General features: G+C 41.0%; 63 protein-coding genes, 1 other RNA gene, 2 pseudogenes and 1 riboswitch (2 of these 67 running past the window's edge). Of the genes and pseudogenes, 53 read left to right on the top strand and 13 right to left on the bottom strand.

Annotated elements, in window-relative coordinates; genetic code table 11:
* The 4 genes and pseudogenes from V5M37_RS17950 to V5M37_RS17935 form a co-directional block, all read left to right on the top strand.
* Positions 1-65: the 3' end of a LysR substrate-binding domain-containing protein gene (locus V5M37_RS17950; RefSeq protein WP_423798532.1), read on the top strand. 817 nt of this gene lie to the left of the window's left edge; the window shows 65 of its 882 coding nt (coding positions 818-882); the start codon falls outside the window, past its left edge; its stop codon occupies positions 63-65.
* 139 nt (positions 66-204) lie between these two features.
* Positions 205-573: a CidA/LrgA family protein gene (locus tag V5M37_RS17945; RefSeq protein WP_423798531.1), complete on the top strand. Its 369-nt coding sequence runs from the start codon at positions 205-207 to the stop codon at positions 571-573.
* The gene (locus V5M37_RS17940; RefSeq protein WP_423798530.1) at positions 570-1,247 is read left to right on the top strand and encodes an LrgB family protein; all 678 of its coding nucleotides are present in this window, start codon (positions 570-572) and stop codon (positions 1,245-1,247) included. The genes V5M37_RS17945 and V5M37_RS17940 overlap by 4 nt, the downstream gene beginning before the upstream one ends.
* A gap of 124 nt (positions 1,248-1,371) precedes the next feature.
* Positions 1,372-3,447, top strand: a pseudogene (locus V5M37_RS17935) (transglycosylase domain-containing protein); the annotation flags it as partial.
* Positions 3,448-3,662: 215 nt separating this feature from the next.
* On the opposite strand, the gene V5M37_RS17930 reads toward V5M37_RS17935, so the two are convergent.
* Together V5M37_RS17930 and V5M37_RS17925 are read right to left on the bottom strand one after the other, a co-directional pair.
* Positions 3,663-5,261: a sensor histidine kinase gene (locus tag V5M37_RS17930; protein WP_423798529.1), complete on the bottom strand. Its 1,599-nt coding sequence runs from the start codon at positions 5,259-5,261 to the stop codon at positions 3,663-3,665.
* Entirely contained in the window at positions 5,251-5,967 is a 717-nt protein-coding gene (locus V5M37_RS17925; protein WP_423798528.1) for a response regulator transcription factor, read from the bottom strand. The genes V5M37_RS17930 and V5M37_RS17925 overlap by 11 nt, the downstream gene beginning before the upstream one ends.
* 238 nt (positions 5,968-6,205) lie before the next feature.
* On the opposite strand from V5M37_RS17925, the gene V5M37_RS17920 reads away from it, so the two are divergent.
* The 6 genes from V5M37_RS17920 to V5M37_RS17895 all read left to right on the top strand — a co-directional run bounded on the left by V5M37_RS17920 (position 6,206) and on the right by V5M37_RS17895 (position 11,188).
* Positions 6,206-7,366: an MGDG synthase family glycosyltransferase gene (locus V5M37_RS17920; protein ID WP_423798527.1), complete on the top strand. Its 1,161-nt coding sequence runs from the start codon at positions 6,206-6,208 to the stop codon at positions 7,364-7,366.
* A 22-nt stretch (positions 7,367-7,388) separates the two neighbouring features.
* The gene (locus V5M37_RS17915) at positions 7,389-8,054 is read left to right on the top strand and encodes a TVP38/TMEM64 family protein (protein WP_423798526.1); all 666 of its coding nucleotides are present in this window, start codon (positions 7,389-7,391) and stop codon (positions 8,052-8,054) included.
* A 16-nt stretch (positions 8,055-8,070) separates the two neighbouring features.
* Complete coding sequence (locus V5M37_RS17910; protein WP_423798525.1) at positions 8,071-8,760, top strand: polysaccharide deacetylase family protein; 690 nt, start codon at positions 8,071-8,073, stop codon at positions 8,758-8,760.
* 144 nt (positions 8,761-8,904) lie between these two features.
* A complete protein-coding gene (locus V5M37_RS17905; protein ID WP_423798524.1) occupies positions 8,905-9,327 on the top strand; it encodes a MarR family winged helix-turn-helix transcriptional regulator in 423 nt (140 codons plus the stop codon).
* A 46-nt stretch (positions 9,328-9,373) separates the two neighbouring features.
* Positions 9,374-10,705 (top strand): MFS transporter, encoded by a 1,332-nt coding sequence (locus tag V5M37_RS17900; RefSeq protein WP_423798523.1) that lies wholly within the window; start codon positions 9,374-9,376, stop codon positions 10,703-10,705.
* A gap of 36 nt (positions 10,706-10,741) precedes the next feature.
* Positions 10,742-11,188: a PaaI family thioesterase gene (locus tag V5M37_RS17895; protein WP_423798522.1), complete on the top strand. Its 447-nt coding sequence runs from the start codon at positions 10,742-10,744 to the stop codon at positions 11,186-11,188.
* Positions 11,189-11,265: 77 nt separating this feature from the next.
* On the opposite strand, the gene V5M37_RS17890 is transcribed toward V5M37_RS17895, so the two are convergent.
* On the bottom strand, positions 11,266-11,565 hold the full coding sequence (locus tag V5M37_RS17890) for a hypothetical protein (RefSeq protein ID WP_423798521.1): 300 nt from the start codon (positions 11,563-11,565) through the stop codon (positions 11,266-11,268).
* A 126-nt stretch (positions 11,566-11,691) separates the two neighbouring features.
* Between V5M37_RS17890 and V5M37_RS17885 the strand changes: the two genes are divergently transcribed.
* The gene (locus V5M37_RS17885; RefSeq protein ID WP_423798520.1) at positions 11,692-11,982 is read left to right on the top strand and encodes a zinc-binding dehydrogenase; all 291 of its coding nucleotides are present in this window, start codon (positions 11,692-11,694) and stop codon (positions 11,980-11,982) included.
* Between the two features lie 809 nt (positions 11,983-12,791).
* On the opposite strand, the gene V5M37_RS17880 is transcribed toward V5M37_RS17885, so the two are convergent.
* Positions 12,792-13,898, bottom strand: a complete 1,107-nt coding sequence (locus tag V5M37_RS17880) for a histidine kinase N-terminal domain-containing protein (protein ID WP_423798519.1) — start codon at positions 13,896-13,898, stop codon at positions 12,792-12,794.
* A gap of 212 nt (positions 13,899-14,110) precedes the next feature.
* A riboswitch (TPP riboswitch) is annotated at positions 14,111-14,220 on the top strand.
* Positions 14,221-14,281: 61 nt separating this feature from the next.
* On the opposite strand from V5M37_RS17880, the gene tenI reads away from it, so the two are divergent.
* The 5 genes from tenI to V5M37_RS17855 are packed head-to-tail and all read left to right on the top strand — an operon-like array spanning position 14,282 to position 18,088.
* Entirely contained in the window at positions 14,282-14,983 is a 702-nt protein-coding gene (gene tenI / locus V5M37_RS17875) for a thiazole tautomerase TenI (protein WP_423798518.1), read from the top strand.
* Complete coding sequence (thiO, locus tag V5M37_RS17870; protein ID WP_423798517.1) at positions 14,967-16,103, top strand: glycine oxidase ThiO; 1,137 nt, start codon at positions 14,967-14,969, stop codon at positions 16,101-16,103. Before tenI ends, thiO begins: the two co-directional genes overlap by 17 nt.
* A complete protein-coding gene (thiS, locus tag V5M37_RS17865; RefSeq protein ID WP_423798516.1) occupies positions 16,100-16,303 on the top strand; it encodes a sulfur carrier protein ThiS in 204 nt (67 codons plus the stop codon). Before thiO ends, thiS begins: the two co-directional genes overlap by 4 nt.
* Before the next feature lies 1 nt (position 16,304).
* Entirely contained in the window at positions 16,305-17,072 is a 768-nt protein-coding gene (locus V5M37_RS17860; protein ID WP_423798515.1) for a thiazole synthase, read from the top strand.
* Positions 17,069-18,088 carry a thiazole biosynthesis adenylyltransferase ThiF gene (locus V5M37_RS17855; RefSeq protein ID WP_423798514.1) on the top strand — a complete coding sequence of 340 codons (1,020 nt, stop codon included), beginning with the start codon at positions 17,069-17,071 and terminating at the stop codon, positions 18,086-18,088. Before V5M37_RS17860 ends, V5M37_RS17855 begins: the two co-directional genes overlap by 4 nt.
* A gap of 106 nt (positions 18,089-18,194) precedes the next feature.
* On the opposite strand, the gene V5M37_RS17850 is transcribed toward V5M37_RS17855, so the two are convergent.
* Positions 18,195-18,719 carry an HD domain-containing protein gene (locus V5M37_RS17850; protein WP_378584861.1) on the bottom strand — a complete coding sequence of 175 codons (525 nt, stop codon included), beginning with the start codon at positions 18,717-18,719 and terminating at the stop codon, positions 18,195-18,197.
* Positions 18,720-18,917: 198 nt separating this feature from the next.
* Here V5M37_RS17850 and V5M37_RS17845 point away from each other — a divergent pair, with 198 nt between their 5' ends.
* Together V5M37_RS17845 and V5M37_RS17840 are read left to right on the top strand one after the other, a co-directional pair.
* Positions 18,918-19,109 carry a hypothetical protein gene (locus V5M37_RS17845; RefSeq protein WP_378584863.1) on the top strand — a complete coding sequence of 64 codons (192 nt, stop codon included), beginning with the start codon at positions 18,918-18,920 and terminating at the stop codon, positions 19,107-19,109.
* 118 nt (positions 19,110-19,227) lie between these two features.
* Complete coding sequence (locus V5M37_RS17840; RefSeq protein ID WP_423798513.1) at positions 19,228-19,407, top strand: hypothetical protein; 180 nt, start codon at positions 19,228-19,230, stop codon at positions 19,405-19,407.
* Between the two features lie 74 nt (positions 19,408-19,481).
* On the opposite strand, the gene rnpB is transcribed toward V5M37_RS17840, so the two are convergent.
* Positions 19,482-19,865: RNase P RNA component class B (gene rnpB / locus V5M37_RS17835), an RNA gene on the bottom strand.
* A gap of 627 nt (positions 19,866-20,492) precedes the next feature.
* Here rnpB and V5M37_RS17830 point away from each other — a divergent pair.
* Both V5M37_RS17830 and V5M37_RS17825 read left to right on the top strand, forming a co-directional pair.
* On the top strand, positions 20,493-21,542 hold the full coding sequence (locus tag V5M37_RS17830; RefSeq protein ID WP_423798512.1) for a hypothetical protein: 1,050 nt from the start codon (positions 20,493-20,495) through the stop codon (positions 21,540-21,542).
* The gene (locus V5M37_RS17825) at positions 21,529-22,299 is read left to right on the top strand and encodes a hypothetical protein (protein WP_423798511.1); all 771 of its coding nucleotides are present in this window, start codon (positions 21,529-21,531) and stop codon (positions 22,297-22,299) included. Before V5M37_RS17830 ends, V5M37_RS17825 begins: the two co-directional genes overlap by 14 nt.
* A gap of 127 nt (positions 22,300-22,426) precedes the next feature.
* On the opposite strand, the gene V5M37_RS17820 is transcribed toward V5M37_RS17825, so the two are convergent.
* The 3 genes from V5M37_RS17820 to V5M37_RS17810 all read right to left on the bottom strand — a co-directional run bounded on the left by V5M37_RS17820 (position 22,427) and on the right by V5M37_RS17810 (position 23,746).
* Positions 22,427-22,837 carry a GNAT family N-acetyltransferase gene (locus V5M37_RS17820; protein WP_423798510.1) on the bottom strand — a complete coding sequence of 137 codons (411 nt, stop codon included), beginning with the start codon at positions 22,835-22,837 and terminating at the stop codon, positions 22,427-22,429.
* A gap of 101 nt (positions 22,838-22,938) precedes the next feature.
* Complete coding sequence (locus V5M37_RS17815) at positions 22,939-23,304, bottom strand: zinc ribbon domain-containing protein (protein WP_423798509.1); 366 nt, start codon at positions 23,302-23,304, stop codon at positions 22,939-22,941.
* 166 nt (positions 23,305-23,470) lie between these two features.
* Complete coding sequence (locus V5M37_RS17810; protein WP_423798508.1) at positions 23,471-23,746, bottom strand: hypothetical protein; 276 nt, start codon at positions 23,744-23,746, stop codon at positions 23,471-23,473.
* Between the two features lie 208 nt (positions 23,747-23,954).
* Here V5M37_RS17810 and V5M37_RS17805 point away from each other — a divergent pair, with 208 nt between their 5' ends.
* The 18 genes and pseudogenes from V5M37_RS17805 (at position 23,955) to ytaF (ending at position 37,832) form a co-directional block, all read left to right on the top strand.
* The gene (locus V5M37_RS17805; RefSeq protein WP_423798507.1) at positions 23,955-24,377 is read left to right on the top strand and encodes a MarR family winged helix-turn-helix transcriptional regulator; all 423 of its coding nucleotides are present in this window, start codon (positions 23,955-23,957) and stop codon (positions 24,375-24,377) included.
* A 64-nt stretch (positions 24,378-24,441) separates the two neighbouring features.
* Complete coding sequence (locus V5M37_RS17800; protein ID WP_423798506.1) at positions 24,442-24,840, top strand: DoxX family protein; 399 nt, start codon at positions 24,442-24,444, stop codon at positions 24,838-24,840.
* A 121-nt stretch (positions 24,841-24,961) separates the two neighbouring features.
* Complete coding sequence (locus tag V5M37_RS17795) at positions 24,962-25,900, top strand: ring-cleaving dioxygenase (protein ID WP_423798505.1); 939 nt, start codon at positions 24,962-24,964, stop codon at positions 25,898-25,900.
* A 22-nt stretch (positions 25,901-25,922) separates the two neighbouring features.
* Positions 25,923-26,531, top strand: coding sequence for a flavin reductase family protein (locus tag V5M37_RS17790; protein WP_423798504.1), 609 nt, complete (start codon positions 25,923-25,925; stop codon positions 26,529-26,531).
* A gap of 26 nt (positions 26,532-26,557) precedes the next feature.
* On the top strand, positions 26,558-27,169 hold the full coding sequence (locus V5M37_RS17785) for an alpha/beta hydrolase (protein ID WP_423798503.1): 612 nt from the start codon (positions 26,558-26,560) through the stop codon (positions 27,167-27,169).
* Positions 27,170-27,206: 37 nt separating this feature from the next.
* Positions 27,207-27,884, top strand: a complete 678-nt coding sequence (gene rpiA, locus V5M37_RS17780) for a ribose-5-phosphate isomerase RpiA (RefSeq protein ID WP_423798502.1) — start codon at positions 27,207-27,209, stop codon at positions 27,882-27,884.
* 19 nt (positions 27,885-27,903) lie between these two features.
* The gene (locus V5M37_RS17775; protein WP_423798501.1) at positions 27,904-28,881 is read left to right on the top strand and encodes a ring-cleaving dioxygenase; all 978 of its coding nucleotides are present in this window, start codon (positions 27,904-27,906) and stop codon (positions 28,879-28,881) included.
* A gap of 124 nt (positions 28,882-29,005) precedes the next feature.
* Complete coding sequence (locus V5M37_RS17770; protein WP_423798500.1) at positions 29,006-29,560, top strand: NADPH-dependent FMN reductase; 555 nt, start codon at positions 29,006-29,008, stop codon at positions 29,558-29,560.
* Between the two features lie 155 nt (positions 29,561-29,715).
* A complete protein-coding gene (locus V5M37_RS17765; RefSeq protein WP_423798499.1) occupies positions 29,716-30,429 on the top strand; it encodes a pirin family protein in 714 nt (237 codons plus the stop codon).
* Positions 30,429-30,701 (top strand): hypothetical protein, encoded by a 273-nt coding sequence (locus V5M37_RS17760; RefSeq protein WP_423798498.1) that lies wholly within the window; start codon positions 30,429-30,431, stop codon positions 30,699-30,701. The genes V5M37_RS17765 and V5M37_RS17760 overlap by 1 nt, the downstream gene beginning before the upstream one ends.
* Before the next feature lie 344 nt (positions 30,702-31,045).
* Complete coding sequence (locus tag V5M37_RS17755) at positions 31,046-31,249, top strand: Fur-regulated basic protein FbpA (RefSeq protein WP_423798497.1); 204 nt, start codon at positions 31,046-31,048, stop codon at positions 31,247-31,249.
* Positions 31,250-31,263: 14 nt separating this feature from the next.
* Positions 31,264-32,091: a pyrroline-5-carboxylate reductase gene (gene proC, locus V5M37_RS17750; protein ID WP_423798496.1), complete on the top strand. Its 828-nt coding sequence runs from the start codon at positions 31,264-31,266 to the stop codon at positions 32,089-32,091.
* 16 nt (positions 32,092-32,107) lie between these two features.
* Positions 32,108-32,878 (top strand): annotated as a pseudogene (gene proB, locus V5M37_RS17745) (glutamate 5-kinase); the annotation flags it as partial.
* Between the two features lie 80 nt (positions 32,879-32,958).
* Positions 32,959-34,224 (top strand): glutamate-5-semialdehyde dehydrogenase, encoded by a 1,266-nt coding sequence (locus V5M37_RS17740; RefSeq protein ID WP_423798495.1) that lies wholly within the window; start codon positions 32,959-32,961, stop codon positions 34,222-34,224.
* A gap of 313 nt (positions 34,225-34,537) precedes the next feature.
* Positions 34,538-35,185 carry a helix-turn-helix domain-containing protein gene (locus V5M37_RS17735; protein ID WP_423798494.1) on the top strand — a complete coding sequence of 216 codons (648 nt, stop codon included), beginning with the start codon at positions 34,538-34,540 and terminating at the stop codon, positions 35,183-35,185.
* A 51-nt stretch (positions 35,186-35,236) separates the two neighbouring features.
* The gene (locus V5M37_RS17730; protein WP_423798493.1) at positions 35,237-36,172 is read left to right on the top strand and encodes an LCP family protein; all 936 of its coding nucleotides are present in this window, start codon (positions 35,237-35,239) and stop codon (positions 36,170-36,172) included.
* A 133-nt stretch (positions 36,173-36,305) separates the two neighbouring features.
* Entirely contained in the window at positions 36,306-37,037 is a 732-nt protein-coding gene (tatC, locus tag V5M37_RS17725) for a twin-arginine translocase subunit TatC (RefSeq protein WP_423798492.1), read from the top strand.
* A gap of 189 nt (positions 37,038-37,226) precedes the next feature.
* On the top strand, positions 37,227-37,832 hold the full coding sequence (gene ytaF, locus V5M37_RS17720) for a sporulation membrane protein YtaF (RefSeq protein WP_423798491.1): 606 nt from the start codon (positions 37,227-37,229) through the stop codon (positions 37,830-37,832).
* A gap of 108 nt (positions 37,833-37,940) precedes the next feature.
* Here ytaF and V5M37_RS17715 read toward each other — a convergent pair whose 3' ends face one another.
* Positions 37,941-39,332 carry an amino acid permease gene (locus tag V5M37_RS17715; RefSeq protein ID WP_423798490.1) on the bottom strand — a complete coding sequence of 464 codons (1,392 nt, stop codon included), beginning with the start codon at positions 39,330-39,332 and terminating at the stop codon, positions 37,941-37,943.
* Positions 39,333-39,681: 349 nt separating this feature from the next.
* Between V5M37_RS17715 and V5M37_RS17710 the strand changes: the two genes are divergently transcribed.
* From V5M37_RS17710 to V5M37_RS17695, 4 genes are read left to right on the top strand one after another with little or no spacing between them, the layout of a single operon-like run.
* A complete protein-coding gene (locus tag V5M37_RS17710; protein WP_423798489.1) occupies positions 39,682-40,356 on the top strand; it encodes a GntR family transcriptional regulator in 675 nt (224 codons plus the stop codon).
* 3 nt (positions 40,357-40,359) lie between these two features.
* Complete coding sequence (locus V5M37_RS17705; protein ID WP_423798488.1) at positions 40,360-41,202, top strand: fumarate hydratase; 843 nt, start codon at positions 40,360-40,362, stop codon at positions 41,200-41,202.
* Positions 41,203-41,217: 15 nt separating this feature from the next.
* The gene (locus V5M37_RS17700) at positions 41,218-41,802 is read left to right on the top strand and encodes a FumA C-terminus/TtdB family hydratase beta subunit (protein ID WP_423798487.1); all 585 of its coding nucleotides are present in this window, start codon (positions 41,218-41,220) and stop codon (positions 41,800-41,802) included.
* Position 41,803: 1 nt separating this feature from the next.
* The gene (locus V5M37_RS17695; protein ID WP_423798486.1) at positions 41,804-42,874 is read left to right on the top strand and encodes a tartrate dehydrogenase; all 1,071 of its coding nucleotides are present in this window, start codon (positions 41,804-41,806) and stop codon (positions 42,872-42,874) included.
* A gap of 240 nt (positions 42,875-43,114) precedes the next feature.
* Here V5M37_RS17695 and V5M37_RS17690 read toward each other — a convergent pair whose 3' ends face one another.
* From V5M37_RS17690 to V5M37_RS17680, 3 genes are read right to left on the bottom strand one after another with little or no spacing between them, the layout of a single operon-like run.
* Positions 43,115-44,173 carry a DctP family TRAP transporter solute-binding subunit gene (locus V5M37_RS17690; protein WP_423798485.1) on the bottom strand — a complete coding sequence of 353 codons (1,059 nt, stop codon included), beginning with the start codon at positions 44,171-44,173 and terminating at the stop codon, positions 43,115-43,117.
* The gene (locus V5M37_RS17685) at positions 44,118-45,071 is read right to left on the bottom strand and encodes an NAD(P)-dependent oxidoreductase (protein WP_423798484.1); all 954 of its coding nucleotides are present in this window, start codon (positions 45,069-45,071) and stop codon (positions 44,118-44,120) included. Before V5M37_RS17685 ends, V5M37_RS17690 begins: the two co-directional genes overlap by 56 nt.
* Positions 45,068-45,652 (bottom strand): amino acid synthesis family protein, encoded by a 585-nt coding sequence (locus V5M37_RS17680; protein WP_423798483.1) that lies wholly within the window; start codon positions 45,650-45,652, stop codon positions 45,068-45,070. Before V5M37_RS17680 ends, V5M37_RS17685 begins: the two co-directional genes overlap by 4 nt.
* A gap of 224 nt (positions 45,653-45,876) precedes the next feature.
* On the opposite strand from V5M37_RS17680, the gene V5M37_RS17675 reads away from it, so the two are divergent.
* The 11 genes from V5M37_RS17675 to V5M37_RS17625 all read left to right on the top strand — a co-directional run.
* Entirely contained in the window at positions 45,877-46,434 is a 558-nt protein-coding gene (locus V5M37_RS17675) for a TRAP transporter small permease (protein ID WP_423798482.1), read from the top strand.
* Entirely contained in the window at positions 46,431-47,699 is a 1,269-nt protein-coding gene (locus V5M37_RS17670; RefSeq protein ID WP_423798481.1) for a TRAP transporter large permease, read from the top strand. Before V5M37_RS17675 ends, V5M37_RS17670 begins: the two co-directional genes overlap by 4 nt.
* A 91-nt stretch (positions 47,700-47,790) precedes the next feature.
* Entirely contained in the window at positions 47,791-48,651 is an 861-nt protein-coding gene (locus V5M37_RS17665; protein WP_423798480.1) for an HpcH/HpaI aldolase/citrate lyase family protein, read from the top strand.
* 25 nt (positions 48,652-48,676) lie between these two features.
* The gene (locus V5M37_RS17660) at positions 48,677-50,029 is read left to right on the top strand and encodes an MmgE/PrpD family protein (RefSeq protein WP_423798479.1); all 1,353 of its coding nucleotides are present in this window, start codon (positions 48,677-48,679) and stop codon (positions 50,027-50,029) included.
* A 72-nt stretch (positions 50,030-50,101) separates the two neighbouring features.
* A complete protein-coding gene (locus tag V5M37_RS17655; protein WP_423798478.1) occupies positions 50,102-51,568 on the top strand; it encodes an SLC13 family permease in 1,467 nt (488 codons plus the stop codon).
* Between the two features lie 91 nt (positions 51,569-51,659).
* On the top strand, positions 51,660-52,325 hold the full coding sequence (locus V5M37_RS17650; RefSeq protein ID WP_423798477.1) for a GntR family transcriptional regulator: 666 nt from the start codon (positions 51,660-51,662) through the stop codon (positions 52,323-52,325).
* Between the two features lie 61 nt (positions 52,326-52,386).
* A complete protein-coding gene (locus V5M37_RS17645) occupies positions 52,387-53,742 on the top strand; it encodes an MmgE/PrpD family protein (protein WP_423798476.1) in 1,356 nt (451 codons plus the stop codon).
* A 52-nt stretch (positions 53,743-53,794) separates the two neighbouring features.
* Positions 53,795-55,312: an FAD-binding protein gene (locus tag V5M37_RS17640; RefSeq protein WP_423798475.1), complete on the top strand. Its 1,518-nt coding sequence runs from the start codon at positions 53,795-53,797 to the stop codon at positions 55,310-55,312.
* Between the two features lie 28 nt (positions 55,313-55,340).
* Entirely contained in the window at positions 55,341-56,186 is an 846-nt protein-coding gene (locus V5M37_RS17635; RefSeq protein WP_423798474.1) for a fumarate hydratase, read from the top strand.
* Between the two features lie 12 nt (positions 56,187-56,198).
* Positions 56,199-56,777 carry a Fe-S-containing hydro-lyase gene (locus V5M37_RS17630; RefSeq protein WP_423798473.1) on the top strand — a complete coding sequence of 193 codons (579 nt, stop codon included), beginning with the start codon at positions 56,199-56,201 and terminating at the stop codon, positions 56,775-56,777.
* 132 nt (positions 56,778-56,909) lie between these two features.
* Positions 56,910-57,203, top strand: partial view of a hydroxymethylglutaryl-CoA lyase gene (locus V5M37_RS17625; protein WP_423798472.1) — the beginning only. Its footprint extends 648 nt past the window's final position; only the first 294 of its 942 coding nucleotides appear in the window; it begins with the start codon at positions 56,910-56,912; the stop codon falls past the right edge of the window.

Below are 57,203 nucleotides of genomic sequence, written 5' to 3'. Positions count from 1 at the left end.
AAGACCGCTATATTTCCAATGCAGGGAGAACCTTTATTGACTTTATTTTGAATGAATCATTATAACTTTGAGTTATGAAAACCATTATAAATATGTATTTTACGAATGGTAAAATTCGTCGTAACATTACTCTATAGTTTAAATCGAGAAGTAAAAGGAGCATGAAGAGATCTCCTTTTACTTCTTATGGAGAGGATTTTTACGATGAAAATTGGAGTTATTATTTTACAGATATTATTCATACATGTCTTTTTATTTCTCGGAGCCGCACTAAAAGAAATCGTTCCACTGCCGATACCTGCTTCGATGTTTGGCTTGTTCCTTTTGTTTTTGGCACTTTGCCTTCACATCATCAAGCTGGAATGGATTGAAAAAGGAGCCAATTGGCTGCTGGCAGAGCTGCTATTATTCTTCGTACCATCTGCAGTAGGGATTGTGAATTATGATGAAATTATCAGCTTTCAAGGGGCCGAAATCGTTGTATTGATTGGGATCAGCACCATCATTGTGATGGGAATGACAGCCTTAATTGCAGAAAAAGTAACAAAAAGGAAAGGAAGTGAGCAGCTATGATGATGGTAATGTGTATTGTAGGAACTTACCTTATCTATCGATTATCCAAGAAAATCTATGCTAAATGGGCGTTTCCTTTATTCCATCATTTACTGCTTGCGCCAATTCTGTTAATCGTGCTAATTTCAATCATGCATGTGTCCGCAAATCAATATTTGGATGCAACGAAGTGGCTGACACATATGCTCGGACCAGCTACAGTTGCGTTCGCGGTACCGATTTATAAGCATCTTCCGATAGTCAAAAAATATTTGGGAACCATCATTATCAGTACCATTACGGGTTCGCTGGTGGCGATTTTTTCAACATTTGCTTTATCAAAAATCATTCATTTGAAATATGATTTTATGACGTCAATTCTTCCAAGGTCCATTACAACGCCGTTTGCCATTGAGGTTTCAAAAGAGATTGGCGGCCTGCCAACATTAACAACCGTGTTCGTCATCTTGACCGGCGTGATTGGCGGTGTTGTCGGCCCTTTTGTTATCAAATGGTTATCAATTCAGACGCCGATTGCCAAAGGTCTAGCGCTTGGAATGAGTGCACATGGTGCCGGAACGAGTAAGGCGCTGGAATATGGGGAGCAGGAAGCGACCTTTTCATCCCTGGCGATGATTTTCGCCGCCTTTATTACCCTGCTGTTGGGGGCACTGCTGATACCTGCGATGATTTAGTGGAAATCCCCCATAAAGAGAGCATTCCTTACGAATATGTTTATATGTAAAAAAAAACATGGGGACGGTTCTTCTGCTGCTGAAGCAGAAGAACCGTCCCCATGCATCATCGGAGAGAAGAATTATGACAGAAGAAAACTATCAATCTCGTGAGGAACGAAGGAAAGCGGAGAACACTAGGGAAAGCCGCCAAATAAGCAAAAAATTGCCCGTAAAAGGGTCTTTGTTAAGAAAAGTGCTTATTGTCTGTTTGGTAATAGGGCTTGTTTCAACCGGGGCAGGGGCAATCACGTTCGCATCGATGGTGAAGGGTACACCTGAACTAGATGCTTCCAAATTAATCGACCCTCTATCAACGAAATTTTATGATAAAGATGGAAACTTCATTTATGAATACGGGAAAGAAAAGCGGACAAAAATCTCGTATGAGCAAATTCCGGAGGTGCTGGAAAATGCGTTCATTGCCACGGAGGATTCCCGCTTTTATGACCATCATGGAATTGACATCAAAAGGACGGCCAAAGCCATTTTTGTCAATGTAACCGGTGATTTCGGATCTCAGGGCGGGAGTACGATTACGCAGCAGGTCATTAAAAACTCATTTTTGACACCCGAAAAAACATTGAAACGGAAGGTGCAGGAATGGGATTTGGCGTATCAGCTGGAGAATAAGTATTCCAAGCACGAAATCTTAATGATGTATTTGAACAAAATCTACCTGGGTAACCGCTCATACGGAGTGGCTGCCGCAGCAAAGAACTACTACGGGCTAGAGCCAAACGATTTGAAAAAGTTGACACTCTCGCAGGCAGCGATGCTAGCCGGACTACCGCAAAGTCCCAATAATTACGACCCAACCAAGAAGGAAAACACAGAAGCGGCTACCAATCGCCGTAACTTAGTCTTAAGCTTGATGCATCGGCACGGCTATATTACGGAAAAACAGATGGAGGATGCCTCAAAAGTTCCAGTCACAGAAGGGCTTATACCAAAAAGTGAGCAGCAAGGAATGCCGTATGAAGCATTTTTGGATGCAGTGGTAAAAGAGATCAAAGGAAAGCTTAAGGATGTAGACGTCAGTGCCGATGGGTTATCGATTTATACGACACTGGACCCGAAAGCACAGGATTATGCCGACAAAATGATGAACACCAATGAAATCATTGCTTACCCGGATGCGAAGTATCAGGGGGCGTTCGTTTTTATGGATACAAAAACGGGGGAAGTCAGGGCGATTGGCAGCGGCCGAAACGACTATCAAGCTGACTTTCTTGGCCACAACTTGGCGGTTGATATCAATCGTCAGCCGGGTTCCACCTTTAAGCCGATTCTTGATTACGGTCCCGCCATTGAAAATTTAAAGTGGTCCACGGCCCATTTAATCAATGACAAGCCGACAACCTATTCAACCGGACAGCAGATTTCTAACTGGGATCATCAATATCATGGAATGCTGACCATCCGCTCCGCGCTGCAAAACTCATATAATATCCCAGCCCTTCTCACACTCCGGGAGGTTGGTCTTGATAAAGCGAAGAGCTTTGCCGAACAGCTTGGCATTACGTTTAAGAATAATCAGGTCTATGAGTCTTATGCAATTGGAAGCAATACCGTCAGCCCTCTAGCAATGGCAGGTGCCTACAGCGCCTTTGGAAACGGCGGGATTTACAATAAACCGCATTTTGTCCAAAAGGTCGTCTTGGCAGATGGCACAACGGTAAATTTCGCCGAGAAACCAAAGCGAGTGATGCAGGATTACACTGCGTATATGGTGACTGATATGTTACGGACTGTCGTTGATGCCGGAACAGGTACAACCGCCAATATCTCCGGTTTGGATGTCGCGGGAAAAACGGGTACAACCAATTTTGATACCCAAACACGTGCGAAATATGGATATCCGAACAATGCGACAAATGACAGCTGGTTTGCCGGATATACACCACAATACACCATGGCAGTCTGGACCGGATATGCCCAAAACGGTCCTGGCAACTATCAGGCTGGAAATACGACGAAAATTGCCCAATATATGTTTAAAGCGATGATCCAATCATTTGGAACGGATTCATCAAACTTTAAGCAGCCAAGCAGTGTATATGAAGTTAATAATGAACTGTATATAAAAGGTATCGCTTCTGCAGAAGTACCGCCAAAGCCAATTGAAAAAGTAAAAACGGAAATTGAAAATGGCTGGAATAATTGGAAAGAGAAACATAAAAAAGATGAATGGAAAAAGGAAAAAGAAAAGGGAAAAGGCAAGGGCAAAGGGAAAAATAAAGAAGATTAAGATTGTACTATAAGGATTTTCGGGGCTGTCGACTAAGTCGGCAGTCTTTTTTGTTTTAGTACGTAAATTCAAAAGCCAATAAAAAAGGACCGTTCCAACGATCCTTTCATTATTCATGTTCCTCATTAAGGCAATTCGATGAAAATTTGAATGACTTGATTTTTATATTCAACACGAAGGGTCCCTTGATGCAATTCAATGATACTTTTTGTGATGGCTAAGCCTAATCCAGCCCCAGACTTGTTGGAGGAACGTGAGGGATCCACCCGGTAGAAACGATCAAATAATCTAGCAACCTCCTCCTCAGAAAGGGAATCACATGGATTTGAAACAGAAATCTGAACAGAATGTTCGTTTTGGACCAAATGAACATGAATTTTTCCAGGAGGGGTACTATATTTGATGGCATTTGTTAATACATTTTCCAACGCGCGAACCATTTGATTCGGATCAATCTCCATCAGGATTGGTTCTTTTGGGAGGTTGCTGCTAAACATGACATCGTGATCTTTTGCAATCGGGTCAAGTTCATCCATCAGCTGTCTGAGCATTTGGTTTAGGCTAACCTTTTCTCTTTTGAGCTGGTTACCTTCATACGTTAGACGGGTAAAATCGAATAAATTCTCGATTAAATTCTTTAATTGTTCTGATTTGCCATAAGCGATATCAACGTATTCATCCAATTGTGCCTGGTTTTTATACTGATGGTCTTTTACTAGTCTCATATAGCCCATGATCGAAGTTAGGGGTGTACGTAAATCATGGGAAACATTGGTGATCAGCTCATCCTTTAATTTTTCAGTATGTCTTTGTCTTTCCATCATTTCGGTTAATTCAAAAGCCATGTAATTAATGTTGGTTGCAAGCGAACCTACTTCATCTTGACTTTTCTCCCGTATCCGATAACGCAAATTTCCCTTGGCGATTTCCGTTAAACCTAGCGCAATCTCCTCTATTTCCCTCATCTTTCGTTTGGTTATGAAATAATAACAGAGAATAAACGCGATAAGTCCAAGCAGATAAGGGGTAACTCCCGTTTCTTTTTCATAAACAGATGTGGCTTTTGGGACGCCGCTTACAATTAAATAGCCTTTCCCGCCAGCATTGGTAATTGGATACATTCTTGTAATAATGGGCTGCTCATCATGCACCTTTTCACCAAGAGTCTTTTTGGCACTTTTCATTTCTTCGGACAGATTTACTTGAGTATCATGTGCTCCTGCTGATTTATACACAACTTTACCATCCAAATCCGTAACCAACACTTTGAGATTATTTTGTTGCTTTGGTGTGTTAATTAAATATTGGATTAATTCATTCTTGGTTATTTGATAGAAAGCTTTCCCATTGTAAGGGACGATTAACCAGTCGTTTTCTTCTTTCACAGAAGGCGGTGCAGGCTGAAGAAATTGACTTTTAAAATCAGGATCTTGATCCCCTAATTCCCTTACGAGTTCGTTGATATCCTGGTTCATTTGGTTGAATTGTTTCACCAAATCACGTGCACTTTCCTCAATGGTGACAACCCCTTCGGTAAAATCGAGCCTGCGGTCCTCGCTAACAAAGAAGGGGCTTGTGGCAAAACCGACCAATAAGGAAACAAGCGTACAAAAGGCAAATGCCATGATCAACTGAATGCGAATGCTTGTCTTTACTAAATGGACAAGTTTGCCAAAATGACTGCCTTTTCGAAACGAGGAAGGGGACTGGTTCTTATTGTTCAATTTTATAGCCCACCCCCCAAACCGTTTTGATATACCGTGGTTTCCGCGGGTTATTTTCCAGTTTCTCGCGCAAATTACGAATATGAACCATGACGGTGTTTTCCGATTCATAAAACGGCTCATTCCATACCTGTTCATAGATTTTTTCGGTACTAAACACGACTCCAGGATTGCGGGCCAACAACTCTAGAATGGCAAATTCCCTTGGTGTTAGCTTTATGTCTTTCCCATCCACTTTAACCTCGTGTGTAGGAATATTAATGACTAGCTCATCAATCGAAATGACATCCTGCTGTTGGACTGTAGTTGCTTGTGGGCTTCCGTCCGTTTGATTTAACCGAAGATAACGACGAAGCTGCGACTTGATTCTTGCGACTAATTCCAAAGGCTGAAACGGTTTTGTGACATAGTCATCCGCTCCGGTAGTTAACCCCATGATCTTATCCATATCCTGCGATTTCGCAGATAACATTATGATCGGAACATTTCTGCTTTCTCTTATTTTCATGCAGGCTTGAATTCCATCCAGCCGCGGCATCATGATATCCAATACAACCAAATGAACATTGTTCTCCTCTAGGTACTGTAACCCCTCGATCCCATCTGCTGCTTTTAAAACGTGATAACCTTCATTCGTAAGATAAATCCCGATTAAATCACGAATTTCCTTTTCATCATCAATAACGAGGATGGTTTCTTGAGCCATGTAAACCTCTCCTTTCTAACTTCCTAAAGTTTACTCCATTCCCCTTAAGAAAAAACAATAGAAATTCTGAAGAATTTCTGAAGTTTACCTTTATATCTTAAGAAAATCTTCAGAAGGAATGGCATTTTTCCTTAAGAAGTTTTTTGTAACATTATTGGTGTGATAGCCCGCTAATTGATGTGGGCACCTAAAAACCATAGAACAAAAACACTTCAACAATATAAAGGAGTGGAGATGAATGAAAGATAAAATTTTAATTTTAACAGGTAATTATGGTGATGGTCATATTAAAGTAGCTCAAGCGCTGCATGAAGCGATTGCGGTTCGATATCCTGATTTAGAACCGGTGATTGTTGATTTTATGGAATGGGTTCATCCTTATTCTAATCAAGTGAGTCGGTTTCTCTACCTACAGGGCGTGAAAAAATTCCCGCATCTGTATGGCTTTATTTATCAAAAAACTCGCAAGGCGAACACTTTTTCTAAAATGATGAAGTCGATTTTCTCTACCGGACTCGGGCGGATGTTAGCACTGCTGGAGGAAGTGAAACCGACTGTTGTAGTCAGTACGTTTCCTTTGGCAGCGGCAGTGATGTCCAAGTTGAAATCCTTCGGTTTAATTGATATTCCAATCGTCACAGCTATTACAGACCATACCAATCATAGCTGCTGGATTTATCCCTATACGGATCAATATATTGTTGGCTCTAAGCTGGTCCGTGATTCTCTGGTTGGTTTAGGCGTTGAAGAAAATCGCATCGCCGATACGGGAATTCCGATTCGGCAGCAATTTTCTCAGTTCATCGAACAGGAGGAAATTTTTCGAAAATATGATTTAGATCAGCACCTGCCTACAGTATTAGTCATGGGCGGCGGCTGCGGGATGATTGGTGATGGAAATTCCACCATACAGGAGATTGATGCATTACCGAATCCGGTACAATTAATCATTGTTTGTGGGCATAACGACAAGCTTCGTTTGCAATTAAAGGAAAAACTGAAGAATTCCAAGCATCGTATCCATCTCACTGGTTATATTAACTACGTTCATGAGTTAATGGCTATTTCTGATTTAATGATTACAAAGCCGGGCGGAGTCACAACGTTTGAAGCCATTGCAATGGAATTACCGATGCTTCTGTATAAACCAATCCCCGGTCAAGAACAGGATAACGCCAGATTTTTAGTTCAAGCAGGGGTGGCCGTTCAAGCTAAAACGGACCGTGATTTAAGCAAGCATTTGTCTAAATTACTAAGCAATCACGACCTGCTTCAACAGATGAGCGAGAATTCAAAACGATTTCATCCGAAAGAATCTGCGTTTGCATCAGCCGAAGTGATTAAGAAAACAAAAGAAAACAATAGCAGCCTGCAGAATCTAATCTATCTATTTGGTTGATTAGCCGCTAAGAAGGTGAAACATGGAGAATGTAATGAAAGAATCATCCAACATAAAAAATCCAATGGCTCGTTTACTATCATTTGGAAGCTTGTTGATATTTTTACTACTAACCGGACTTTATTTATATTTCCTTCATACAGGAACGGCAAAAGAATGGCTGGAATCTATCCGCCATCTAGGGTTTTTCGGAATCATCCTGGGGATTATGATTCAAACAGTTGTCAATGTCATACCGGCACCCGGCGAATTCGTTTCGCTTTTTCTGATTGAAATATACGGACCCATTGCGGGAGGTTTGTATTCCTGGATTGGCGGAATCGCTGGGGCAGTCCTTGCCTATTATTTATCTAATTGGATTGCCCGGCCAATCATTGAACCTTTGGCCAAGCCTTACTTGGAAAAAATAGATCGCTGGCTGCAAAGACGAGGCGATGCAGGACTTTTGTTCATCCGTTTTGTCCCATTGGTGCCGTATCATTTTATCAACTATGCGGCAGGTATATTAGGAGTAAACAAAAGGGCTTTTATCTGGACAACAGCCTTGGGGATATTGCCCTATACGATTTCGGTAAGCAGCCTATTTGCAGGGCTGCGATATGGAAAATTGATGCCGTTTATCCTTGGCGGCACACTGTTTATTTTATCAACTGTGTTAAGTTTGGTTTTTAAAAGAAAGTTGGATTAAAAGGGGCGATTGAAGGATGTTTAACATCGTTCTTCTCATTTGTAGTTTTCTTTTTATATATTGGTTAATTCCTTATTCTCTAACGGCGGGATTTGGGATTGGTGTGTTAAAACGGAAATGTGCCTCTGAAAAAATTGCCTTTACCTTTGACGACGGTCCGAATCCGATTTATACCCCACAGCTCTTGGACTTGTTAAAAATAAATAATATAAAAGCAACATTTTTTGTCGTGGCGTCCAAAGCGGAACAATACCCGGAGTTAATCGAAAGAATGCAAGCAGAGGGACATTTAATTGGCATTCATAATTACGTTCATAAGTCTAACTGGATCATGGATCCATGGATGGTTCGGCGCCAGTTAGACAAGAGTGCTGCCGTCATTGAAAGAATTACGGGAGAACGGCCGATCTATTATCGTCCGCCGTGGGGATTGTTAAATGTATTTGATTTTTTTCTTTTGAATCGATATAAAATCATTCTATGGTCGTTGATGGCAGAGGATTGGCGCAGTAAAGGCGGCAGTGAGAAAGTAGAAAAAAGGCTTTTACATGGAATGAAAAATGGTGACGTCATCCTTTTGCATGATTGTGGAAAAACCATTGGTGCGGATGAAGAGGCTCCCGTGAATACCATTCATGCATTAAAAGCTGTTTTTAAAGAGGTCTCAAGCCGAGGTATTTCTTGTGTAAGAATTGATCAAATATAGCCGGAAATATCGACCAACTCCATCGGTAAGAGTTGGTTTTTTCGTTACCCAAATCATTTGCATACAAATCACTTGTATACAAATGAATTTGGGTATGTTATATTCTTACTAATCAGAAAATTTGAATAATAGTGGTGGTGAATTATGGAAAAAGCCGATATCTGTGTTCATTTTCTACTTGGAAAAGCATTGCAAAAGGTGAATCAAGTAAGTAAATCCAAATTATCCCCGTACGGTGTGACACCAGTTCAATATGCACTGCTTCGTCAGCTGTGGAGAAAGGATGGACAATTTAGTTTTGAATTAGCTGAACGACTTCTGCTAGACAGTGCGACCATAACAGGGATTATCGACCGCTTGGAACAAAACGGTTTTATCGAAAGGCGAGTGGACTCCAATGATCGTCGCAACAAGCTAGTATTTCTGACGGAAAGAGGAAAATCGCTGGAAGTACCACTATGTCAGAAGATGGATGAGATGAATGAGGAAGTGATGTCTAGTTTAAAGGTTGAAGAGATTCAGCGATTTAAAAGAATACTTTATGACATTGGAATTGCGAACAAATAAAGAAGTTTTGAAAAATAGAAATTTAATTGCAAAGGATGGTTTCAACTTGAACGATAGAATTATTATCCCCGTATGGGCAATCGGGTCATTTTTGGTCCTCATGAATACGACGATGTTCAACGTTGCCCTGCCAACCATCATACACGAATTACACATAACAGCCGGTGAAGGCTCCTGGATTGTGTCAGGGTATTCCATTGTGTTTGCCTTATCAACAGTCATCTTCAGCCGATTATCCGATTATGTGCCGATTCGGAAGCTGCTGTTCGTTGGTCTTATCCTACTTGGGGCGGCATCCATCGTAGGCTTTTTCACGCATAGTTTTGGTATTCTTATGGCTGCTCGTTTGATACAGGCAAGCGGTGCCGGTGCCGTGCCAGGATTAGGTATTGTCTTGGCAAGCCGTTACGTGCCGTTCGAGCGCCGTGGACGGGCCATTACCATTATCGCATCAGGGACATCTCTTGCTTTTGCTTTGGGACCAGTGATTGGCGGAGTAATCACCCAGTTTATTGGCTGGAATGGACTTTTTCTTATCACCTGCATGGTTATTCCATTGGTACCGGTATTGTGGAAGCTATTGCCACCAGAAATCCCCACTGAATTCAGATTTGATATTTCCGGCGCAGCCCTTACTGCCATTGCAGTGGTATCACTGTTGATTTGCGTCATGCAATTGTCCCTATGGTTTCTACTCCTAAGTTTTGGTGCACTCACCGTGAACATATGGCACTTACGCAAGGCGAAAAATCCATTTGTACTCCCCAAACTGTTTCTGCATCATGGTTACCGAAAACTTCTTGTTGTTAGTTTTTGTGCTTTTATACTGAATATGTCAATGCTCTTTATGCTGCCTTTATTGTTGGCAGATGGGTTTCATTTGCCTGCAGGAGCTGTAGGATTGATGATGTGTCCAGGATCACTATTATCTGCCATTATGATTAGGCGGGTCGGAAGTTGGATTGACCGGTATGGCAATTATCGCTTCCTGATAATCGGGCATTTTCTCATGGCCGCAAGTATGATCTTTATGACAATGCTGGTACAGGTATCGCCTTACATCGTAATGTTTGGCTATATCATATTCGCTCCGGCTCTTTCGACGATAATATCTGCTTTATCCAATGAGGTATCTCGCATTTTAGCCAAGGATCAGATTGGTTCTGGTATGGGGTTAAGTCAACTCAGCCAATTCTTTGGAGGGTCATTAGCAGTCGCAATTTGTGGCGTATTAATCAGCTGGCAAGCGAAAATACCTTTCATTTCCTCATTTCAGCACATTTATTTGCTGTTAATAGTCGTTCTCGTAGGTTCTCTCTTCATCCTTATCTGGTATGGAAAGAGGGCACATAAAGGAGAAATCAATATTCAAGTTTAATAGAATCTAATAAAAATAATTTGGAAGGTGAATTTTGTGAGTCGCTTAGAAGGTATGAAGAAAATGATGACAGGTGAAGTACCTATTGCACCAGTTGCGGAAGTACTTGGGTTTCAAGTGGTAGAGGTGGAGGAAGGCAGAGTTGTGATTGAAATGGAAGCTTCTGATCGATTACATAACCCAATGGGGACGCTGCACGGCGGGATTCTGTGTGACATTGCGGATGCTGCGATGGGATATGCTTTTGTCACAACGCTCTCAGATGACGAACTGTTTACGACAGTTGAAATTAAATTTAATTTCCTTAAACCGATTTTTAAATCGAAGCTTCGAGCAGAGGGGAAACTGATTAAGAAAGGCTCTACAGTGGGATTGCTGGAATGTCATGTATATGATGAAAAGGGAAGTCTAGTAGGGCATTCTACTAGTACATGTATGATATTAAAAGGAAATCCGGAACGAAAGCGAGTTCAGCTAAAATAAAACATGGGGACGGTTCTCATGCTTCCAAAACATGAAAACCGTCCCCGTGCGTCACCACTTGTGAATTTTGGTGGGGATTAATCGTAGCGGACTTGGTCTTCTCCTTCCACAATTAACTCCAATTCTGTTAAAAAGTTGAGTTGAAGCGGTGCCGGTAAACGCTCGATTATATCACTGATTTCAGGAAGATTTTCTGCATCATCGATAGTGGCTGGCGGTTCCAATTGCTGAAACCAAATCTTTAATTCGTCAATAAACTCATAAAAATGCCTTTCAAACCGTTCGGCACATTCTTCGCTTTCATCCTCTGAAGCTTTCTTCATCATTTCCCAATCCAGAAGGGCAGCCTCCAATTTCTCGTAAACACGATTTATCACATCATCACTCCTTGGCTATTAGTATCTAAGCGAAAGCTTAACAACAAGGCGTTCCTTGAACAAATACTGCTATGGTTTTGAGTATACAGAAGCAATCCTTTTAAGACAAAGGATTCGTCACTTGTTATGACTTTTGGTCTAATTCGTAATGGAATTTTCGTTCATGTAGGAGGTTCAGGGGCTCAAATGTTTCAAGCAATGACACTGTGGCCTTGGTTCTCCCTCTTTGGAAATAAAAAAATGGGCAGCTTTTTACAGAGGCAGAACCAAAGCGATTTAAATTTCATAAAAGAGCTTATCGAAGTTGGAAAAATTACACCAGTCATTGATAAAAGGTTTAAATTAAGTGAAATTCATGAAGCATTCAAGTATTTCGAACAAGGGCATGCTCAAGGTAAGGTAGTTATTACAATTTGAAAACTATTAATTTGACGTAAGCGAGTGCATCTTTCAATAGTTCGGTCGCATAAGAAAGCTATGAGCCCGAACTGTTGAATCATTAAAAAGTACGGTATCATAGAAAGGTTATATGCGCCCGAACCGTTGATACATAGAAAAGTTCGGTATCATAGAAAGGTTATATACGCCCGAACCGTTGAATTATAGAAAAGTACGGTATCATAGAAAGGCTATATGCGCCCGAACCGTTGAAACATAGAAAAGTACGGTATCATAGAAAGGTTATATGCGCCCGAACTGATGAATCATAGAGAAGTTTGGTCGCATAGAAAGGTTCTATGCACCCGAACTGATGAATCATGAAAGATTGCGGTATCATAGAAAGGCTATATGTACCCGAACTGATGAATCATAGAAAAGTTCGGTATCATAGAAAGGTTATATGCGCCCGAACTGATGAATCATAGAGAAGTTTGGTCGCATAGAAAGGTTCTATGCACCCGAACTGATGAATCATAGAAAAGTTCGGTATCATAGAAAGGTTCTATGCGCCCGAACCGTTGAATCATAGAAAAGTTTGGTATCATAGAAAGGCTATATGCACCCGAACTAATGAAACATAGAAAAGTTTGGTCGCATAGAAAGGTTCTATGCACCCGAACTGATGAATCATAGAAAAGTTCGGTATCATAGAAAGGTTTTATGGGCCCGAACCGTTGAATCCATAATAGTTGGGCATCATAGAAAGACAAAATGCGCCCGACCAGCTTATTTTAACTGGTTTCTTTTTTTACAAAAAAAAACCGCCTTGGCGGTGCTTTTGAATTCTAATTATGTTTAATAGGAAATGTAAGTTGAAAGGTAGTTAAGTGATTATCTGACATACATTCTATTTCACCGTGATGTTTCTCAACAATATTCTTACAAACGAATAAGCCGATACCGGTACCTAGTTTCTTAGTAGTGAAGAAGGGTTCGAAAATTAAATGTACTGCTTCAGGATCGATAGTGGGGCCATTATTAGAAATACGAATTTTGATTTGGTGATCATCTATATTTGTTTGGATATCAATTTTCCGCAGATTTTCTTCTTCACACACAGCGTCAACTGCATTTATTAATAGGTTTAGAAAAACTTGTTTTAACTCATTCCTATCGCCAGTAATACAAATATCAGCATCGATATTTGTATGAATTTGGACATTGCCATCGACGATGCTTGGATAGAGGAAATCAAGCACATCTTCTATTAATAAATGGATGGTAATGTCTTCATTCTGGCTTTCTGCCAGCGTGTTTAGTTTTGATGTATGAAGGAACTGAGTAATCCTGAACTTAAGTTGATCTAATTCTTGGCTGACGACATCTAAATATGGTAGATTAGGATGCTCGTGCTTTAATAGTTTTATAAAGCCCATAACGGAAGTGAGCGGGTTGCGAAATTCATGAACAAAGCTAGAAGACATTTGTCCAAGAATCGCCAACCGGTCCTTATGTGTTTGAGAAATAAATAAATTTTGTTCTTGTAGTTTCTTATCTTTGATTTCGGTGTACTTAGAAACAGCGTAGAAACAGAATAAATCAAACTGTTTATTGACCAAGTCAATCGTTGGCTGCAGCTCTTCTGGTATGAGTCCGGAAAGGTTTAAATATTTAATAATTATACTTCTGCCCAGATTTACATTATAAACAAATTCCCCAATATTGACATTAGCCTCGACCCGTTCCAGGGCTACTTTGTGCGCCAATGATTTAACATCTTCATCAGAGAATCCCTTTAAAATTGAATTAGTTATGAGATGGTACATTAAATGACCATTCTTTAATATTAGCTCTGGATTATCCCGGTAATGATGGATAATAATTTGCTCTTCCCAAAAATGTATAAACTTTTGTTCATTCTCAATTAGAAATTGGCCTACTTTTTTATCCATACACAGCCTGCTTTCCACTATATTAAAGTGATTATAGCATAAAAATTTGATGCATGGGGACGGTTCTCGTGCCTCAAAATAGGTGTAAATAAGAAATATTTCAAAGCAATTTGATGAAATGTACGAGCAAATAAAGTTTGAAATGTTTGACTTTTTAGAATAAAATGTTACCATATATCCATATGAGGTAATCTTTTCAAATGAATATGAATCAAATCCGCTAGAGGTGCCTTTTTGAAAAGGCTGAGATTGAAGTGTGACTTCGGGACTCTATGAACCTGATCTGGTTAATGCCAGCGTAGGGAAGTGGACAACGGGATTTTTGGAGAGCAAAATTTTTATTTCTAAATTTCGGCCACTTTCTTACAAAAGGAAGTGGCTTTTTGTTTTGCCTGTTTTGCGCTTCCTTAGACCAGCGAAATCCATTCAAAGGGGGGAGTTGTATTTTTACTAGTCTAAAAGAAAAAGAGTTGCATCTTATATCCAATGGTAAAATGTCGATCCACCAATTGGCTGAAATAGCGAAGGATATTCATCCATTTGTAACTGCGCTACACTTGCGGGAAAAACAAAAATCAGCAAAGGAGCTTTTTCAAGCAGTCGAACTTTTAACAAATGTAAACGTCCCTCTATCAAAAATCGTGATTAACGATCGGGTAGATGTTGCAATCGTGGCAAAGGCCCTTGGTGTTCAATTAGCCTATCATAGTTTAGATACAGCCTGTGTAAAGGAGCATTTTCCTCAACTTAGGGTCGGGACTTCCATTCACTCTTATGAAGAAGGAAAAAATGCAAAGGAGAATGGAGCTGATTTCGTTCTATACGGTCATGTCTTCCCTTCGCAATCAAAACCAGGAAAGACCCCAAAAGGACTAGAGGAATTAACACGGCTGTCACAGCTGAACATTCCCGTGATTGCCATTGGCGGGATAACGCCGGAGAATACGGAAGAGGTCCTACAGGCAGGGGCAACGGGTATCGCTGTCATGTCAGGTGTTTTAGATGCTCGTGACCCCTTATTAGCCGTAAAGTCCTACATACATGCATTTAGAGATGGAGGTGGGAAATATGGATCATACATTTGATGTTGCCATAATTGGAGGTGGTGTTAATGGAGCCTCGATTGCCTATCAGTTATCAAAGCAAGGAAGAAAAGTCATCATTATTGAGAAAGAACAAATCGGCTGCCAAGCATCAAGTGCTGCCGCCGGAATGCTGGCTGCGCAAGCTGAACTTGAACATGACGGTCCATTATTCAAGTTGGCGATAAAAAGTCAAGCAATGTTTTCGGCTCTCGCTAATGAATTATTGGAAACTACTGGTGTGGACATCGAGTTTGTCAATAAAGGGATGTTAAAAATTGCAGAAACCGAAGACATAGCAGAAGAAGTAAAAAAACAAGTCACCTTTCAAAAGAAATGGGATCCAACCATAAAATGGCTGGATGCGAAGGAATTACAAGAAATGGAACCGTCACTTTCACCAAGCGTACCTGGAGCGATGTATCTCCCGAACGACGGGCATGTACAGCCTGCAAAGTTAACGCAGGCGTTCGCAACAGCGGCGGTCCATTTTGGTGCTAAAATACTTGAAAACACCGAAGTGCTATCTTTTCTTTATCAAAACGGTCAGGTGATAGGGGTGCAAACCACGAACGGAACCATCCTTAGTGATAACTTTGTTGTTGCGGCCGGTGCTTGGGCGGCCCAATTAATGCGTGAATCTGGTTTAGAGATGAATATGTATCCTGTTAAAGGTGAATGCTTTTCAGTTAAAACAGAAAGGCCAATTATCAATAGAACCATTTTTTCAGATAAACGTTGCTATCTTGTACCAAAAAAGAATGGAGAAATTTATATTGGTGCGACCATGATTGAACATACATTCGATAAAAAGGTAACAGCAAAAGGGATTTCCACTTTACTGGAAAGAGCAACCCAAATCATACCGCAAATTAAAGAGGCAGCGTGGGAGCGGGTGTGGGCTGGAATTCGGCCACAGACAGGTGATGGACTGCCTTACATTGGCGTGCATCCGAGGTGGAAGAATTTGTTTGTGGCAGCAGGGCATTTTCGCAATGGGATTCTACTTAGCCCGATTACAGGGAAACTAGTGGCTGAATTAATCGAAGGCAGACTGAAAGATGAGAATCTGCTATCAGCTTTCAGGCTCGACAGAAATATGTTGGTAGGAGGTAAACCATGAAGGTATTAATAAATGGCGAATGGACCCAATTATCAGACAGTATGGTATTTGTGTCAGATGTTCTTCAGCATTTTGAAATCCATGATAAAGTCGTTGTGGTCGAAGTAAACGGTGAAATTTTAACCAAGCTGGAACACCAAAGAACTAGACTAGCAGATAAAGACCGAATTGAAATAGTCCATTTTGTAGGAGGCGGTTGATATGTTAAAAATTGGTCCATTATCCTTCCAATCTCGTTTATTGCTTGGGACAGGGAAGTATCCAAGCTTTGACATCCAAAAGCAGGCGGTCGAAGTGTCAGAAGCAGAAATCCTTACATTTGCAGTAAGACGGATGAATATTTTTGAAGCCAGCCAGCCGAATTTTTTAGAGCAGCTAGATACCAATAAATATACGCTGCTGCCAAACACTGCAGGAGCGAAAACAGCTGCAGAGGCTGTCCGAATCGCTAAGTTAGCGAAAGCATCAGGCTTATGCGACATGATTAAAGTGGAAGTGATCGGCTGTGATAAAACGTTACTTCCTGACCCGATTGAAACGCTAAAGGCCACCGAAGAATTGGTGAAGGAAGGCTTTATTGTACTCCCTTATACCTCTGACGATGTGGTGCTAGCCCGGAAACTTCAAGAAGCAGGCTGCCATGCTGTCATGCCAGGGGCGTCGCCAATCGGTTCTGGTCAAGGGATTATCAATCCGGTAAACCTCCAGTTTATTATCGAACAATCCGTAGTTCCTGTCATTGTCGATGCGGGTATCGGATCGCCTGCTGATTCTGCCTATGCAATGGAATTAGGAGCTGATGCGGTGTTATTAAATACCGCAGTTTCAGCAGCAAAGGATCCGGTTAAAATGGCAAAAGCGATGAAATTGGCGATTGAAGCGGGAAGGCTAGGTTATGAAGCGGGCAGAATCGAGAAAAAGCGATATGCGACAGCCAGCAGCCCTAAGGAAGGAATGAGTATCGGGTGAATAATCGATACTCTAGGCAAGAGTTGTTTCCGCCGATAGGAAAAGACGGCCAGCAGCAAATTTCCAATAAACACGTACTTATCATTGGAGTTGGAGCACTTGGATCTGCAAGTGCCGAAGCATTTGTCCGGGCTGGCATCGGCAAACTCACCATCGTGGATCGGGATTATGTCGAGTGGTCCAATTTACAGCGGCAGCAGTTATTTACAGAGGAAGATGCGAAAAATCGAATTCCAAAAGCAATCGCGGCTAAAAATCGGTTAATAGCGATTAACTCTTCTGTGAACATTGAGGCCATCATTGCAGATGCTTCAGCCCTAGAGCTTGAAGATTGGGCAAAAGAAGCAGATCTGATGATGGATGCTACGGATAATTTTGAAACAAGAATGATGATAAATGATGTCTCGCAAAAAGCCGGAGTTCCCTGGATTTACGGTGCTTGTGTGGGCAGCTACGGCATTTCCTACACGATCATTCCTGAAAAAACGCCTTGCCTTTCTTGTTTGCTTGAAACAGTTCCTCTGGGAGGGTTAACCTGTGACACGGCCGGAATAATTAGTCCAGCTGTAAACATGGTTGTCTCGTTCCAAATAAGTGAAGCATTGAAAATCTTGGTCGGAGATGTGGACTCATTAAGAAACAAACTCGTTTCCTTTGATTTATGGAAAAACCAATTTAGTGCCATTCAGGTAGATAAATTGAAGAACAAGGATTGTCCTTCTTGCGGGCCGCAGCGCTCGTACCCCTATTTATCCTTTGAAAATCAAACAAAAACGGCGGTCCTTTGTGGAAGGGATTCAGTTCAAATCCGTCCCTCCGTTCCAATGGTGCGCGACCTTGAAGCGTTAGAAAAAATATTGGAGAAACAAACTGGAGCTGTACAGAGAAACCCGTACCTTCTCTCCTATACCGTGAATGCTAACCGCTTAGTCATTTTTAAAGACGGAAGAGTTTTGGTACACGGCACGAAGGATGTTTCGGAAGCGAAAGCGCTGTACCATAAATATTTGGGGTAAAGGGTAGTATAGTGAGCGGGAAATTAATTGTCACTAAGTGAACTTATTTAAGAAAAACTTTATCAAGAAGGGCGATGTTTTCAAGAAGCATCGCCCTTTCCCTATTTTATAACTCACTGCTTTTCAGTTCTTCCTTAACCATTTCGTCTAACCGCTCTATCATTTTTATGGCTCTATCTCGATCCATTTTTCGATAATGGTGCATTCCGCCTTGCTCCTCGTCCATCTCATCGGCTAATTTGACGATTTCTTGCAACGGGGTCCGGTTGATAAAACCTTCCGGCATGTAAGAATCCGTATGGAATAAGACGGCCAGTGCGATTTCTTTGGCTATAATCGGATTTTCTCCCAACCGGATCAATAATTTATGGGCCCTTTCCGCACCCTTAATTGCGTGTATATCATTTTGTTTATATAAATCATAATCCCATTTGCCGTTGCGATACCAAGTGTAATGACCCATATCGTGCAGCAATGCTGCTTTTGTTGCCAGATCAACGGAAACGCCGCGTTCTTTTGCCAACTTAAAGGCATGGTAGGCACAAGCAATAGCATGTACAATTCCAGACCGGCTCAAATACTTTTTTGCAATATGATGATTGAAAATTTGAATTAATGTTACCTCTCTCATTTTAATCACCTTCTTAAAAAATTGTTATTTTGTATTATAAAACAATTAATGTTGTTTTGTTAGAAAAAGTTTGTGATTATAAGGAAAAATGTTTTGGAATATTTGAGACAGCGGGGAAACCAAGAGGAGATTTAACCTATTTTCTCTTTTACTTTTCATAAAATTCTGTTAGAATCACTCAGATAGGAGGTGTCTTACATGAGTAACAACTTAACCGAACTACTAGGTCCTCCATACGATCAACTTATGGATGCCAAGGTAGATAAAAGTCCTAGTGAAGTCGTGATTACGAATAACGATGGCGAAACTTATTACATAATTTCGGCTGAAGAATACGAAAATGGCCCGAAACAACAAGGGTATAAAATCGTTGTGGCAGATGGGGAGTAATTTTTTACTCCTCTTTTTTATTTTTTGATTTCATTTTCAAAACTATCCTTCAATCAAATTTCTTCCATGTTCATTTTTTGGACGAATAAACGGAATAATAAGTGTGGAGGTGATTGTAATGGAAAAAGAAAACAAATTTCCTGAAGCGATGAATGATATGGGGACACCCGCTGAAATGAGCCCTGTCAAAGACATAATGGATGCAGATTCAAAGGCACCAATGGTCGAAGTTAATCAACCGATTGATGCACAAGATCCACTTGAAATAAGAAGCCGCGGGTCAGTGACTGTTTTATAAATCAAAAATAAAAACAGGTAAAACAAAAAGTTTTACCTGTTAAGAGAACTTTTATTAAAATTTGCACATGAAATGGCTGTAAGCCAGGTTTTGTTCTTCCGTACTGCAAACAGCGTCAGCCTCGTACAGGAAGCAGTAGTCATCTATCTATCAACCAATGGTTGATCCATCCGTTAGGTTCATTTCCCGCAGGATGATGCCCCGACCAAAATTTGGGTTGCTCGCTCGTGGGGTTTACCCGTTCCACCTTTTCCGTTTCCAGAAAAGCATCGTCACTGTGGCACTTTCAGGTTATTCTCAGCATATCTCTAGAGACTTAGCATGATTTCACCGCCGTCAGCCAATATCAAGATTGACTGCCCACCTTTGCAGATGGCACGAACACTACAGGCATCTCAGCACTGTGCGAGCCTGGACTTTCCTCAGCTCCTATAAAGGAACCGCGACTACTCACCATTCCATGTGTCCTTCGCTTAGAAGCGACAATAACTAATATAACAGGAATACTAATTAAAATCCATGGTAGTTTAATTCCATTGTTACCAATTTCAGATTCGATTAAAAGTGAATCAATGAAACAATTGTGGACCAATGTCGGTTCCATCGTATTAGCTCCATTACTTACACAGTATTATTCTTTGATGGACTAATAGCATAAAATCCGCAAATTGAAAATATTTATGTAAGAGGTACAAGCAATGTCTCCGTCAAAAGCTTCTGAAAAGGGCTGATATCTTGAACAAAAATAATAATGTGCTGATTGTCATGTTTTTATTATTAATCTTATTGATTGTTCTTATAATCAATGTGATACTTCACGTTAAAATTTATGTCGTATACAGTTCCGGTGTTGGCCCAATTTTCTTAATAGGCTTAATCATTTTTTTAATTGCTTTATTTTATTTCAAAGGTTAAAACCTTACAAAGCCAGGCATTCTGTGTATGCTTGGCTTTTTATTTTTTATAAAAAAATCCACTGGAAGGTTAGAAAAATCTAGAAATTATAGTAAGATGGTATATATCATCTTAAATATGGTAATAGAGAGTTTTGATTTTTAAAAATGATTAAATAGAGGTTATGTAGCATGAGCATCGATTTGCTTGCTAGACTCGAGGAAGAGAAGAATCAATGGTTACATAAAGCGATGGATCGCTTTAAGGAAGAGTTTACGTGCTTTGATGGCAAGACAGTATTCACACCGGAAAATCAAATAATGCAGATGAAAAGCATTCATAGACAGAACAATCTTGACCTGGACCGGATGGAAAAGGAAATAAAGCTGATAAAGGATAGCATCGAAGAAGAAGAGCAGGTTTATCAGCATTTGACCAAGGCCGTCCAGTATTTACAAGAGGATATAATCCATTATGAAAGGCTTCTATCAGAGTTGGCTACTATTCAATTGGAAAAATTCAACTGCCTTTTACATACGAAATTTGAATTTGATTCGAAAAAAGATCAAGTCGTGTTCAAGGATAGGAAAACGACCAGACTGATAGAGGGCTTTAATGAGGTAGAATCGGAGATGGCGGAATTCTATCGAAAGCAGCTGGATGAAAATGAAAGAAAATTAGCGCGAATTTTTCGCGATACTGCTCCTGATACAAGCTTTGAATTCCAATCCAATCCGCAGGCGTCCAGCCTTTCCTTGAAGCATGGCCGGGGACTTGACCAGTATATAGTCCTGAAACACTTTGAAGAGGATTATCGGATTGTTGCAGATACATTAAATGAAAACAACATGTTAGTTTACGAGTATTATATAAACCAATTGAATCATGTTAAGCAAATTGGAAAAAGAGATCTTTTGCAGCAATCTGCGGCCAAAAAGGAGCAACATCAAATGGCCTCAGAAAAAGCAGCCGAACTTCAAGAACAAAAACGGCAAAAGGAATTGAGCTTGGCAGCGCTAGAAGAACAACTTACGAGGGCGATCTGGGAACAAAACCAAGAATTAGAACGGTTGCAAAAGCTGGATGAATTTTTAAAAGAAGAATTTGTAGAAGCGGTCTCTAAATGGCAGGTTAAATTGTTTGGGGAGCAGACGCCGGACGAGGAACGCTGGTTGTACCATCAATACAGCCAGTTGATTTTAAAGCAAGCAGAAAGGATTATTGGAAATGAGCACTTCTAACAGAACCGTGGATGAAAAATATAATGAAGCGATTCAATCGTTAAAAAAAATCAATAACCTTCTCTTTTATGATGAATTAAAGTCACTATTAAAAGACCGGGAACAAACGATAGCTGAATTGAATGGGGAAGTATTTGAGTCTGTTGAAAATTTGCGACAGTCGCTGAGTCAGTTTCCTTTAGATATCAGTGACAAGCTAAAGGAAGAAGTCATCGCTCCTCAGTCGGAATTGTTTGACAGCAGGATGCACCATTTTAATGAAACGTTAACCCTATTGGAAAAAAAGATTGCCATGTGGCATCAGCAATATCAAGAATATTTATCGAAGACGGAACAGCTGCTAGAGGATTTAAAAGAACGGCAGCGCAATGATTATAAGTTCATGGAGATGCAAACCGAAAAGGTCCTAGAGGCCATTCGGTCATCTCAGGAGCAAATTGGTGTTCTATTCACCCAGGGAATTACTGACCAGGCCTCCATCACGAATATAAAATATGAAGCAATGAGTGAAAGATTATCGGATCTTTCTAAGAATCTTCACCATGTTGAGGCCAGCCTGATGGCTGAGGTGGAGCAATTGACCCTAAAGCAGCTGCAGGACCAAAAGGATTTCCAGGAGCAATGGGAAGAAAAATGGAAACTGAATGCAGATGCCACTTCGAAGAAGGAACACCTATTTAAAAAATGGCTGATTGGGCTGGCTGTAGGGCAGGGAGTTTCGATTCTATTAGTGTTGGTGGTACTGTTTTTTAAGTAATTGACCGGTTTGTCCTGTTGTTGGAAGGTTGGGTTCGCTGCTATTCAAGGTTCATAACGCCCGGGCGAGTGGAATAAACGGCGAGAAGAAAAGTCTGAGTCCCGGGCGTTATGAAAACCCAATCTGCTTAACGTTGTCGTGCAATTATATATCCGTTATCTATTTTCTTAAACCCAATACGCGGATAATATTCCATCGCAATCGGAGAGGCGAGCAATATGAGCGTCACTTCATCTCCAATTTGCTCTTGAAGTAATCTCACCAGTTCGTTGCCAATCCCCATTTTTTGATAGGCCTTGTCTACAGCTAAATCCGATAAATAGCAGCAATAGCTGTAATCGGTAATAGCTCTGGCTACTCCAGCTAGTTTTTCATCAACCCAAGCCGTAATTGTAAGATCAGCATGATCAAGCATCCGCTGCAATCGAGGTAAATCGTCAACCGGCCGCTTTATGCCGGATGCTTTAAAAACGGTAGAAAGCTCTTCTGCACTAATTGGAACATTGATTTTGTACGTGATTTGTAAAAAATCCTTCATTTTTCCATCCTCCAATTTGTTAAGATAAAATAATTGTAATGGATGGATGGTTCCCCAAAAAGTACCAGAATGCAAGGTTTTAATGGTGCCAGTTATCGATATTATGAAACATCTTCATACTGCCAACCCAAATCATACACCCTAAAGTTTGACCCATAGTAATTACTTCCATCAAAAAGTCTGATTTCGTCAATCATAGGATTGTTGAACTTAATTACTAGTCTATGTTTGCTTTCAAATACAATATGATTTAATTGTTCCTCTAGCAATCTATCTAAATAAGCCTTCTCGTCCCAATACAATCTCATTCCAATCACGGATTTTAGCCAGTTCTCTTCCACTATATTTGGATTACACGTATGATGATGCGTATTTCCCTGACATACCCACTTACCTGGATTTCCGGGCTTTCTTCTAAATGGCTTCATACAAAAATTACAGTAGATTTTTCCTGCAAAAAATGACATAAGAACCACTTCTTTCCCTTTTTAAAACTATTATATGAACAAGATTCTAGCGATATTCATTTAATAGTAGAGTTATTTAGTAGTTAAAGTAGTTTTTAGATAAAAAGGTATTTAGCTTGATCCGTTCAAAGCCAGGTACCATTTCCAAAAACGAACGTACCCGGCACTAAGCGTTTTTTCTAAAGACCATAATTGTATTTTTTAATGCAGCATAATTCCCAATCGCCGCATATCCATAAAACCAGCCCATAAAGATACCTGCCTTCAGGCTGTGATGATGGCTGATAAAAATAGCAAATATTAATCCGAGTGCCAATGCGACTAAAGGGACATATTTTTTGGATACCTTAAAAAACACCTTTATAAGCTGTGTTATGATCATGACGACTGGAACCGCAATGACAGCATCCCAAAAATTTGTATAAATAGTGGGGAAATCCATAAAATGTCACCTCTAAGCGATAATCTTTCCTTAATCCGTAGTGGTGATGCATGGGGACGGTTCTCTTGCCTCACTTTTTATATTAGAAAGTAAAACCAGTTGATTAGCAAGAATCGAAAAAAGATTATTGACAAAAAAAAATTTAAGATATATTATTATCTCAGATTCAAGATAATTTAATTAAAGATTTTAAGAGGAGGTGAAGGAAATGAACAGGAAATGCTCGAATTTGCCCTTTCTAATATTGATGCAAACATCGAAAGCTATTCATGATCGCATTAAAGATGAAATCGCAAAAAACAATCTTGGTATTACGGAGTTTTCTGTTCTGGAGGTACTTTATCAAAAAGGGAAACAAACCATTCAACAAATTGGCAATTGCATATTAATCTCGAGTGGTTCGATGACCTATGTAATAGATAAGCTTGAAAAAAGAGGTCTGTTATGCAGAAATGCCTGTCCGGATGACCGCAGGGTGATTCATGTGACCCTAACGGATGCTGGAAATGGATTGATGGACGAAATCATGCCAAAATATCATCAGTTCGTGAATTCCATGTTTGATTCGTTAAGTTCGGATGAGGAAGAGACATTGGTCCGGCTTTTAAAAAAAGTAAGAGATGAAGTGTAGATTTTAAAAATTTTTTATAAAATATCTCGAATCCGAGGTAAAAAACAATTAGGAGGCTTTTGAAATGTTAAATATTGGTTTGTTAATTATTCGTTTGGTAATTGGTTTATTATTTGTAGGGCATGGTGCGCAAAAATTGTTTGGTTGGTTCGGTGGTTACGGCCCGAAAGGCACAGGTGGATGGTTTGAATCTATTGGCATTAAACCAGGAGTGACCATGGCAATTCTAGCAGGCTTGACAGAGCTTATCGGCGGATTATTTTTTGCTTTAGGATTTTTAACCCCGCTTGCAGGAATTTTGATTGCAGGAACAATGGCAATGGCGATTATCAAGGTTCATGCGCCGAATGGATTATGGGCAACAGCAAATGGATATGAATTTAACCTGACTTTGCTGGCTGTTGCAATTGGTGTAGCTTTAATCGGTCCTGGTCAATATGCATTAGATGCATTTTTATTCTAAAATATCTTGAATTAAAGAATCTTAATTTATAATTAAAGTAATAAGATTTTAAATAATGGACTAGGAAAAACTAAAGTATCGAATTCATTTAATTAACTCGCAAAAAAGGGAGTGTTAAAAAATGAGTAAGAAAACAATGGGTATACATCATATTACAGCCATTGTCGGGCATCCACAGGAAAATATAGATTTCTATGCCGGCGTTTTAGGGCTGCGCCTGGTAAAGCAAACCGTGAACTTTGATGATCCGGGAACTTATCATCTCTATTTTGGAAATGAAGGTGGAAAACCAGGGACCATCATTACCTTCTTTCCTTGGCCAGGTGCTCGTCAAGGAATCATTGGAGACGGCCAGGTTGGGGTAACATCATATGTTGTTCCTAAAGAAGCGATGGGATTTTGGGAGCAGCGATTAGAAAAGTTCGAGGTTCCTTTCACAAAAATAGAGCGCTTTGGAGAGCAATATTTAGAATTCGATGATCCACATGGGCTTCATTTGGAAATTGTCGAAAGACAAGAAGGGGAAGCCAATCCCTGGAGCTTTGGGGGAGTAACACCTGAAGTGGCGATAAAAGGATTTGGCGGAGCAACCCTTTTATCGGAACAGCCTGATAAAACAGCGGAATTGTTAGAAACGGTAATGGGGCTCGAATTTGTCGGTAAAGAAGGCGATTTAGCCCGTTATCGTTCAACAGCCGAAATCGGTAATATTATTGACCTAAAATTAACTCCAATTGGAATCGGGCAAATGGGTGTCGGTACCGTACATCACATTGCATGGCGGGCAAAGGATGATGAGGATCAATTAGATTGGAAGCAGTATGTAAAGCGTCATGGGTACGGGGTAACACCAGTACAGGATAGAAACTACTTTAATGCAATTTACTTTAGAGAGCATGGAAAAATTCTGTTTGAAATCGCAACAGATCCTCCAGGATTTGCGCATGATGAATCACAAGCGACGATGGGAGAAAAATTGATGCTGCCTTCCCAGTATGAACCACATAGAGCACAACTAGAGCGAGTGCTCCTTCCAATTGAAGTAAGGCCGTTAGATTAATTTATCGAAGGGACTGATTTCTTTGCTTTCGATTGATCCTGCAACAATTACCGAAAGAGAAAATTATAAATTCTTGATAGGAAGCATTATCCCAAGGCCTATTGCGTTTGTCACATCGATTTCAAAGGATGGGGTGTTGAATGGAGCACCATTTAGCTACTTTAATATTGTGTCAGCCAACCCCCCTATGATTTCTTTATCCATCCAACGTTCAGCAGGGAGGCAAAAGGACACTGCGCGAAATATCCTGGAGTCCAAGGAATTTGTAGTCCATATCGTTGACGAACAAAATGTTGGAGAAGTTAACAAAACAGCGGCTACTCTTCCGCCTGACCAAAGTGAAATAGACTTAACGAATTTAACTCCAGTGGAAAGCGAGAAAATTTCAGTTCCGGGAGTGAAGGAAGCGAAAGTCAGGATGGAATGTTTAGTAGAGCATTCAATAGAATTGGGAGGAAAAGATTCTCCTGGGTGTGATTTGATTATCGGAAAAGTTGTTCAATATCATATTGAAAGCAGCATTTATGAAAATGGAAGAATAGACCCGAGGGGACTAACTGCTGTAAGTCGATTGGCGGGAAATAGTTATGCCAAAATTGGTGACATTTTTGAAATCGAAAGACCTAAATAGTTCCACTTTCTGGAGGGAAAATAAGGATGAAACATATATTCAATAAAGGGCAAGACCCAACAAAACCCACCTTTTTATTGCTTCATGGAACGGGTGGCAATGAATTAGACCTGCTGCCACTTGCCGGCATGATTGACGAAGAGGCCAATGTTCTAAGCGTTCGCGGGAATGTATTGGAAAATGGAATGCCGCGCTTCTTCAGAAGGCTAGCAGAAGGAGTCTTTGACGAAGAGGATCTTATTTTTCGAACAAAAGAGCTAAATGAGTTTCTGGATGAAGCAGCTGAAAAGTATAGTTTCGACCGAAACAATATCGTTGCGATTGGTTACTCAAATGGAGCAAATATCGCAGCAAGCTTATTATTTCATTACCAAAATGCCTTAAAAGCTGCCATTCTTCATCATCCAATGGTACCGCGAAAAGGAATTGAGCTTCCTGATTTGACCGGAACGTCCGTGTTTATAGCTGCTGGGACGAATGATCCAATCTGTTCACCTATGGAATCTACTGAGCTTCAATCGTTATTACAGAACGCTAATGCAGAAGTAGAGCTTCACTGGGAGAATCGAGGACATCAATTAACGGCGGATGAAGTGAAAGCCGCTGCAAATTGGTATCGGAAGGTAATAAGCAAATAATTAGGGTGACAACATCCGAAAGAAGGAGGCGGAAACCTTGAATGAAAAGAAAATAGTGGGAGAACTAGCAGCTGATTTCATTGAGGACGGGATGGTAATAGGGCTTGGAACTGGTTCAACCGTTTATTTTACGATTATGAAACTCGGAGCGCTAGTGGAAGCGGGGCTTTCCATTCAAGGAATCCCAACCTCGGTTCAAACAGCAGAATTAGCAAAAAAATTACAAATCCCATTAGCCAGTATGGACGAGGTTAAGAAAATAGATATTGCAATAGATGGGGCCGATGAAGTCGATTCAAACCTGAACCTCATTAAGGGTGGAGGCGGAGCGCTAGTTCGGGAAAAAATCGTAGCCAAGGCTGCGGAAAAATTTATTGTAGTGGCTGACCCTTCGAAAATGGTGAAAACATTGGGAGCCTTTCCGCTTCCTGTGGAAGTCGTTCCTTTTGGAGCTATGCAGACTGAGAATTATATAAGGGAATTACAAGGGGAAACAAAATTGCGTTTAACGGACGGAAAGCCATTTCAAACGGATAATGGCAACTTTATCATTGACTGTTCATTTCCCAGTATCATAAGGCCTCAAGAGTTGGAAAGTATCCTAAACAACATTCCAGGTGTGGTTGATAATGGCTTGTTTGTTGGCATGGCAGATATGGTGATTACAATAGATTCGGGTCATAAGCCAGTTTTGCTAAAAAAAGAAAAGCATTAATAAATGGGAGGAAATAATCATGAACAAATTAAAGGGTGTACATCACGTTACAGCCATTACAAGCAGCGCTGAAAAAATTTATGAATTCTTCACATATGTTTTAGGGGTTCGTTTAGTAAAGAAAACTGTGAACCAAGACGATATTCAAACGTATCATTTATTTTTTGCGGATGATGTAGGCGGTCCAGGGACGGACATGACATTCTTTGACTTCCCAGGAATTCCAAAAGGGGTTCACGGGACAGACGAGATTTCAAAAACATCCTTTCGTGTACCGAATGATGCAGCATTAGATTATTGGCTAAACCGGTTTAACCGGTTAAATATTGAACATACAGGAATCAAAGAGCAATTTGGTAAGAAAACACTGTCCTTTGTTGATTTTGATGATCAGCAATACCAATTGATTTCCGATGAAAACAATCAAGGTGTTGCCGCAGGCATACCGTGGCAAAACGGACCAATCCCATTAGAACATGCCATTACAGGATTAGGACCGGTCTTTGTCCGTGTTTCCAACTTCGATTATTTTAAAGCAATTATGGAAGAGGTACTACTATTTAAAGAAATTGATAAAGATGGCTCTTACCATTTGTTTGAAACTGGAGAAGGCGGGAATGGCGCACAGGTAATTGTTGAGTATAATGCCATTCTTCCCCGGGCCCGCCAAGGATTCGGAACTGTACACCATGCTGCGTTCCGCGTTGAAGACCGTGCTGAAATAGATGAATGGACGAAACGCATGCAATCTTTCCGCTTGCCGAATTCCGGTTATGTGGAACGCTATTATTTTGGTTCCTTATATACAAATGTTGCACCGCAAATTCTGTTTGAAATTGCAACAGATGGACCGGGATTTATGGGTGATGAACCGTATGAAACACTTGGTGAAAAACTATCATTACCGCCATTTTTTGAAGCGGAACGCGAGCAAATTGAAAAACTGGTCCGGCCGATTGATACAGTAAGAAGTACAAAAGTGTTTGAAAAAGAATAAAATTCGCCGGTATTACTGATAAATAATTTTTTAAAAAGTTCAACTGCTTTTTTTGACAATAAAAAATACTTCGATTACAATTATCTCGAATTAAAAATAAAGTAGCAGCAAAGGATGGTATCAAATGACCAAAATTGGAATTTTACTTGGTTCTCTACGGAAAGAATCTTTTTCTAAAAAAATTGCCGCAAATGTTGCAGCTTTATTCCCAGAAGGAATGAAAGCGGAATTTGTCGAGATTGGCAACCTGCCTTTATATAATCAGGACTTTGATGATGAAAATAATGTTCCGGCAGAGTACACAACTTTCCGTAACAAAATGAAGGATATTGACGCTGTTTTATTTGTAACGCCTGAATACAACCGATCTGTACCTGCTGTATTAAAAAATGCATTGGATGTAGGATCGCGCCCATATGGGGCAAGTGTATGGAGCGGCAAACCGGCTGCCATTATCAGTCAATCTCCTGGTAACTTAAGCGGCTTTGGTGCCAACCATCATTTACGTCAGTCACTTGTATTTTTAAATATGCCAACCGTTCAACAACCAGAAGCTTATATCGGCAATGTTGCTGCTTTGTTGGATGAAAACGGCAAATTGAAAGACGAGAATACGGTCCAATTCTTACAATCTTTCGCAGATGCATTTGTTGATTTAATTAAGAGACACCAAGCGTAGATTTTTATCCACTAATATAAAATGGCCCTGATATATTGATAAAGAAGGGGTTGGAGAATGTAGCGGAAGAAAACCTGCTATATTTTCCAACTTTTTTATATTTCATGATTTTACAATATGAAGACGATAAATTTTCATTGAAGGAGTGACAGAAATTGATTCAGCTTTATCCTGCAAGTACACGCTATACAGTAAAAAATGACTGGCTGGAGAGTAATTTAAGTTTTTCTTTTGGAGAGTATTATGATCCATCCAATATCCGATTCGGCCCACTTCGTGTCTTTAACGACGATACAGTTCAGCCGGGACGGGGTTTTGGAATTCATCCACACCGTGAAGCGGAAATTGTCTCCATTGTAATAAAGGGGCAACTGAAACATGAGGACAACTTAGGGAATGCTGGTATCATCGGCACTGGAAGTATTCAGCGCATTAGTGCCGGAACCGGAGTGCTTCATTCTGAATTTAACGCGTCCAACCAGGAAGAAGTCCAATTCCTGCAGCTATGGTTTTCCCCTGATGAAAAGAAGTTAACCCCTTCCTATGAGGATATTACATATGACTTAGAGCAAATGCACAATCAGCTCTTACCAGTTATCTCTCATACCGGTTCGGAGCGGGTTGCTAAAATTCATCAGGATGTAACCCTTTATTTATCCAGGCTGGATGGGAAAGAGACACTGACCTTTCGGCAGGAAGAAGGAAGGAGAATATACGTCTTTACGATTGAGGGAGAACTATCAATTAATAATGATAACATTTTAAAGTCCAGGGATGCTGCTCGAATCACAGATCTTGCGGAAATTACGATTCAAGCAAGTAAGGATAGTTTCTTTTTATTAATTGACTTACCTGGAGGTGAATTCTAATGTTAATGATTCGCCATTCCATCGGCAGCCGATTGCTATGTCAATCGGAAACCTACACGATTGAAGAAAAAGGGGATCATTGGCAGATCTCGCTCCCTATTGATGAGGAAACTGCTTTGAAGGTGTTGGAATTTCAGGATGAGTTAAATATATTCGTAACAAAGGAAAAGGAAAAAACTTGGTTTTACTCCTCAGATGCCCAAATAAAGTTCCTTCCTAAGGAAAATCAATTGGTGATACTTGCTGATCATAAAACGGTTTATCCGGTTTAGTGATGGTGCGAAAACATTTGGATGAATCAGAATTATAATTGAAAAATGAAATTTTTAACCCGCCATTTAGGAGAATGGCGGTTTTTTTATCCCCTTTTGAAAATACGGAATCCTTTTTTCAAATAATACATCTATTTTTCTTTTATTAAAGAAAGATAAAGATTCCTTTAAGTCTTAATCAATGCGAGCCCAATCGACAAATTCTTAAAAAACGCCTCTTTATAATGGCATTTATGGGAAAGGGGGAGATGGATCCTTAACACTACACCCTGCCTTCCATCAATTGCAGTAAATGTAGAAGACAACTAATTACTATTATTTTTGAAAAACGGGAGGTTTCTGTTTTGAAAAATTTACTTAGAACTGTGGTTAAGCAAAGAAGACAATTTCTGATGGATCAGCTTGTTCAATCAGGTGTTTATAAAAAGAATAATAAGCATCTATATGAATGGACGTTGAGTGATTTAGAGGAAGAGTACAACTATGTTTATACAAATAATTTGGAATCAGGTAAAAAAGAGCATTCACAAAACTATCATCACCCTTAAAAAGGAGGAATGTGATGTTAACCAATCAAACGGTAGTTTTTTTAGGAGCAGGTTCCATGGCTGAGGCCATGATTTCAGGTATGGTGAATACCGGTAAAATTCCATCCGAGCAAATAATGGTTACCAATCGAGCCAATCAAGGACGTTTGCAAGAGCTCCAGGATACTTACGGAATAAAGGGAGTCAGCAGGGAAGAGTTAAACTTTGATAACATTGACATCATCATTTTAGCGATGAAGCCTAAAGATGTGGAATCCTCATTACAATACTTTTCAAAAAAACTTAAGCCTGATCAAGTGATTCTTTCTGTTGCCGCAGGGGTTCCGGCGAACTGTATTGAGAAACATCTTCCAGAAGGGCAGACGGTTGTCCGGATCATGCCAAATACATCCAGCATGATTGGTGAGTCGGCTACAGCCATTTGTCCAGGGAAACATGCAACAAAAGAAGTTGCTGCGATGGTAATGGATTTAATGTCTTGTCTAGGGACTGTTTATCTGATTGAGGAAGATAAAATGGATATCTTTACAGGGATTGCGGGGAGTGGTCCTGCTTATTTTTATTACTTAATCGAACATATGGAGAGGGTGGGAAAAGAGTGCGGCCTTGATAACCGTACTGTAAGGGAAATCAGCGCGCAAACCATATTGGGTGCCGCCAAGATGATGATGCAGCAATCGGAAACTCCAGCTCAGCTAAGAGAAAAGGTTACATCCCCAAATGGTACCACGGCTGCCGGATTGGAAGCATTGGAAAGGCATGGTGGAGGAAGAGCCATTATGCAGGCCGTCAAAGGGGCAGCAAAACGTTCTAGGGAAATGAACAGCCACTATCAAAGATGAATATAGGAGTGATTTGATGACCCCAGGCTTTAAAAAGAGAGTTGTTGTCAAAATTGGCAGCAGCTCACTCACAAGCCTTCGCGGTGAAATTAGCCGCAGGAAATTGGAAAAATTGGTGGAAGAAGTCGTGCAATTAAAGGATGCCGGCCACGAGGTGCTGCTTGTTTCATCTGGTGCAGTGGCAGCAGGTTATCGAAAACTGGGTTTTACTGAACCACCGAGCGCGCTACCGGAAAAGCAAGCATCCGCCTCGATTGGCCAGAGCCTATTGATGGAGATCTATTCTGAGCTTTTTCTATCCCACGGCTATGTTGCTTCACAAATTCTTATCACTAGAGAGGATTTATCGGATGAAAACCGTCATAACAATGCTAGAAATACAATCAATGTCCTGCTAAATCGTGGAATTGTTCCAATTATAAATGAAAACGATACGGTGACAGTCAATCGCTTAAAGTTTGGAAATAATGATGTTCTTTCCGCCAAGATAGCAGGACTCATTGATGCCGATATGTTAATTATTCTTTCAGATATCGATGGGATGTATAATGCAGATCCCCGCAAAAAGACGCACGCAGTAAGGCTAGAACACGTTCATGAAATTACCATGAAAATCGAAGAAGCAGCCGGCGGCTCTGGAAGCTCGGTTGGAACAGGCGGAATGAAATCGAAAATCGATGCCTTTAAAATTGCCATGGCATCCGGAATCCTTTCCTTTTTAGGGAAAGCGGGAACTCCCAATATTTTAAAAGATGCCGTCCTGCAAAAAGCAAAGGGGACTTATTTTATCAAACGGGAAATGGTTTCGAAAACGGGCGGTTAATAGAGAACTAAATGTATCTACACTAAAAAAGATGGAGGGATTCGATGGTTCTTTTAAGAGAGGATTCTACAAAAATTGAAATTCAGGCAATCAAGGCAAAAAAAGCGGCCAAAAGACTAAGTATCTTATCGACAGAAGAAAAAAATCAAGCCCTCGCTATGTTAGCAGATCAGCTAGAAGCGAAAGTGGAGGACATATTGAAGGCTAATGAAATCGATATAAAATACGGGAGAATCGAAGGGTATAGCGAGGCCTATTTGGATCGTCTTACATTAACAAGAGAACGAGTTTTTGATTTTACTAGCGGACTTCGTAAAGTCGTCAAGCTTCCAGATCCTGTCGGTGATACCCTTTCTAAGTGGTCACTTGATAATGGACTTCTTGTTAAAAAGGTAAGTGTCCCTTTAGGTGTGATCGGTATGATTTATGAGGCACGGCCGAATGTGACTGTTGATGCAACAGGACTTGCTTTGAAATCAGGAAATGCCATTCTCCTGAAGGGAGGTTCCTCAGCGATTTTTTCAAATAAAGCTATTTTTAAAGTGATTCAGGAAACGCTGGATAAGACGGCAATCCCGAGGGAGGCAGTTCAGTTGATTGAGAGTACGGACCGCACCGCCACTCAGCAGCTGTTTACGATGAAAGAGCACATTGATGTTTTAATTCCAAGAGGCGGGGCTTCGCTCATTTATTCAGTTGCCAATGAAGCGACAGTACCTATCTTAGAAACAGGAGTGGGTAACTGTCACCTATATATTGACAGGGAAGCGGATGTGGAAAAAGCACTGAACATATTGGTGAATGCCAAAACGGATCGACCTGCTGTATGTAACGCGGTGGAAACGGCAATTATCCATCTTGACTGGCTGGAGAACAATAAACTAGCGTTGATTAAAACGTTGAAAAACCACAATATTTCCGTCCATGCTGATAAAAAAGCGGCGGCGGTTATTCCTGGTGCTGAACTGGCAAACGTTGAGGATTGGGCGACAGAATACTTGAGTTTGGATCTCGCCATTAAGACGGTCACAAGTGTGGAAGAAGCGATTGAACATATTGATAAGTATGGAACTAAACACTCGGAAGGTATTATTACTGAAAACTGTAAAACTGCTAAGAAGTTTATGGACTTAGTGGATGCCGCTGCGATATATCATAATGCTTCTACCAGATTTACGGACGGCGGGGCACTTGGGCTTGGGGCGGAAATTGGTATCTCTACCCAAAAGCTCCATGCACGCGGCCCGATGGGGTTGGCTGAATTGACCACGACGAAATATATCATGGCTGGAAATGGCCACATAAGATAAGGAAAAGAAGCTGATTTAAAGGCATATTGCGTGCTTTTAGATCAGCTTCTTTGTGTTTGTTAGCTTGGGCGCATTATGCACTGTAACTGTGATTTGAAAAAATACACCTATAAGGGCATTTATTTTCAAAGGCATCATTCAATTATGACAAAGGAAAAACTCGTGTTGACAAATTGTCAACGTAAATGTATATTTCTAATAGCATTTTTTTCCGAACTGGAGGAACTGTACATAATTTTGTGAAAATTTTTTTTATGTTTTTAATAGTTTCCTATGTTCATACAACGAATTGTAAAAAGGAAGGAAAGCGAAAATGGCGGAACAGAAAATGGATAATCAACTTGGTTTGTTATTGAAGAAATTGTTAAAGGAACGTTCTTTATCCATGCGGAAGCTGAGTGAACTTACTGATATTGACACAGCCACAATCTCCCGGATCATAAATGGTAAACGAAAAGCGCAGCCGGAGCATTTACAAAAATTTGCTGACTATTTAGGGGTTCCCATCTCTGAATTATTTATTGCTGCAGGCTTTGCTGTTGAAGAGAAAAAGGAAATTCAGCAATCTGATATCAATATGTCTGTTGAAAGTATTCATAAGTTACTTGAAGCCTCTAATTTAATAGATTCTGAATTTAGCATAGCAAGTGTTAAACGGCAGTTAGCAAATTATGAACAATATGCACAAACAGAAGAGGGAAAAGAAAGTATTCTCAAAAGCTTTGGTGAAAAGCTTAAAAAAATTGGCAGTTTAGGTCCTTTTATTAGCCAGCTAAAAGATATGTATGAGAGGTTTCGTTTAAATAAGGGAACCCCACGAGAGCTTGCGATTGCTGGAAGTGCACTAATCTATTTCATAGTATCAGTAGATGTTATTCCCGATTACATTTTTCCAGTCGGTTATATTGATGATGCTATGGCCATTCAACTTGTTGCAAATTTACTAACAATTAAGCAATGATCATTAAAGTAAAATAATTTTTCAAAATTAAAATAATCGAGAAGGTGTACTATGGAAAGAATGCAACGAAGGAAAAAACGTGTTAAGTGGACAAGGGTCATTCTTTTAATTTTTCTTTTAATGATTGGGAGTGTTGCTGCTTATGCAACTTATCAATATAAACAAGGAGTTTCACTTGCTGCAGGTGGAAAATTTAAAGATGATACAAAAAGGGCGAAAGCCTTTCAAGGGGAAAATGTGAAATTTGGAAGAATTAATGTGCTCCTATTGGGAAGCGATTCTCGTGGGGAAGAGCATGCCAGAACGGATTCCATTATGATTGCCCACTATGACCAGGATACTCATCAATCTAAGTTGATTTCTATTATGAGAGATACATATGTTAATATTCCTGGTCATGGAAAGCAAAAAATAAACGCAGCATATGCATATGGCGGGCCAGAACTCCTTCGACAAACCATTAAAGAAAACTTTGATATTGATTTAAATTATTACGCTATAGTTGATTTTGAAGGGTTCTCAAAAATTGCCGATATCATTGCACCAGATGGAATCGAAGTGGATGTTCCTTCTAAAATGTCGTATGGAATTGGAACGACAATAGAACCGGGACAACAAACCTTACATGGGGACAAGTTATTAGGATATGTACGTTTTAGACATGATAAATTAAGTGACTTTGGCCGGGTTCAAAGACAACAGGAAGTCATTGGCAAGTTGAAGGATCAAGCTATGAGCGTAGGAAGTATTTTAAAACTACCTAAAATGTTAGGGGTTATAAACCCTTATGTTGATACTAATTTGGATACACCTACTTTATTGTCTTTGGGAAAAGATTTGCTTACTAATCAATCTAATGACATAAAAACAATGCGTATTCCCGTGGATGGGTCGTATACAAATGAGCAATTCAAAAACGTTGGTGCAGTGTTAAGTATCAACCTGGAACAAAATAAGTCTGCTCTAAATGAATTTTTATCATTATAATCATTTTGGATTATTAAGGTAATGAAGGAGTAAAATTAAAAAATTTCCCTTAAAAATGCATGATGGAAAGTGAGCATCTTGCATTTTTTTTTGGAATGTCTCAATTTAATATTTTTTAGGCAGGAGTAACACTATGGATGATAAAGAACTTAATTTAGTAGAGCATCTTAATGAGTTGCGAAAAAGATTAATTATTTCTGCACTTGCTTTCATATTATTTTTTATTTTAGGAATGGTTTATGTCAAAGAAATATATGTTTTTTTTATGGGCAATCTTGATTATAAATTAATGGTTCTCGGGCCAAGCGATATTATCTGGATCTATTTTCACATCGCCACCGTTGTTGCTGTAACTGGAACAATCCCAATAGCTGCATGGCAAACCTGGTTATTTGTAAAACCTGCTTTAAAGCCAGGGGAAAGGAAGGTTACATTAGCGTATATTCCTGCCTTGTTCTTTCTTTTTATTGGAGGGTTGGCATTTGGTTATTTTTTTATTTTTCCAAATGTCATGAACTTTCTTATCAAATTAGGAAATGATATGTTTACAACCTCTTTTACGGCAGATAAATATTTTAGTTTTTTAATAAATATGACTTTACCTTTTGGTGTAGCGTTTGAATTGCCTCTTGTCTCGATGTTTTTAACAACTTTAGGCATTGTGAATCCATATAAATTAGTGAAACTCAGAAAATATGCGTATTTCATTCTGGTTATCATAGCTTCCATGATCTCTCCGCCAGAATTTATATCTCATATTTCCGTAGCAATTCCACTGATTCTAATATATGAGATAAGCGTTTTATTATCCAAAATGGTTTTCAAACGAATGCAAAAAAGAGATAGTGTTCTAGATTTTAATTAAGCAATTGAGCTATTTAACATCTTAAAAAATGGAAAAGTTTTTTTGAAGGAGATCAGGAATGGGTCTCCTTTTATATTTTCGAAGAGTTGATTTCTGATTAACATAATTCAAACCATTCGAATATATAAATACACAAAAGAATGTTTCTAAAGGGCAACTGGATGAACAGCATATCTACAGGAGGAGAAAATGCATTATTTATCTATTTTGCTAATAGGTATTGCGGCAAATTTAGACAATTTGGGCATAAGCGTTTCTTATGGATTAAGGTCAACACGGATTCCTTTTGTTTCAAATTTGATTATTGCTACTGTCTCCATGTTTTGTGCGTATCTTTCCATTATTGCGGGCACATTCGTTACACGGTTTATTTCTATTGGATTGGCCAATTTTGCGGGTGGTTTAATTATTATTTGTATAGGGATAAAATGTATTGTAGACTCCTTCTCATTACAAGAAACACCAAGCAAAGTGAAAGTTGATTCTAATTTTTCACATGTTATCAGTCATCCAGATTTGGCAGATGTTAATGATGATAATGTGATTTCAGTTAAAGAATCGATATTATTAGGATTTGCGTTAGCAATCAATTGTTTAGCAATGGGATTGGGAGCTGGTATTACAGGTCTTTCTCCAGTTTTAACGACATTGTCTATTGGACTATTTTCGGTAGTTTCCATTTGGAGTGGAGTAAAACTTGGAGGTAAGATTTGTGGAATGAACATTGGCAAATACTCTAATTTTGCTGCGGGTATTCTGTTAATAATGATTGGTGTTTACGAAATGATTGTATAAAAACAGATTTAAAAAGAGGGTTGGGGTTTGCCAACCCTCTTTATTATTTCTACTTATCAAAAGCTTTCCATACAAAAAAAAGAGCCGCCGAAGCAGCTCCATTGAAGATTAATTTTTAGAAAGGTTGCTCATTCGTTTACCGTACAAAAGATAAACAACAAACCCCACCAACATCCAAATCACGAAGCGAATCCAAGTAATCGAAGGCAGACTGATAATCAAATAAACCGAAAAACCTATTCCGATAATAGGGACGAATGGAACTAACGGTGTTTTAAATCGTCTTTCCAGGTTAGGCTGTTTGACTCGCAGAACCATAATGGAAGCGCAAATTAGGATAAAGGCGGACAAAGTTCCGATGTTAACTAGTTCAGCAACTTCATTAATGGGGGTTAAACCTGAAACAACTGCGGTTACCGCACCAATAATTAGTGTAGGGCGATAGGGGGTTTTATATTTAGAATGTACTTTTGCGAACCAGTTCGGGAGCAATCCATCCCGGCTCATCGCGAACCATATACGTGAACCGGCAAGCATAAAGGAAAACAGTACCGATAAAATTCCAGTAATGGCGGCCGCAGAAATAATCAAGGTAATCCAATTCAACCCCACTTGACTAAAGGCTTTCGCAATCGGGGCTGCATTCCCTAACGTTTCATATGGAGCCATTCCTGTAATCACGAGGGACATGCCGACATAAAGGCAGAGAGCAATCGTTAAGGACAGGACCACTGCCCGTGGCAAATCGCGCTGCGGGTTTTTCGCTTCTTCTGCAGCAGTCGTTAACGTGTCATATCCGAATACGGCGAAGAATACCAGAGCGGCACCACCCATCACACCGTGAAAACCAAATGGCATAAACGGATGCCAGTTGGCAGTATCAACGTAAAAGCTGCCGACGGCAATGACCACAACCACGATGCTTAATTTGATGATGACCATCAAGTTGTTAAATCGTGCTCCCCATTTCATCCCAATCGTTAGCAGCCCGGCAATGGCTAAACTAATAATCATGGCAATCAGGTCAATTTTATGGCCGGCACCTGTTCCTGGAGCCCCCTGTGCCCATACAGGTACATGAATACCGATTTGCTGTAATATTTCTTGCATATACCCTGACCATCCAATCGCCACTACTGCAATGACCAGGGTATATTCAAGCAATAAATCCCACCCAATCAGCCATGCGGCTCCTTCACCCAAGACAGCGTAGCTATAGGTATAAGCACTGCCTGCGACCGGAATTAAGCCGGCGAATTCCGCATAGCATAATGCCGCTGCCGCACTGGCAAGCCCCGCGATAATAAATGATAAGATAACGGCAGGTCCTGCATGTTCTGCAGCTGCCACTCCAGTCAGAACGAAAATTCCTACACCAATGATTCCCCCTAACCCGATCGCTGTCAGCTGCCATAATCCTAAGATCCGTTGGAGTCCAGTACTATTTGTGCCTTCTTGCTGCAGTTCGCTAATGGACTTCTTTCTCATAAAAGATTTCATTGATTACCTCCATTTCTACCTTAAAAAAGTAACAACCTATTATTTTGATTGAAGTTTTTAAGGTTAATAAAACAACTATGTTTTACAAAATGGGGATATACAAAAGTTGCCTAATACTAATCTGTTTGAAAAAAATGAAGTAAACTTACAAAAGTGTTTTCACGAATACGTAATATTTGTAAAACTTTTATTTGAACCGCTTGTTTTTTGGATGAAAAAGCCTAAAACATGGCAGTAAATGAAAATTCAGATTTGAAATATCTGAATTTTTTAATTATAATAAAAATATAACACTCGACTGTCGACACAAAAATCAAAACGAATTTAAAACTGGAAAAGAGGTGTGCAAATGTTGGAATGCAATCCATTGCAAAAGCCGTTACCTTATTATCAACAAATTCAACAATCGATAAAAGAAAGCATCTTCAATGGTACGTATAAACCTGGCGATCGCTTGTATGAAGCACAAATTGCGACGTTTTATAATACTAGCCGCAGTCCGGTTAGGGAAGCGATTCGGGCACTGGTAATTGAGGGGCTGCTAGTAATGGATCAAAAGTCACAAATATCCGTCTACAAACCAAATTTACAGGATGTACGAGATATTTACGAATGCAGGATTTCCCTTGAATCCACTGCTGTTGAACTGACAGCGGAACGAGCAACAGAGGAGCAGCTGCAGGAGTTGGAAAAAACGTTAGAAGAAACAGAGCAAGCGATAAATGAAGATAAGCCTGAAACTATAGTAGAGTGTAATGCCCATTTCCACGAACAAATTATCCAGTATAGCGGGAATACAAGATTAAAGATGCTTGTAGAGGGTTTAAATGGCTTAATCCATTATTACCGTGTTTTAAACATCCAAGGCGAAGACCGCGCATATGAGATTTTAAAAGGACATAGGGATATTTACCTGGCGATTAAAGAGAGAAATCCAAAAAGAGCAGTTGATAGATTGAGAGAGCATACGCAAGAGGATCTAAAAAACATCGTTCATGTAATTGAACAATTTGAGGAGAGATAATTTTTGCGAATCGTTCATGTTGATCAAGTCATTGAAACCGTTGCCAAGCTTTGCTGGGAGGCCTGCTATTACCTTCCTGAAGATGTATTAGCAGGATTTAGAAGGGCTGAGAAGACAGAAGCATCGCCGATTGGGAAAACAATCTTGCAGCAGCTTCTGGAAAATGCGGAAGAAGCTAAGGTGAATCACATGCCTTATTGTCATGATACTGGGATGGCCGTTGTGTTTGTAGAGGTAGGCCAAGATGTCCATATTACAGGCGGGAACTATTTGGATGCAATTCAAGAAGGTGTGCGCACCGGATATCGAGAGGGTTATCTGAGAAAATCAGTTGTTGGGGACCCGCTCGTTCGCGTGAATACTGGGGATAATACACCGGCTGTTGTACATACTGACATTGTTCCCGGAGACCAGATTAAATTCACGGTCCTCCCTAAAGGAGGGGGCAGTGAAAATATGAGTGCGATGAAATTCTTGCTTCCTGGTGAAGGGATGCAAGGGGTTAAAAATTTTGTTTTACAAACGATTAAAGACGCAGGCGGGAAGGCCTGTCCGCCTGTCGTTGTCGGAGTGGGCATTGGCGGAAGCTTTGATAAAGTAACCTCACTGGCAAAACATGCCGTTTTAAGGGAAATCGGTGTTCATCATCATGAACCCCATATTGCGCAGCTGGAAAAAGAACTCCTTGAGGAAATTAACAACACAGGAATAGGGCCGCAAGGGTTAGGCGGGACTAGTACGGCGCTATGGGTGCCAATTGAAACCTATGCCTGTCATATTACTGCCCTGCCGGTTGCGGTAAATATTCAATGTCATGCTGCCCGTAAAAAGACGGCTGTACTCTAGGAGGGGAAGAGTGAGATGGCAGAATATCGGTTAAAAACACCTTTAACAGATGATGATATTCAAAACCTGCAAATAGGTGATCAAGTCTTCTTAACAGGGACCATCTATATGGCCCGCGACGCCGCCCATAAAAGAATGGTAGACCTGCTTGAAGCAGGCCAGTCTTTACCAGTTGATTTAAGGGGCGAAGTCATTTTCTATGCTGGTCCATGTCCGCCAAAACCGGGGCAAATTATTGGGCCAGTGGCTCCGACAACAGCTTATCGGATGGATCCTTATGCTCCTGCGATGTATGAATATGGTGTAAAAGGAACGATTGGTAAGGGGCCAAGAAGAGAAATGGTCAAAGAAGCCTGTAAGCAATATGGCGCCATTTCCTTTGCTGCCGTCGGCGGGCTCTCCACGATTTTAAGTAGACGGGTAACAGCAGTTGAGGTAGTGGCCTATGAGGATTTAGGGCCAGAAGCAATCAGACGGCTTGAGGTAGAAGATTTCCCTTTGCTTGTTGCCTATGATGCTCACGGTCAAGATTTATATGAGCAGGAAATAGCCAAGTATGAAAACTACAATAAAAATGCGAATAAGGAAGTAGGTATATAATATGAAGAAACTAGAAATTGCCGTTATCCCAGGGGATGGAATTGGGAAAGAAGTAGTGCCTGTTGCGACAAAAGTTTTGGATACAATAGCCGAAATACATGGCGGTTTAAAATTTGAATACAAAGAGTTTCCATGGAGCTGTGATTATTACTTAGAGCATGGAAAAATGATGCCAGATAACGGACTAGATATCTTGAAAAACTTTGATGCTATTTTCCTGGGGGCAATTGGAAACCCTCAGGTTGTTGCAGATCATGTTTCTTTATGGGGTTTATTAATTAAGATTCGAAGAGAATTTGAGCAATCGATTAATATTCGCCCAGCCAAATTTTTTAAAGGATTGAAATCACCTTTAGTTAATCCAAATGACTTTGATTTAATCGTTGTCAGGGAAAATAGTGAGGGTGAATATAGTGAAGTTGGCGGAAGGATCCATCAAGGGGAAGATGAAGTCGCCATCCAAAATGCGGTTTTCACTAGAAAAGGTACGGAACGGGCAATGCGCTATGCATTTGAATTGGCGAAACAGAGAAGAGGCCATGTCACATCCGCGACAAAGTCAAACGGGATTGTCCATTCGATGCCGTTTTGGGATGAGGTGTTTAATGACGTCAAAACAGATTACGCGGATATTCAGACGGCTTCCTATCATATCGATGCGTTAGCTGCGTTTTTCGTGACAAGACCGCAAATTTTTGACGTAATCGTTGCAAGTAACTTATTCGGGGATATTTTAACGGATATCGGTGGAGCGATCATGGGAAGTATCGGGATTGCGCCTGCAGCAAATATTAATTTAAATGGAAAGTATCCTTCCATGTTTGAGCCTGTACACGGTTCTGCCCCAGATATTTATGGTAAAGGAATCGCGAATCCAATTGGACAGGTGTGGACAGCAAAGATGATGCTAGATCACTTTGGCGAGCAGGAGCTGGGCCAAAAGCTTCTGGATGCTATCGAAGATGTTACCAACGACGGAATTAAAACTCCAGATATTGGCGGCACATCCTCTACCAATGAGGTTGGAGAAGCTATTTGCAGCCGGTTGAAAGAGGTTTGCTCGGTATCTTAAATGATCGTAGTTAAAATAAGAGAGGCTGCTCAAATTGATGTTTGAGCAGCCTCTTTTTTGTTCGTCTTGACCTTTTATGAGGACAGATTGAGCTTAGAGAGAATGGAAATTGTCCGCATGGCGGCTTCATGAGGACAGATTAAGTTTTTAGAAAATCCGGATTTGTCCTTATGACCGCTTCATGGAACGAAAAAACCCCTAATCTATAAAAAACTAATAGATTAGGGGCTTGCAATACTATTATTTATTCTTACTCTCTGCATCCTTAATGATATCTTCGCCGATTTTCTTAGCCCATTCATCATAGACTGGCTGAAGTTCTTTCTTAAATGCTTCAATTTCAGCTGGTGAAAGCTCATTAATCTTGGTTTGGCCGCGGTCCTTTAGTTTTTTCAATGCATCTTCATTTAATTTTGCTGCAGAATCACGGGCAACCTTTGTTCCTGCTTCAACACCTTTTTGAACAATTTCCTTCGTTTTTTCATTCAGGCTATCCCAGAATTTCGTATTGGTTAATAAAGCGTAGTCCACTCGAGTATGACCCATTACAGTTGTATACTTCTGCACTTCGTCGAATTTCTTTGATTCGATATTACTAAAAGTGTTTTCTTCGCCATCAACCGTACCTTGCTGGAGGGCAGTGTAAAGCTCGTTGAATGGAATGGATACGGAACCAGCATTAAGCTTGCCGTAAATTTCTTCGAGCAACTGTCCGCCTTGAGTCCGAATCTTTAAGCCTTTTAAGTCTTCCGGTTTCGAAATGGCTTTCTTGTTATTTGTCATGTGTTTAGCACCGTTTGGCCACATGGCAAGACCATGCACGCCGTCCTTTTCTAAACGTTTAAAGATTTCTTGTCCTTTTTCTCCATCCCAGAAAGCTTCTGCAGCTGCATCATCTTTAAACAAGAAAGGCATTGCAGGGACGTTAAAGCCAGGGTCGTTACCAACCATCTTGGACATGTCTGGAATAATGAATTGAACGTTATTGGCTACTAAGTTCTGATATTCGTCTTTATCACCAAATAGCTGGCTGTTAGGATAAACCTGAACCTTGATTTTACCGCCGGATTCTTTTTCAATATATTCCTTCATGGCAAGGGCACCGGCTTGCTTAGGTGTGTTCTCTGCCACAACGTGGGAGATTTTAATCGTCAATTCTTGAATGTCATCACCAGATTTGGCCTTTTCACCGCCGGATGAACTGCTGCTTGTTTCTTTTGAGGAAGAGCCGCAGGCTGCGAGGCTAAATACCAACAGAAGTGTTACTGCTACTACTAATAGTTTCTGAATCTTTTTCATTTGATTTCCCCCTTAATAAATAACTTGATACAAATTGATAGATTTCTGTATGGTCCGCATCCTTATCTAGTGCAACACTTGCTTCATGGAATCTGTCAAACACAAGCTGCGGCAGATTTGTCGCCGCCTCCGCATTTAAAAATAGCCCATTCGCCATTTCTAGATCTTTTCTTAACAGCTCCAGACTAAACCCGGAATCAAAACTTTCCGTTAAGATAAAGGATGGGAATTTATACTCTGTTGAACCGCTCCGGCCTGTACTATGATTAAATACATGAATCGCTTTCTCCGGTTCCACATCAAATCTCTGGAGCAATTGAACGGCCTCACAGCTTGCTAATAGATGAGTAGCAGAAAGATAGTTATTAATGGCCTTGATTAAGTGACCGCTTCCAATTGGACCAACATGAAAGAGGTTACTGCCCATCGAACCTAGCAAACGCTTACATCTAGTAAATGATTCCACTGGTCCTCCGATCATGATGGTTAACTGAGCAGTGACTGCCTTCTTGACCCCGCCGCTGACGGGGGCGTCGATAAATTCAATATTTTTTTCTGTTAATTTTTTAAAATTCTTTCTCGTTTCATCAGGGTAGGAGCTGCTCATATCAATGATGACTAATGGTTCTTGGTGAGTGTGTTGATCTGAAGAGTAAAGGTCAATAATTTGGTCTATGACTTGATTTACGATCTTAGATGAAGGAAGCATAAGAATGATACTTTGTACATTGTGAATCCAATCAGTAACATAGCCCGGTTTCCCGCCATAGCTCTGGAATTCATGGATAGCGGCTTCGTTAACATCACTGCCGTAAACAGTAAATCCGCTAATTAATAGGTTTTTTGCCATAGGCAAGCCCATTTTACCAAGCCCGATAAAACCTATTTTCTGAATCATGAAGGAAAAACTCCTTCAAGCTCTTTATGTAAAGAGCCAATCCGCGGGTGAGCACGTCCGCTCGTGGTAACGACAGCGGCAATGACAATTTCATCGTTCCGAGGTGCATCAGGGATCCTAGTTTCAAACGTCATGTGATGGCTGCGAATCTTTGCATCCATTTTGTGTTTAATCGCTAGGTCTAGACTGCTGCCAGCGGCACCTCTTTTCTCGGCAGAAGGAAGGAGCGTTTCAGCATTTCCACATTGAGAACGAAATGGATTTCCAAACGTTAGGGTATGGATAATGGCAGATCCGTGTTCGATTTCTCCATCAAGTCCAACTAGTGCACCTTTTCCATAGCCTTCGACTTCATCACCTGTGACGCCTAAAGCTTCCATTGCCTTCTTTGGCAAAAGTTCACCGAGCTGTTCAGAACAGGCTTTGATGAGCGGAAGAAGATCCTCTACATATTTGCCGGCATAAGGATTCTTAATGACGGCTAGGGCAGCAGCGACCCGAACGGGCTTATCCGCTTTTTTGAAACCTTCTATAAAGGTCTCCTCCGAGATGGTCACAATTTTTCTAATTTCTAATTCCATCTTCAACCTCCTCATTATAATGGATTTTGGATACAATCTACGCTCGAGTTGTCTCAACAAATGCTGATAATTCCACTATAACAAAAACAATAAATGTTGTGAATACACAAAAAATAGAAAATAAATAAAATTTTCTGTTTATTTTTTGAAAACTATCTTGTATATTTTAAATTAAGGTCCAGTTGTATATTGGATACAATCTACGGTATAAGGAGTTGATTTTTATGAAGAAACTCTTTAAATGGCTTGATCACATCGAAGAAGGTTTGGCAGGAGTGCTATTTATTGGAGGAGTAGTCGTAAGTTTGTACGGAGTTTTTACAAGATATGTTCTTAATGCACCGGAATCATGGATTACGGAAATATTTGAATTTCTACTTACGTGGTCCATATTTATCGGTTTTGGGCTGGCGTTGAAGGATAACCGGCACATCCAAGTAGAATTATTATTTGACGTACTTCCGAAGGGTCTAAAAAGAATAGTTGCAACGATTAGTAATCTAATCGGCGGTGGATTTTCCTTCTACCTTGCTTATTCTTCCATTGAATTAATAACGCTATCAAAAGAACAAGGAATTAAAACAATTGATGTTGGGATTCCGATTTGGATTTCATATCTGGTTCTCCCAATCGGAATGGGACTTCTCGGGTTCTACTTTTTTGTAAAGGCTTACAGAGCGGCGAGAGGTGATCATAGAGAGCTGATCGGCGAGATTGAACAGTTATATGAATCAATGCAAAATGCTGATGGAAAATCAGGGGAGAAAGGGGTAGGAGCATGAATCCAGTTTTAATGCTGTTTTTACTTTTTGCAGTACTGTGCTTATTACGCGTACCAATCGCCATCAGTTTGGGATTATCAAGTGTCATCGCTTTATCAATGGCGGATTTTACCCTTTACACCGTTATCCAGAAAATGTTTAATTCCTTAAACTCAGCCACCTTAATGGCCATTCCTGGTTTTGTATTCGCCGGAATTATTATGTCAAAAGGCGGTATCTCACATTATTTAATTGAGGCATTGAAATCATGGGTTGGGCATATCCGCGGAGGGTTGGCTGTTATCACCATCCTTGCTTGTATGATCTTTGCCGCCATTTCAGGTTCTAGCCCGGCAACCGCAGCGGCTGTTGGAAGTATTATGATTCCTGCGATGGTGGAAGCAGGTTATGGTAAAAGATATGCAATGGGGCTTGTAGCCGCATCAGGTACGCTGGGAATTCTGATTCCACCTTCGATTCCATTAATCATTTATGGCACGGTTGCTGAAGAATCAATTGGAAAACTATTCTCAGCTGGAATTGTCCCAGGATTACTGTTAGGTGGAATTCTATTAATCTCTGCAATTATTCATGCTAGAGTTCATAACTTTGGTAAATTGCCAAAACAGTCAATGGAGGAAAGATGGAGAAAGACTGCAAAAGCTTCTTGGGGCTTTTTGCTGCCAGTCCTTATTCTCGGGGGAATCTATTCAGGTGCTGTCACACCAACTGAGGCTGCCTTTGTATCATGTTTCTATGGATTATTCGTTTCTGTCTTTATTTACAAAGAACTGCCATTTCCTAAATTTAGAGAAGTCCTGAAGGAATCTATTAATATTACGTCGATGATTTTTCTAGTTATTGCATCGGCAATGATCTTCGGTATGTTCCTAACTACGGAACAGGTACCACAGGCATTCGCGACATGGATTGAAACAAGTACATCAAATAAATGGATCTTTATGATTGGTGTCAACATTATGTTCTTTATTTTGGGGATGTTCCTTGAATCCGTTGCCATCATTTTAATTACACTGCCAATTTTATTACCAGTACTGGCATTATTCGATATTAATGTCATCCATTTTGCAATTATTATGACCATAAATATGGAGTTGGCGATGATTTCACCGCCTGTAGGGCTAAATCTATTCGTCGTCAGTGGGATCACCAGGGAAAAGGTCGGAGAAGTCGTCAAAGGGGTGTTGCCATTCTTTGCTCTGATGGTTCTAGCACTTGCCATCGTTATTATTTTCCCACAGGTAGCATTGGTTTTGGCGAAATAGCCTGATTTCCAAGAAAAGAGGATCTGCTTACTCATATGTCAGGGTAAGCTGTTCTTTTTCTGTGTATCCAATATCCTAAAGGAAGGAGTTCATGGAATTGAGGCGATCCTATTTATTTGTTCCTGCAACCGCCACCAGAATGTTTGAAAAAGCGCTGGCAAGTGCTGCTGATTGTGTCATTTTTGATTTAGAGGATGCCGTAGCGATCTCTGAAAAACAAGAGGCAAGAGAACGTGCGAAACATTTTCTACTAAACAACCAGCCGGAGAAAGATGTGTTGATCAGAATCAACGATATGACAACGTATTTTTGGCGGGACGATTTAGAAGCAGCTATTGAAGCAGGGGCCAGCGGGGTCATGGTACCGAAGGCTGAAAGCGCCATTAGTATGAAGACGTTATGCGAAACAGCTCTAAATAGTCTCGAAAGACAGAAAAGAGATCTTCATTCCTTTGCCGTTATCCCGTTAATTGAAACCGCAAGAGGGATTCAATTTGCCTATGATATTGCATCCGCCCATTATTTGGTTAAAAGATTAGCATTTGGTTCCATTGATTATTCCTTGGATGTCGATTGCGAACTAACGGATGAGGGGACAGAATTGCTCTTTGCCAGGTCGCAGGTGGTAACTGCTTCAAAAGCGGCGGGGATTGGCAGTCCGATCGATTCGGTATACCCTGATCTAGCAAATGAGGCGGGGTTAATTAATGAGTCGCAGAGAGCGAGGCGGCTTGGGTTCAAGGCAAAGCTTGCCATCCACCCTAAGCAATTGCCGCCTATTCATGAAATTTTCTCCCCAAGCAAAAAGGAAATGGAAGCGGCTTTAGAAATTGTCAATGCCTTTGAAGCCGCAGAGCAGCAAGGGATTGCCTCAATTGCGGTCGGGAATAAGCTGGTGGATTATCCGGTTTATAAAAAAGCGAAAGCGTTATTAGAGTCAGTAATTTTATAAGAGAAAAATGATGGAGGAACCACAAATGGTAACCGAAAAACTAGCCTTACATATTACCAATACTTCTTACGAGGATTTTAATGAAAATGCGATCAGAGAAGCGAAAAGAAGTCTATTAAACTGGCTTGGAGTGGCGATTGGCGCGGCCAACCATGAATCGATGGATATGGTGCTTAACGTATCAAAACTCACAGACAGTCAGCCGCAAGCAACTGTACTGGGAAGAAATGAAAAAGTCGATATCCTGTTTGCGAGCCTATTAAATGGGATGTCTTCGCATATCTTTGATTTTGACGATACCTTACTAGAAACTGTTTTACATCCGTCGGCACCTGTTTTTCCAGCGATCCTCGCATATGCCGAGCAGCAAAAGAAAACCGGGAAGGATGTTCTTGAAGCGTTTATCATTGGCTGCGAGGTCGAAGCAAGACTTGCCTTAAGTGTCTATCCATCTCATTACTGGCGCGGCTGGCATATTACCGGCAGTGTGGGCGGAATTGGGGCCGCTGCAGCGATTTGTAAGCTGATGGGCTTAGATATTGAAAAAACGATTTATGCTCTGGGAATTGCAGCAACCGATCCAACTGGGTTACGCGAAATGTTTGGCACGATGACAAAGCCTTATCACCCGGGAAAAGCGGCAATGAATGGGTTATTAGCAGCACTTGTGGGCGCTCAAGGTTTTACCGCCTCCAAAAAACCTCTTGAAGCCGAGCGTGGATTCCTGAATGTCTTATCTGAAGAGAATAAAGCAGAGCTCATTACCGAACAATGGGGCGAAAAATGGGAAGTAGAGAAAAACAGCTACAAGCCTTTTGCCAGCGGAATCGTTACCCATCCAGCCATTGATGCCATTATAACAATCCAAAAGGAGCATAAACTGCAAGCAGAAGAAGTGGAGTCAATCGTTATCACGGCCCATCCACTTGTGAAAGAACTGACTGGCAAAACGGCCATTACGACAGGGCTGGAAGGAAAGTTCAGTGTCTATCACTGTGTCGCAGCCGGGTTCTTTAACCTGAAGGCAGGCGTCTATGAATTCACAGATGAATATGTCAACGACCCTTCTGTAAAAAATCTTCGTGACAAAATAACGCTTGTTATCGATGAGAAGATAAAAGAAGATCAGGTCCACTTAACTGTTAAGTTAACAGATGGCCGGGAAATCTCTCTTTTTGTTGAACACGCGATTGGAAGCGCGGATACTCCAATGACAGATGAGCAAATCAAAGAGAAATTCGTGGATGTTACAGGAGAAGTCATCTGTTTGGTGGCAAAAAATGAACTCATTGACCTGATCGACCGCTTTGAAGAGGTCGAGGATTTGACTTCGTTCTTCCAGCTCTGCCAGCCAAAAGAGACCGCCAATCAATACTAAACATATCACCGAGGGAACAGCGGTTAGGTTCCTAAGGTGATTATGTATTTCTTTAGAAAAAAGGAGAGAATTATGGCTTTCCCAAATACAAGGGTGAAAGTAAATGTTGTAGCGAAGCCTAAGCAAAGGTCTTCTCTAGAAGTAAAAAAAATCATCCTATTGCTGCTTGGAATCGCGTTGATGGCGGGAGTCTATTTCATCCTTCCCGCCAACTATACAGGATCAGCCCGAATGATGCTGTCATGTTTGGTACTAAGTGTGTTTTATTGGACGTTTGAGCCGATCCCGATTGGCTTAACGGCGGTTATTTTATTAATCTTAATGCTCGTATTCGGAGTAGTCACTACTGATGTCGTCTATAGTGGATTTGCTTCACCCGCTGTATTTCTGATCATTGGCGGGATGATGCTGGCAAAAGGGGTCAATGATACGACACTGACCAAAAGAATTGCCTATCTTTTCTTATCAAAATGGGGAGGTACGGCTAAAGGGCTCTTGGCGAGCATTTTAATGATTCCGCAAATCCAATCTTTTTTTATCCCAGCCGCTGCAGTTCGGGCACAGCTGATGCTTCCGATTGCAACAATGTCTCTTGATACCATCGGGGAAAAGGCAAAAGGGAATCTTAGAAAAATGATTCTTCTTGGCGTGGCGTTTGGCGGGACAGTCAGTGGTACTGCGGTGATGACGGCTGCGATTGGGAATATTTTAACGGTTGAATTATTAAAAGAGTTTGTTGGGATTAAAATCACCTATATTCAGTGGTTTACCTACACCTTCCCAATTTGGCTCATCATGATCCCAATCCTATGGATAACACTATTGAAAAGCTTCCCCTTAACAGAAGAAGAGAAACACTTTCCGCATGTACAACAAGAATTGGAAAATAAGCTGGAGGAATTAGGGAGGTTAAATGTTGAGGAGAAAAAGTGTTTAGCCATCCTATTCATTATCGTGGCATTATGGTTTACCGAGCCCCTGCATGGGCTGCACCCCAGTGTGCCTGCACTGATTGGGGTGGTGTTAATGGCCTTACCGGGAATCGGCTTCACCAGTTGGGGCAATTTAGTAAAAATCAATTTTGATACCGTCCTGCTGATGGGGGTAACATTATCTCTAGGCTACGCTTTCAATAAGTCGGGAGCAGCCAAGCTGATTGGAGAAAGCTTAAGTTCTGATTGGATTCTTTACTTTCTCCACTCACCGGTTGTCGCCGTCATCACGATTCTGGTGATTACCCATATCCTTCATTTAGCTGTTGCAAATGTTTCAACGGCAGTCGTCACCCTTGTCCCGATATTTATTGGCTTATCCACCAAAGCCGGGGCAGATCCTGTGCTGATTTGTTTGACAGCCTCTATAGCTTGTTTACATGGATATATTCTTGTTGTAGAAGCCACGCCAAATATCATTGTCCATAGCTCCGGACGGATTCAGCAAAAGGAGTTCATCATGCCGGGTTTGTGGTTAACGGGTCTAATGAGTGTCGTTGTGCTTCTAATTGCGGTTACTTGGTGGAACTGGCTTGGACTACTTTAAGAAAATTTATGATAAATTTGCAAATCTATAGACAATTTATATTGGATTCTGTATCCTATTTTAAAATAGCGTTAATGAGAGGTACTTAAACATGCTTGAAAAAAATCAGCTTATGATAGAAAACAGGGATACATTGCATTTAAAAGTATGTAATATTATTCGCGAAGCCATTTTAAAAGGAGAGTTAAAACCAGGCCAACGCCTTAAACAATCGGATCTTGCCGATGCGATGGGTGTCAGCCGGATGCCAATCCGGGAAGCGCTGCAAAAACTTGAAGCGGAGGGACTGATCAAGCTTGAGCCGCATAAAGGGGCAGTGGTGAAGGCGATTGAAGTAGGGGATATAGAAGAGATTTATGCACTTCGGACGGAATTGGAAAAAATGGCTGTATACCAAAGTGTGGAGCATTTAACGGATGAAGACCATCAGCAATTGACGACCTTGGTAGAGCAAATGGAAACGAGCGAAGATGTGGATGAATTTATCCGTTACAATATTGAATTTCATCGTCTATTAATGAAGTGGAGCAGCTGGGAGCGGCTCAATTCCTTTATTAGCACCTTATGGAATGGTCTGCCGCAGCAAACTCCTCATATTTTAAAAGGTCAAAAAGAAACATCGAATGTAGAGCACAGAAGTATCTTAAATGCCGTATTAAACAGAGATAAGGAAACGGCAGCAAATCTCGTTTCCAACCATATTTCGCGAACCGGCAATATGTTAGTGAAGAGATTAAAAGAAGAGGGAAAAAAATAGTTCTCTCTTTTTTTGATAAAATTGTATCCAATATCCAAAATAAGAATGTGAGGGAAGTAAAATGACATTATCAAAAAGATTAGCTGAATATGAGTGCCAAACGAGTTTTGAAGATTTACCTGAACATGTCGTGGAGTTTACGAAAATCTGTATCCTTGATTGGTATGGCTCTGCCATCGCTGGAAAAGACATGCCGCCAATTCAAGCGGTGAAGGAACTTGTCGAAGAATGGGGTGGTCATGAACAAGCCAGTCTCGTCACGGGAGGAAAATCCTCACTAGGCAATGCAGTGTTGGTCAATGCTGCCTCCAGCCATATTGTGGAGCTCGACGATATTCATAAATCTTCGATTATTCATGCCGGTACCGTGGTCATTCCGGCCGCCGTTGCCGCAGCAGAAGCCTATGACCTTAGCGGCAAAGAATTGATTACGGCAGTGGCCGTTGGCTATGAAGTGTGTTACCGAATTGGCGAGGCTGTATCGCCATCGCACTATTATTTTTGGCATAATACCGCCACATGCGGCACATTTGGCTCCGCCGCTGCGGTAGCGAAGCTAGTAAACTTAAATGTGGAGCAAACGATGCATGCCCTCGGAAATGCCGGCAGCCAAGCGGCAGGACTGTGGGAATTTATCGAAGATGGAGCCAACACAAAACAATTGCACACTGCTAAAGCAGCCTACAACGGGACACTCGCCGCCCTGCTTGCCAAAAAGAACTTCACGGGAGCAACAAAAATTTTAGAGGGAAAAAGAGGGTTCTTTGATGCGATGGCTGAATCGGCAGACCCATCGAAAATCACGAAGAATCTCGGACATGAATGGAAGATCATCGAGAACAGCTTTAAGATCCATGCATCATGTCGCCATACCCATCCAGCCATCGATTGTATCCTCGACATCATGAATGAACATTCCATTGCGTATCAACAGATAGATAGAATCACGATTAAGACCTATCAAACCGTCCTGAATATTACCGACAAACCAAACCCTGACAGTATCTACGCCTGTAAATTCAGCAGTCAGTTTTGCGCTGCCCTGGCCGCAGTAAAGGGCTCCGCTTCGTTACGGGATTTTACGAATGATAGCTTACAAGATTCCGAGATTTTAAATCTTTTGGAAAAAGTAGACGTAGTCGTCGATGCCTATTATGAGGAAGCCTATCCGGAAAAATGGGGCGCTAAAGTCGAAATTGCTCTTACAAACGGGAAGATTTTTGAACAAGCAACCGATTATCCAAAGGGCGACCCTGAAAAAATGGCCACAAAAGAGGAACTAATTCAGAAGTTTATCATGATGACTGCTGAAAAGTTAGAACATCCTGAAAAAGAGGTCGAAGCGATTTTTAAATTAGATTCAATCAGCACGAGGGAATGGCTAAGGAAACAGGAAATCAGCCATTTACAGCAGTAATGGAGGATATCACTATTTCATATCGAACTTATAATTGGGAGTGAATATAAAGATGTCCATGAATGTTGATGTCATCGTGATTGGCGGGGGCCAGGCGGCGCTTTCGGCAGCGATAGCGGCTAGGGAAGAAGGGGCACGTGTTGCCATCATCACCAAAGGGAAAGCGGGATTTGGCGGTTCATCCGTTATTTCAGATGGCGTCCAATCAGCCATTTTTTCAACAGGGGATTCGCCTGAAACCTTTTTCGAAGATATGATTCGTGGCGGCCGAAATCTATCAAATCCAAACCTAGCGAGAATTCTAGCTGAGGAGTGTACCGTCAGGGTCAACGAACTGGAGAGTAAATTCGCTATCCCCTTGGAACGGGAGCGGAAAATCAGTACGCCCGGACACTCGTTTCCGCGCAGGGTTTATGCCGCAAACGGTCTTGGGAAAAACACCACAAAGGTATTAAGACAATATGCGCTGGAGATCGGCGTGGAATTGTTCGAGCAGTCTGCCTTGATTGATTTAATCAAGGTGGACCAAGTGGTTGTCGGTGTGGTCGTTGAAAAGGCTGCGGAGTTACATGCCTTTTATGCGCCTTCTACGATACTAGCAACAGGTGGATTCGGAGGGCTTTATGCGTCTACTGATAATCCAAAGGATGTGTCGGGTGAGGGGATTGGCATGGCCTGGAGACATGGAGCAGAGCTTGTCGGGATGGAATTTGTTCAGTTTTATCCGTATCGGCTCCAGCATCCTGCGAACGTAGATGTCATGACTAGGATTTTTGGAAAAGGGGCCGTCCTTTTAAATAACGCTTCAGACCGCTTTATGGCGGATTTTCCAAGAAAAGAGCTGGAAACACGAGATATTCTAAGCTACGAAATGTTCAAGCAAAACGATGTGTACCTTGACTTTTCTAATGTTTCTGATGAGGATTTAGCGAAGGACAGTCCATATGTGTACCGGCTTATTAAAAAAGGACATCAAGGGGAGTGGAAAATGTACCCGGTTCAGCATTATTGCATGGGCGGGATTAAAGTGGATGAATGGGGCAGAACGAGTTTACAAGGATTATATGCCTGCGGGGAAACAACCGGCGGACTCCACGGGGCGAATCGGCTTGGAGGAGGTTCTCTGACAGAGGCACTTGTGTTTGGGCACCGGACAGGGAAGATGGCGGCTCAAGAGGGGTCACCAGTTCCTAAAATGGCTGCGATTTCAAATTTAGGGGAGAACACCTTACACGAAGGTCGGGAACTGGAGGTAACACAGCGGATAAAAGAGATCATGTGGAACCTTGTTGGCATCGAAAGAACCACTAGTTCCTTACAGCAGGCGGAAAAAGAATTAGACCTGTTGGCGGCGGAATTAAATGAGGAAAAAGGGGTCACGGCACTTCAGCTCCAAGATAAAGTCCGGGCAGCATGGGCTGCCGCGTTTGCCGGTGCGATGAGGAAAGAAAGCAGAGGGGCTCATATCCTTCAGGATGTAAGAGAGGAACAGAAACAATGGGAAGGAAACCTTGTGATTAAAGGGAAAACCGTTGAATTCAGGCAAGAAACCGTGAGTGAAAGGACATAACTTTTTTAACATAAGGGGGAAGAGGGCTTTGAGAACGATTTTTTATGAAGAGATTGTCAATCAGGTGGCCAACATGTGCCAAGAGGCCAATTTTGAGCTGGGCCAGGATGTGATTCAAGCCTTTCAAGCGGCCTTGAAAAAAGAAACCTCCGAAACAGGGAAAGACATTTTAGAACAATTGCTGCTGAATGCTGATATTGCTAGGTCCGAGCGAGTGCCGATGTGTCAGGATACAGGTGTTTCGGTTTTTATTGTCGAAGTCGGTCAAGATTGCCACATTAGCGGCGGCAGTCTCTACGATGCAATTAATGAAGGGGTTAAGAAAGGCTATGAAGAGGGTTATTTAAGACACTCAATTGTTGACCATCCGATCACTAGGGAGAAGAGTAAGGGCTATAATACCCCGTCGATTATTCATATTGAATTGGTACCGGGTGAGGATCTGGTCATTCATATGTCGGCAAAAGGCGGCGGCAGTGAAAATATGAGTGCCTTAAAAATGTTGAAGCCGGCAGACGGCTTAGACGGGATTAAGGACTATATTTTAAGCATCGTTGCCCAAGCAGGGCCGAATGCCTGTCCGCCGTTAGTGGTGGGAGTCGGAATCGGCGGGAATTTCGAGCGCTGTGCTTATTTAGCGAAGAAGTCATTATTTAGGCCAATTGGTCATCGCAGTGAACGGCCGGAAATCGCGGAGCTGGAAAAGGAATTGATGGGAAAAATCAATGAGCTCGGTATTGGGCCGCAAGGAATGGGCGGGAATACAACGGCCCTTGATGTGAAAATTGAAATTGAACCTTGTCATATTGCCGCGCTGCCCGTCGCTGTGAATTTGAACTGCCATGCCAGCAGGCATAAAGAGATCAGAATTTAGGGGGGAGCATCAGTGTCAGCTATTCACATCACCAATCCAATATCCGAACAAGAATTGCTGAAATTAAAAGCGGGCGATCGAGTATTTTTAAGTGGAACCATTTATACAGCCAGGGATGCTGCCCATAAACGAATGTTCGAAGCGCTGCAAAAGGGGGAAGAATTACCTTTTGATGTTGCCGGACAAACGATTTATTATGTCGGTCCGACTCCTGCCAAGCCAGGAGCTGTGATAGGTTCAGCCGGTCCGACCACCAGCGGCCGGATGGACAAATATACTCCCGTCTTATTGGAGCTCGGTTTAAAAGGAATGATTGGAAAAGGCTACCGTAGTGAAGAAGTGATTGAATCGATGAAGAAAAATAAAGCCGTTTATTTTGCTGCCATCGGCGGTTCGGGAGCACTGATTGCCAAAACCATTCAATCTGTTGAAGTGGTCGCTTACGAAGACCTGGGTCCAGAAGCGATATATAAATTAACGATTAGTAACTTTCCGGCCGTGGTCATTATTGATAGTGAGGGAAATGACTGGTACAAAATAGGAAAACAGCAGTTTTTTGAGCAAAATCAAGTAAAGGGTGCTGACATTTAATGTCGGCAACCTTTTTTTGAGAAAAGAGAAATAAATTTATGAATATTCGAAAAACTATTGAAATTGTATTTTGGATACAGTATCCTATCTATATAGAAAAACATCATTTTCCTAATGGAGGAACCGAATACGATGAAAGTAGCTGATCAAGTCACGATTTACGAAGTTGGCTTACGGGATGGGCTTCAGTTAGAGTCAAAAGTATTAACGGTGGATGAGAAGGTTGAGATTTTTTCTTTATTGCAGAAGGCGAATGTATCCCAAATTGAATTTGGTTCATTCGTCCATCCAAAACTCGTCCCGCAAATGGCCAATACGGCAGCATTTTATGAGCATCTAAAGTCATACCCTGAGCTCAGTCTGGTCGCTCTTGTACCTAATTTGAAGGGGCTCGAGCTGGCTAAACAAACAGGCGTAAAGTCTGTT

Origin of the sequence: Neobacillus sp. SAB-20_R2A, assembly GCF_049568635.1 — a bacterium.
Classification (GTDB): Bacteria; Bacillota; Bacilli; order Bacillales; family Cytobacillaceae; genus Neobacillus; species Neobacillus citreus.
This window is presented reverse-complemented; position numbering and strand designations above follow the sequence as displayed.

Excerpts from the sequence above, each read along its gene's own strand:
- V5M37_RS17690 (WP_423798485.1), bottom strand. The coding sequence starts at position 44,173 with ATGAAAAAGATTCAGAAACTATTAGTAGTAGCAGTAACACTTCTGTTG.
- V5M37_RS17645 (WP_423798476.1), top strand. The coding sequence starts at position 52,387 with ATGACATTATCAAAAAGATTAGCTGAATATGAGTGCCAAACGAGTTTT.
- V5M37_RS17850 (WP_378584861.1), bottom strand. The coding sequence starts at position 18,719 with ATGAGAGAGGTAACATTAATTCAAATTTTCAATCATCATATTGCAAAA.
- V5M37_RS17840 (WP_423798513.1), top strand. The coding sequence starts at position 19,228 with ATGGAAAAAGAAAACAAATTTCCTGAAGCGATGAATGATATGGGGACA.
- V5M37_RS17820 (WP_423798510.1), bottom strand. The coding sequence starts at position 22,837 with ATGAAGGATTTTTTACAAATCACGTACAAAATCAATGTTCCAATTAGT.
- V5M37_RS17680 (WP_423798483.1), bottom strand. The coding sequence starts at position 45,652 with ATGGAATTAGAAATTAGAAAAATTGTGACCATCTCGGAGGAGACCTTT.
- V5M37_RS17700 (WP_423798487.1), top strand. The coding sequence starts at position 41,218 with ATGGCAGAATATCGGTTAAAAACACCTTTAACAGATGATGATATTCAA.
- V5M37_RS17670 (WP_423798481.1), top strand. The coding sequence starts at position 46,431 with ATGAATCCAGTTTTAATGCTGTTTTTACTTTTTGCAGTACTGTGCTTA.
- V5M37_RS17675 (WP_423798482.1), top strand. The coding sequence starts at position 45,877 with ATGAAGAAACTCTTTAAATGGCTTGATCACATCGAAGAAGGTTTGGCA.
- V5M37_RS17775 (WP_423798501.1), top strand. The coding sequence starts at position 27,904 with ATGAACAAATTAAAGGGTGTACATCACGTTACAGCCATTACAAGCAGC.
- thiO (WP_423798517.1), top strand. The coding sequence starts at position 14,967 with ATGGATCATACATTTGATGTTGCCATAATTGGAGGTGGTGTTAATGGA.
- V5M37_RS17825 (WP_423798511.1), top strand. The coding sequence starts at position 21,529 with ATGAGCACTTCTAACAGAACCGTGGATGAAAAATATAATGAAGCGATT.
- V5M37_RS17695 (WP_423798486.1), top strand. The coding sequence starts at position 41,804 with ATGAAGAAACTAGAAATTGCCGTTATCCCAGGGGATGGAATTGGGAAA.
- thiS (WP_423798516.1), top strand. The coding sequence starts at position 16,100 with ATGAAGGTATTAATAAATGGCGAATGGACCCAATTATCAGACAGTATG.
- V5M37_RS17880 (WP_423798519.1), bottom strand. The coding sequence starts at position 13,898 with ATGGATAAAAAAGTAGGCCAATTTCTAATTGAGAATGAACAAAAGTTT.
- V5M37_RS17660 (WP_423798479.1), top strand. The coding sequence starts at position 48,677 with ATGGTAACCGAAAAACTAGCCTTACATATTACCAATACTTCTTACGAG.
- V5M37_RS17735 (WP_423798494.1), top strand. The coding sequence starts at position 34,538 with ATGGCGGAACAGAAAATGGATAATCAACTTGGTTTGTTATTGAAGAAA.
- V5M37_RS17655 (WP_423798478.1), top strand. The coding sequence starts at position 50,102 with ATGGCTTTCCCAAATACAAGGGTGAAAGTAAATGTTGTAGCGAAGCCT.
- V5M37_RS17810 (WP_423798508.1), bottom strand. The coding sequence starts at position 23,746 with ATGGATTTCCCCACTATTTATACAAATTTTTGGGATGCTGTCATTGCG.
- V5M37_RS17920 (WP_423798527.1), top strand. The coding sequence starts at position 6,206 with ATGAAAGATAAAATTTTAATTTTAACAGGTAATTATGGTGATGGTCAT.
- V5M37_RS17845 (WP_378584863.1), top strand. The coding sequence starts at position 18,918 with ATGAGTAACAACTTAACCGAACTACTAGGTCCTCCATACGATCAACTT.
- V5M37_RS17740 (WP_423798495.1), top strand. The coding sequence starts at position 32,959 with ATGGTTCTTTTAAGAGAGGATTCTACAAAAATTGAAATTCAGGCAATC.
- V5M37_RS17905 (WP_423798524.1), top strand. The coding sequence starts at position 8,905 with ATGGAAAAAGCCGATATCTGTGTTCATTTTCTACTTGGAAAAGCATTG.
- V5M37_RS17640 (WP_423798475.1), top strand. The coding sequence starts at position 53,795 with ATGTCCATGAATGTTGATGTCATCGTGATTGGCGGGGGCCAGGCGGCG.
- V5M37_RS17650 (WP_423798477.1), top strand. The coding sequence starts at position 51,660 with ATGCTTGAAAAAAATCAGCTTATGATAGAAAACAGGGATACATTGCAT.
- V5M37_RS17795 (WP_423798505.1), top strand. The coding sequence starts at position 24,962 with ATGAGTAAGAAAACAATGGGTATACATCATATTACAGCCATTGTCGGG.
- V5M37_RS17860 (WP_423798515.1), top strand. The coding sequence starts at position 16,305 with ATGTTAAAAATTGGTCCATTATCCTTCCAATCTCGTTTATTGCTTGGG.
- V5M37_RS17925 (WP_423798528.1), bottom strand. The coding sequence starts at position 5,967 with ATGGCTCAAGAAACCATCCTCGTTATTGATGATGAAAAGGAAATTCGT.
- V5M37_RS17910 (WP_423798525.1), top strand. The coding sequence starts at position 8,071 with ATGTTTAACATCGTTCTTCTCATTTGTAGTTTTCTTTTTATATATTGG.
- V5M37_RS17785 (WP_423798503.1), top strand. The coding sequence starts at position 26,558 with ATGAAACATATATTCAATAAAGGGCAAGACCCAACAAAACCCACCTTT.
- ytaF (WP_423798491.1), top strand. The coding sequence starts at position 37,227 with ATGCATTATTTATCTATTTTGCTAATAGGTATTGCGGCAAATTTAGAC.
- tatC (WP_423798492.1), top strand. The coding sequence starts at position 36,306 with ATGGATGATAAAGAACTTAATTTAGTAGAGCATCTTAATGAGTTGCGA.
- V5M37_RS17915 (WP_423798526.1), top strand. The coding sequence starts at position 7,389 with ATGGAGAATGTAATGAAAGAATCATCCAACATAAAAAATCCAATGGCT.
- V5M37_RS17710 (WP_423798489.1), top strand. The coding sequence starts at position 39,682 with ATGTTGGAATGCAATCCATTGCAAAAGCCGTTACCTTATTATCAACAA.
- V5M37_RS17940 (WP_423798530.1), top strand. The coding sequence starts at position 570 with ATGATGATGGTAATGTGTATTGTAGGAACTTACCTTATCTATCGATTA.
- V5M37_RS17760 (WP_423798498.1), top strand. The coding sequence starts at position 30,429 with ATGTTAATGATTCGCCATTCCATCGGCAGCCGATTGCTATGTCAATCG.
- V5M37_RS17815 (WP_423798509.1), bottom strand. The coding sequence starts at position 23,304 with ATGTCATTTTTTGCAGGAAAAATCTACTGTAATTTTTGTATGAAGCCA.
- V5M37_RS17665 (WP_423798480.1), top strand. The coding sequence starts at position 47,791 with ATGGAATTGAGGCGATCCTATTTATTTGTTCCTGCAACCGCCACCAGA.
- proC (WP_423798496.1), top strand. The coding sequence starts at position 31,264 with ATGTTAACCAATCAAACGGTAGTTTTTTTAGGAGCAGGTTCCATGGCT.
- V5M37_RS17830 (WP_423798512.1), top strand. The coding sequence starts at position 20,493 with ATGAGCATCGATTTGCTTGCTAGACTCGAGGAAGAGAAGAATCAATGG.
- V5M37_RS17800 (WP_423798506.1), top strand. The coding sequence starts at position 24,442 with ATGTTAAATATTGGTTTGTTAATTATTCGTTTGGTAATTGGTTTATTA.
- V5M37_RS17730 (WP_423798493.1), top strand. The coding sequence starts at position 35,237 with ATGGAAAGAATGCAACGAAGGAAAAAACGTGTTAAGTGGACAAGGGTC.
- V5M37_RS17770 (WP_423798500.1), top strand. The coding sequence starts at position 29,006 with ATGACCAAAATTGGAATTTTACTTGGTTCTCTACGGAAAGAATCTTTT.
- V5M37_RS17885 (WP_423798520.1), top strand. The coding sequence starts at position 11,692 with ATGACTTTTGGTCTAATTCGTAATGGAATTTTCGTTCATGTAGGAGGT.
- V5M37_RS17945 (WP_423798531.1), top strand. The coding sequence starts at position 205 with ATGAAAATTGGAGTTATTATTTTACAGATATTATTCATACATGTCTTT.
- V5M37_RS17805 (WP_423798507.1), top strand. The coding sequence starts at position 23,955 with ATGAACAGGAAATGCTCGAATTTGCCCTTTCTAATATTGATGCAAACA.
- V5M37_RS17715 (WP_423798490.1), bottom strand. The coding sequence starts at position 39,332 with ATGAAATCTTTTATGAGAAAGAAGTCCATTAGCGAACTGCAGCAAGAA.
- V5M37_RS17685 (WP_423798484.1), bottom strand. The coding sequence starts at position 45,071 with ATGATTCAGAAAATAGGTTTTATCGGGCTTGGTAAAATGGGCTTGCCT.